Annotated in this window: 50 protein-coding genes (2 of these 50 running past the window's edge); 29 read left to right on the plus strand and 21 right to left on the minus strand. The window is 70.1% G+C overall.

The features are described from left to right. The 6 genes from ABZ911_RS03200 to ABZ911_RS03225 form a co-directional block, all read right to left on the minus strand. On the minus strand, nt 1–860 hold the 5' portion of the coding sequence (locus tag ABZ911_RS03200) for a carbohydrate ABC transporter permease (protein ID WP_358051223.1). 91 nt of this gene lie to the left of the window's left edge; the window shows 860 of its 951 coding nt (coding positions 1–860); the start codon lies at nt 858–860; the stop codon falls past the left edge of the window. Beyond that, nucleotides 857–1,837, minus strand: coding sequence for a sugar ABC transporter permease (locus tag ABZ911_RS03205; RefSeq protein ID WP_358051440.1), 981 nt, complete (start codon nt 1,835–1,837; stop codon nt 857–859). Before ABZ911_RS03205 ends, ABZ911_RS03200 begins: the two co-directional genes overlap by 4 nt. Before the next feature lie 63 nt (nt 1,838–1,900). After that, nucleotides 1,901–3,262 (minus strand): ABC transporter substrate-binding protein, encoded by a 1,362-nt coding sequence (locus ABZ911_RS03210; RefSeq protein ID WP_358051226.1) that lies wholly within the window; start codon nt 3,260–3,262, stop codon nt 1,901–1,903. A 181-nt stretch (nt 3,263–3,443) separates the two neighbouring features. Further along, nucleotides 3,444–4,814, minus strand: coding sequence for a GH1 family beta-glucosidase (locus ABZ911_RS03215; protein WP_358051229.1), 1,371 nt, complete (start codon nt 4,812–4,814; stop codon nt 3,444–3,446). A 12-nt stretch (nt 4,815–4,826) separates the two neighbouring features. Further along, nucleotides 4,827–5,720, minus strand: a complete 894-nt coding sequence (locus ABZ911_RS03220; RefSeq protein ID WP_358051232.1) for a serine/threonine-protein kinase — start codon at nt 5,718–5,720, stop codon at nt 4,827–4,829. Nucleotides 5,721–5,761: 41 nt separating this feature from the next. Further along, the gene (locus ABZ911_RS03225) at nt 5,762–7,525 is read right to left on the minus strand and encodes an N-6 DNA methylase (protein ID WP_358051235.1); all 1,764 of its coding nucleotides are present in this window, start codon (nt 7,523–7,525) and stop codon (nt 5,762–5,764) included. Nucleotides 7,526–7,601: 76 nt separating this feature from the next. Here ABZ911_RS03225 and ABZ911_RS03230 point away from each other — a divergent pair, with 76 nt between their 5' ends. The 3 genes from ABZ911_RS03230 to icmF all read left to right on the plus strand — a co-directional run bounded on the left by ABZ911_RS03230 (nt 7,602) and on the right by icmF (nt 12,981). Continuing rightward, nucleotides 7,602–8,372 (plus strand): protein phosphatase 2C domain-containing protein, encoded by a 771-nt coding sequence (locus tag ABZ911_RS03230; protein ID WP_358051238.1) that lies wholly within the window; start codon nt 7,602–7,604, stop codon nt 8,370–8,372. Between the two features lie 182 nt (nt 8,373–8,554). Beyond that, nucleotides 8,555–9,640: a CHAP domain-containing protein gene (locus tag ABZ911_RS03235; RefSeq protein WP_358051241.1), complete on the plus strand. Its 1,086-nt coding sequence runs from the start codon at nt 8,555–8,557 to the stop codon at nt 9,638–9,640. A 50-nt stretch (nt 9,641–9,690) separates the two neighbouring features. Further along, nucleotides 9,691–12,981 (plus strand): fused isobutyryl-CoA mutase/GTPase IcmF, encoded by a 3,291-nt coding sequence (gene icmF / locus ABZ911_RS03240; RefSeq protein WP_358051244.1) that lies wholly within the window; start codon nt 9,691–9,693, stop codon nt 12,979–12,981. A gap of 4 nt (nt 12,982–12,985) precedes the next feature. On the opposite strand, the gene ABZ911_RS03245 is transcribed toward icmF, so the two are convergent. Together ABZ911_RS03245 and ABZ911_RS03250 are read right to left on the minus strand one after the other, a co-directional pair. Further along, a complete protein-coding gene (locus tag ABZ911_RS03245; RefSeq protein ID WP_358051247.1) occupies nt 12,986–13,447 on the minus strand; it encodes an anthrone oxygenase family protein in 462 nt (153 codons plus the stop codon). Nucleotides 13,448–13,452: 5 nt separating this feature from the next. Continuing rightward, nucleotides 13,453–14,268 (minus strand): NAD(P)H-binding protein, encoded by an 816-nt coding sequence (locus ABZ911_RS03250; RefSeq protein WP_358051250.1) that lies wholly within the window; start codon nt 14,266–14,268, stop codon nt 13,453–13,455. A gap of 75 nt (nt 14,269–14,343) precedes the next feature. Here ABZ911_RS03250 and ABZ911_RS03255 point away from each other — a divergent pair, with 75 nt between their 5' ends. From ABZ911_RS03255 to ABZ911_RS03285, 7 genes are all read left to right on the plus strand, one after another. Further along, nucleotides 14,344–15,267, plus strand: a complete 924-nt coding sequence (locus ABZ911_RS03255) for an AraC family transcriptional regulator (protein ID WP_358051253.1) — start codon at nt 14,344–14,346, stop codon at nt 15,265–15,267. A gap of 16 nt (nt 15,268–15,283) precedes the next feature. Next, complete coding sequence (locus ABZ911_RS03260) at nt 15,284–16,033, plus strand: helical backbone metal receptor (protein WP_358051442.1); 750 nt, start codon at nt 15,284–15,286, stop codon at nt 16,031–16,033. Nucleotides 16,034–16,051: 18 nt separating this feature from the next. Further along, nucleotides 16,052–17,614, plus strand: a complete 1,563-nt coding sequence (locus tag ABZ911_RS03265) for a phospholipase D-like domain-containing protein (RefSeq protein ID WP_358051256.1) — start codon at nt 16,052–16,054, stop codon at nt 17,612–17,614. Further along, nucleotides 17,614–18,381, plus strand: a complete 768-nt coding sequence (locus ABZ911_RS03270; RefSeq protein WP_358051259.1) for a phosphatase PAP2 family protein — start codon at nt 17,614–17,616, stop codon at nt 18,379–18,381. Before ABZ911_RS03265 ends, ABZ911_RS03270 begins: the two co-directional genes overlap by 1 nt. Then, nucleotides 18,365–19,036, plus strand: coding sequence for a phosphatase PAP2 family protein (locus ABZ911_RS03275; protein ID WP_358051262.1), 672 nt, complete (start codon nt 18,365–18,367; stop codon nt 19,034–19,036). The genes ABZ911_RS03270 and ABZ911_RS03275 overlap by 17 nt, the downstream gene beginning before the upstream one ends. Before the next feature lie 446 nt (nt 19,037–19,482). Next, complete coding sequence (locus tag ABZ911_RS03280; protein WP_358051265.1) at nt 19,483–20,520, plus strand: zinc-binding alcohol dehydrogenase; 1,038 nt, start codon at nt 19,483–19,485, stop codon at nt 20,518–20,520. Beyond that, complete coding sequence (locus tag ABZ911_RS03285) at nt 20,517–21,302, plus strand: sugar phosphate isomerase/epimerase family protein (protein WP_358051268.1); 786 nt, start codon at nt 20,517–20,519, stop codon at nt 21,300–21,302. Before ABZ911_RS03280 ends, ABZ911_RS03285 begins: the two co-directional genes overlap by 4 nt. A gap of 1,184 nt (nt 21,303–22,486) precedes the next feature. On the opposite strand, the gene ABZ911_RS03290 is transcribed toward ABZ911_RS03285, so the two are convergent. Together ABZ911_RS03290 and ABZ911_RS03295 are read right to left on the minus strand one after the other, a co-directional pair. Beyond that, nucleotides 22,487–23,593, minus strand: coding sequence for a zinc-binding alcohol dehydrogenase (locus tag ABZ911_RS03290; RefSeq protein WP_358051271.1), 1,107 nt, complete (start codon nt 23,591–23,593; stop codon nt 22,487–22,489). Then, nucleotides 23,586–24,536 carry a Gfo/Idh/MocA family oxidoreductase gene (locus tag ABZ911_RS03295; RefSeq protein ID WP_358051273.1) on the minus strand — a complete coding sequence of 317 codons (951 nt, stop codon included), beginning with the start codon at nt 24,534–24,536 and terminating at the stop codon, nt 23,586–23,588. Before ABZ911_RS03295 ends, ABZ911_RS03290 begins: the two co-directional genes overlap by 8 nt. A 136-nt stretch (nt 24,537–24,672) precedes the next feature. Between ABZ911_RS03295 and ABZ911_RS03300 the strand changes: the two genes are divergently transcribed. Next, a complete protein-coding gene (locus ABZ911_RS03300) occupies nt 24,673–25,641 on the plus strand; it encodes a glucosyl-3-phosphoglycerate synthase (protein ID WP_358051276.1) in 969 nt (322 codons plus the stop codon). After that, nucleotides 25,638–26,750 carry a glycosyltransferase gene (locus tag ABZ911_RS03305; protein ID WP_358051279.1) on the plus strand — a complete coding sequence of 371 codons (1,113 nt, stop codon included), beginning with the start codon at nt 25,638–25,640 and terminating at the stop codon, nt 26,748–26,750. Before ABZ911_RS03300 ends, ABZ911_RS03305 begins: the two co-directional genes overlap by 4 nt. Before the next feature lie 7 nt (nt 26,751–26,757). Here ABZ911_RS03305 and ABZ911_RS03310 read toward each other — a convergent pair whose 3' ends face one another. Beyond that, nucleotides 26,758–27,552, minus strand: coding sequence for a universal stress protein (locus ABZ911_RS03310; RefSeq protein ID WP_358051281.1), 795 nt, complete (start codon nt 27,550–27,552; stop codon nt 26,758–26,760). 75 nt (nt 27,553–27,627) lie between these two features. On the opposite strand from ABZ911_RS03310, the gene ABZ911_RS03315 reads away from it, so the two are divergent. Both ABZ911_RS03315 and ABZ911_RS03320 read left to right on the plus strand, forming a co-directional pair. Beyond that, a complete protein-coding gene (locus ABZ911_RS03315; RefSeq protein WP_358051284.1) occupies nt 27,628–27,954 on the plus strand; it encodes a hypothetical protein in 327 nt (108 codons plus the stop codon). 93 nt (nt 27,955–28,047) lie between these two features. After that, nucleotides 28,048–28,605 carry a phosphatase PAP2 family protein gene (locus ABZ911_RS03320; protein WP_358051444.1) on the plus strand — a complete coding sequence of 186 codons (558 nt, stop codon included), beginning with the start codon at nt 28,048–28,050 and terminating at the stop codon, nt 28,603–28,605. Here ABZ911_RS03320 and pip (ABZ911_RS03325) read toward each other — a convergent pair. The 3 genes from pip (ABZ911_RS03325) to ABZ911_RS03335 form a co-directional block, all read right to left on the minus strand. Continuing rightward, a complete protein-coding gene (pip, locus tag ABZ911_RS03325; RefSeq protein ID WP_358051287.1) occupies nt 28,600–29,559 on the minus strand; it encodes a prolyl aminopeptidase in 960 nt (319 codons plus the stop codon). The two genes, ABZ911_RS03320 and pip (ABZ911_RS03325), sit on opposite strands and share 6 nt — an antisense overlap. Continuing rightward, on the minus strand, nt 29,534–30,520 hold the full coding sequence (pip, locus tag ABZ911_RS03330) for a prolyl aminopeptidase (protein ID WP_358051290.1): 987 nt from the start codon (nt 30,518–30,520) through the stop codon (nt 29,534–29,536). Before pip (ABZ911_RS03330) ends, pip (ABZ911_RS03325) begins: the two co-directional genes overlap by 26 nt. An 86-nt stretch (nt 30,521–30,606) precedes the next feature. After that, nucleotides 30,607–31,887: an N-acetylmuramoyl-L-alanine amidase gene (locus ABZ911_RS03335; protein WP_358051293.1), complete on the minus strand. Its 1,281-nt coding sequence runs from the start codon at nt 31,885–31,887 to the stop codon at nt 30,607–30,609. Between ABZ911_RS03335 and ABZ911_RS03340 the strand changes: the two genes are divergently transcribed. After that, nucleotides 31,886–32,083: a hypothetical protein gene (locus tag ABZ911_RS03340; protein WP_358051296.1), complete on the plus strand. Its 198-nt coding sequence runs from the start codon at nt 31,886–31,888 to the stop codon at nt 32,081–32,083. The two genes, ABZ911_RS03335 and ABZ911_RS03340, sit on opposite strands and share 2 nt — an antisense overlap. Nucleotides 32,084–32,260: 177 nt before the next feature. On the opposite strand, the gene ABZ911_RS03345 is transcribed toward ABZ911_RS03340, so the two are convergent. After that, on the minus strand, nt 32,261–33,361 hold the full coding sequence (locus ABZ911_RS03345) for a transposase (RefSeq protein WP_358051299.1): 1,101 nt from the start codon (nt 33,359–33,361) through the stop codon (nt 32,261–32,263). A gap of 104 nt (nt 33,362–33,465) precedes the next feature. Here ABZ911_RS03345 and ABZ911_RS03350 point away from each other — a divergent pair, with 104 nt between their 5' ends. Further along, a complete protein-coding gene (locus ABZ911_RS03350) occupies nt 33,466–35,397 on the plus strand; it encodes a family 10 glycosylhydrolase (RefSeq protein WP_358051302.1) in 1,932 nt (643 codons plus the stop codon). A gap of 43 nt (nt 35,398–35,440) precedes the next feature. Here ABZ911_RS03350 and ABZ911_RS03355 read toward each other — a convergent pair whose 3' ends face one another. Continuing rightward, on the minus strand, nt 35,441–37,666 hold the full coding sequence (locus tag ABZ911_RS03355) for an immune inhibitor A domain-containing protein (protein ID WP_358051305.1): 2,226 nt from the start codon (nt 37,664–37,666) through the stop codon (nt 35,441–35,443). A 129-nt stretch (nt 37,667–37,795) separates the two neighbouring features. On the opposite strand from ABZ911_RS03355, the gene ABZ911_RS03360 reads away from it, so the two are divergent. Both ABZ911_RS03360 and ABZ911_RS03365 read left to right on the plus strand, forming a co-directional pair. Beyond that, the gene (locus ABZ911_RS03360) at nt 37,796–41,014 is read left to right on the plus strand and encodes an NACHT domain-containing protein (RefSeq protein WP_358051308.1); all 3,219 of its coding nucleotides are present in this window, start codon (nt 37,796–37,798) and stop codon (nt 41,012–41,014) included. A gap of 9 nt (nt 41,015–41,023) precedes the next feature. Next, the gene (locus ABZ911_RS03365; protein ID WP_358051311.1) at nt 41,024–41,935 is read left to right on the plus strand and encodes a threonine/serine dehydratase; all 912 of its coding nucleotides are present in this window, start codon (nt 41,024–41,026) and stop codon (nt 41,933–41,935) included. A gap of 210 nt (nt 41,936–42,145) precedes the next feature. Here ABZ911_RS03365 and ABZ911_RS03370 read toward each other — a convergent pair whose 3' ends face one another. The 5 genes from ABZ911_RS03370 to ABZ911_RS03390 form a co-directional block, all read right to left on the minus strand. After that, nucleotides 42,146–42,727: a hypothetical protein gene (locus ABZ911_RS03370; protein WP_358051314.1), complete on the minus strand. Its 582-nt coding sequence runs from the start codon at nt 42,725–42,727 to the stop codon at nt 42,146–42,148. After that, on the minus strand, nt 42,717–42,959 hold the full coding sequence (locus ABZ911_RS03375; protein WP_358051317.1) for an MscL family protein: 243 nt from the start codon (nt 42,957–42,959) through the stop codon (nt 42,717–42,719). The genes ABZ911_RS03370 and ABZ911_RS03375 overlap by 11 nt, the downstream gene beginning before the upstream one ends. A gap of 51 nt (nt 42,960–43,010) precedes the next feature. Then, entirely contained in the window at nt 43,011–43,148 is a 138-nt protein-coding gene (locus ABZ911_RS03380) for a DUF397 domain-containing protein (RefSeq protein WP_358051319.1), read from the minus strand. 238 nt (nt 43,149–43,386) lie between these two features. Next, entirely contained in the window at nt 43,387–43,596 is a 210-nt protein-coding gene (locus tag ABZ911_RS03385; protein ID WP_358051322.1) for a DUF397 domain-containing protein, read from the minus strand. 314 nt (nt 43,597–43,910) lie between these two features. Next, a complete protein-coding gene (locus tag ABZ911_RS03390; RefSeq protein WP_358051324.1) occupies nt 43,911–44,750 on the minus strand; it encodes a helix-turn-helix transcriptional regulator in 840 nt (279 codons plus the stop codon). A gap of 499 nt (nt 44,751–45,249) precedes the next feature. On the opposite strand from ABZ911_RS03390, the gene ABZ911_RS03395 reads away from it, so the two are divergent. From ABZ911_RS03395 to ABZ911_RS03445, 11 genes are all read left to right on the plus strand, one after another. Next, a complete protein-coding gene (locus tag ABZ911_RS03395) occupies nt 45,250–45,528 on the plus strand; it encodes a hypothetical protein (protein WP_358051327.1) in 279 nt (92 codons plus the stop codon). Further along, entirely contained in the window at nt 45,525–46,073 is a 549-nt protein-coding gene (locus tag ABZ911_RS03400; RefSeq protein WP_358051330.1) for a hypothetical protein, read from the plus strand. The genes ABZ911_RS03395 and ABZ911_RS03400 overlap by 4 nt, the downstream gene beginning before the upstream one ends. A gap of 62 nt (nt 46,074–46,135) precedes the next feature. After that, entirely contained in the window at nt 46,136–46,537 is a 402-nt protein-coding gene (locus ABZ911_RS03405; protein ID WP_358051334.1) for a VOC family protein, read from the plus strand. Nucleotides 46,538–46,576: 39 nt separating this feature from the next. Further along, entirely contained in the window at nt 46,577–46,990 is a 414-nt protein-coding gene (locus ABZ911_RS03410) for a histidine kinase (RefSeq protein WP_358051337.1), read from the plus strand. Between the two features lie 52 nt (nt 46,991–47,042). Then, a complete protein-coding gene (gene glgX / locus ABZ911_RS03415) occupies nt 47,043–49,148 on the plus strand; it encodes a glycogen debranching protein GlgX (RefSeq protein ID WP_358051446.1) in 2,106 nt (701 codons plus the stop codon). Next, entirely contained in the window at nt 49,141–51,303 is a 2,163-nt protein-coding gene (gene treY / locus ABZ911_RS03420) for a malto-oligosyltrehalose synthase (protein ID WP_358051340.1), read from the plus strand. Before glgX ends, treY begins: the two co-directional genes overlap by 8 nt. Next, a complete protein-coding gene (gene treZ, locus ABZ911_RS03425) occupies nt 51,293–53,011 on the plus strand; it encodes a malto-oligosyltrehalose trehalohydrolase (protein ID WP_358051343.1) in 1,719 nt (572 codons plus the stop codon). Before treY ends, treZ begins: the two co-directional genes overlap by 11 nt. A 163-nt stretch (nt 53,012–53,174) precedes the next feature. Beyond that, nucleotides 53,175–54,152 carry an ABC transporter permease gene (locus ABZ911_RS03430; RefSeq protein ID WP_358051346.1) on the plus strand — a complete coding sequence of 326 codons (978 nt, stop codon included), beginning with the start codon at nt 53,175–53,177 and terminating at the stop codon, nt 54,150–54,152. Nucleotides 54,153–54,154: 2 nt separating this feature from the next. Then, complete coding sequence (locus ABZ911_RS03435; RefSeq protein WP_358051348.1) at nt 54,155–54,997, plus strand: ABC transporter permease; 843 nt, start codon at nt 54,155–54,157, stop codon at nt 54,995–54,997. Continuing rightward, nucleotides 54,994–57,063 (plus strand): ABC transporter ATP-binding protein, encoded by a 2,070-nt coding sequence (locus ABZ911_RS03440; protein ID WP_358051351.1) that lies wholly within the window; start codon nt 54,994–54,996, stop codon nt 57,061–57,063. Before ABZ911_RS03435 ends, ABZ911_RS03440 begins: the two co-directional genes overlap by 4 nt. Further along, on the plus strand, nt 57,060–57,488 hold the beginning of the coding sequence (locus tag ABZ911_RS03445; RefSeq protein WP_358051354.1) for an ABC transporter family substrate-binding protein. It continues 1,284 nt past the right edge of the window; 429 of the gene's 1,713 nt are visible here — the first part of the coding sequence; it begins with the start codon at nt 57,060–57,062; its stop codon lies off the right edge, out of view. Before ABZ911_RS03440 ends, ABZ911_RS03445 begins: the two co-directional genes overlap by 4 nt.

Genomic DNA, 57,488 nt, shown 5'->3' on the forward strand with positions numbered 1-57,488 from the left:
GCGCCGGATGTCAGGCGTTGCCACTCATTGCCCCGGGTTCCGGCCATCTGCGCAAGCCGTACGGTCATCGGGGCGGTTTCGGCGGTGCCGCCGGCGAAGATCAGGCCGACCAGCAGGTCGTTCCAGACCCACAGGAACTGGAAGATGCCGAAGGTGGCGAGGGCGGGGGCGACCAGCGGCAGTACCAGCCTGCGCAGGATCGTGCCGTGCGAGGCGCCGTCGACGCGGGCCGCCTCCATCAGCTCGCCGGGCAGTTCGGACATGAAGTTGTGCAGCAGGAAGATGCCGAGCGGCAGGGCGAAGCAGGTGTGCGCGAACCAGACCTGGACGAACTGGCCGGTGCCTTCGAGGTCCCAGGCGGGCAGGATCTGCAAGCCGAAGACGGTCACGCCCTCGGAGAAGAACGACAGCAGCGGGACCAGCGCCATCTGCAGCGGCACCACCTGCAGGGCGAAGACGCCGATGTAGATCCAGTCGCGGCCCTTGAACGGCAGCCAGGCCAGCGCGTACGCGGCGAAGGCGGCGAGCGCCAGCGGGAACAGCACCGACGGGACGGTGATGACGATCGAGTTGATCAGGAAGCTGGCGAGCTGTCCCGACGAGGAGGAGGTGCCGAACAGCACCTCCCGGTAGTTGTCAAGGGTCAGCGCGGGCTCGGTGAAGAACGTCCACCAGCCGGTCGTCTTGATCTGGTCCTCGGGCCTGAACGACGACAGGAACAGCCCGAACGTCGGCGCGGTCCAGAGCAGCGCGATGAGCACGGCCACCAGGCTCGCGGTCCTGCCGGACAGCGACCTGCGCACGCGGCCCGCCGCGGTCTTCGGTTCGGCGGACGCCAGGGGAAGGACGGTGCTGGTCATCGGGCCTCCCGGCGCAGCCGCAGGTCGCGGATCTGGTAGACGACGATCGGGGTGACGAGCACGAACAGGAAGACGGCCAGCGCCGCGCCCTTGCCGGTCTCGCCGTAGCGGAAGGCCTGGTTGTACATCTCGTTGGCGATGACGCTGGTGTCGAACTGCCCGCCGGTCATCGTCCGGACGATGTCGAACAGCTTCAGCGTGCCGATGGACTGGGTGACCAGCACGACGATCACCGCGGGCCGGATCGAGGGCAGTGTCACCTGGAAGAACATCTGGACGGGGCCGGCGCCGTCGAGCCGGGCGGCCTCCACGATCTCGGCAGGGATGCCCTTGATCGCCGCCGACAGCACGACGGTGGCGAACCCGGCCTGGATCCAGACCATGACCACGATCAGGAAGAGCGTGTTGACCGGCGGCTCCAGCAGCCACTGCTGCGGCTCGCCGCCGAACCAGACGACGAGCTGGTTGAGCAGCCCGATCTGGTCGGCGCCCTCGGGCCGGTAGGCGTAGACGAACTTCCAGATGATGCCCGCGCCGACGAACGAGATCGCCATCGGCAGGAAGACCAGCGACTTGGCCAGCGCCTCGAACCGGGAGCGGTCCACCAGCACCGCGTACACCAGCCCGATCGAGGTCACCACCAGCGGGACGAGCACCACCCAGATGAGCGTGTTGCGCAGCACGGTCAGCGCTTCGGGCTGGGTGAACATCCAGGCGTAGTTGTCGACGCCGACGAAGGCCCTGCTGTCGCCGCTCATGAACGACAGCAGGGTGGTGCGGATCGCCGGGACGACCAGCCCGATGCCGAGCAGGACGAGGGCGGGGGCCAGCAGGATCAGCGCGGGCAGCCGGGCCCGCTGCCGGGTCGGCGCCCGATCGAGCAGCAGCACGACCACGGCGACGACCGCGCAGAACGCCACGACGCCGATCAGTAACTGGACAAGCTTGGGCTGCTCCGCCGCGAAGTCGAAGTCCAGATCCACGAAACCTCCCCCACCAGGTGTACGGCTCCCGCCCGGGAGCCGTACACCCTCGCGTGACTAGGACTTGGGCCAGGACTTGTCGATGAAGTCGAGCACCGTCTTGGTGTCCTTGCCGTTGATCCAGTCGGTCATGCCCTTCCAGAAGGTGCCCGCGCCGACCGCGGCCGGCATCAGGTCGGAGCCGTCGAAGCGGAACACCGTCGCCGGGTCCTGCAGCATCTGCATGGACAGCTTGTCGATCGGGTTCTGCGCGTTGGCCAGGTCGACGCCCTTGTTGGCGGAGACGTAGGTGGCCAGCTTCATCCGCGCGTTGGCGAAGTCGGGGGTGGCCAGGTACTGCTGGAAGGCGTTGACCTCGGGCCGCTCGGCGAACGCCGCGACGAACTCGCCCGCGCCCAGCACCGGCTTCTTGGCGGTGTCGTTGCCGGGCAGGTAGAAGGCGAACACGTCGCCGTCCTCGGCCACCTTGGTGCCCTCGGGCCAGAAGTTGGCGTAGAAGGAGGCCTGGCGGTGCATGGCGCACTTGCCGGCGGTGATCGGGACGCCGCCCTCCTGGAAGGCGGTGCTGGCGATCGACTTGACCGGGCCGTAGCCGCCGTTGACGAACTTGTCGTTCTTCAGGATCGCGCCGACCTTGTCCACGGCGGCGACGACCTTGGGGTCGTTGAAGGGGAGCTTGTGCGCGACCCAGTTGTCGTACTCGTCGGGGCCGAGTTCGCGCAGGATCACGTCCTCGATCCAGTCGGTGGCCGGCCAGCCGGTCGCGTCGCCGGACTCGATGCCCGCGCACCAGGGCTTGACGCCGGTCGCCGCGATGGTGCCGCTGAGCGTCATCAGCTCGTCCCAGGTGGTGGGGACCTGCCAGCCCTTCTCCTTGAACATCGTGGGGGAGTACCAGACGAACGACTTGACGCTGGCGCCCAGCGGGGCGCCGTAGAAGGTGCCGTCGACGGTGCCGTACTTCACCCAGTCGGGCGTCCAGCCGGAGTCGGCGAGCGCTTTGACCTCGGGGGAGGCGGCCTTGAGCTTGCCGGCCTTGGCGAAGCGGGCGAGCAGGCCGGGCTGCGGGAAGAAGGCGAGGTCGGGCGGGTTGCCGCCGTCCACGCGGACCTGGATCTGCGCCTCGAACTCTCCGGAGCCCTCGTAGGTGACCTTCATCCCGGTGCACGTCTCGAACGGCTTCCAGGTCTGGGCGAACAGGTCGGCTTCGGCGTCGCGGATCGGGGAGTAGACGGTGACCTTCTTGCCGTCGTGTTTGCCGTACTTGGCGTAGGGCGCGCACTCGGCGGAGGTTCCGCCGCCGCTCTCGCCTTCGGCCTGCTTGCCGGAGTCACCGGAACCACAGCCGGTGACGATCAGCGCCAGACTCACGGTGCCGGCCGCTAGGCCGAGGCGCACGGGCCGGGAGGGGAACGACATGGATCATCCTCCATTACGTTGCCAGGCCGGTCGCGGAGTCGTAGCCGGCCACCGGACTTCGCGCCCCTGAGAGCGCTCTCTGAGCCTCGTTAGCGCACGTAACAGTGTCAAGCTCCGTGATATTACGGTTACAATGCGACATTTTGCGGCCCCCTGCACATGACATGCAGGGGGCCGGGATTCAGAGGCTGTTGCGCTCGATCACGCCCCGGTACCACAGGGCGCTGTCCTTGGGCGTGCGCACCTGGGTGGCGTGGTCCACGTGCACGATGCCGAACCTGCGGCGGTAGCCCTCGGCCCACTCGAAGTTGTCCAGCAGCGACCAGACCAGGTAGCCGCGCACGTCCGCGCCGCCGCCGATGGCCTCGTGGACCGCCCGCAGGTGGCCGTCGAGGAAGGCCAGGCGGCCCTCGTCGCGGACCCGGCCGTCCTGGACGACGTCGTCGAAGGCGGCGCCGTTCTCGGTGACCATGAGGCCGGTCCCGGGGTAGTCGCGCGAGAGCCGTACCAGGAGTCTGGACAGGCCGGTCGGCACGATGGGCCAGCCCATCGCGGTCGTCGGGGCGTCGGCGGGGACGAAGCGGATGCCCTGCGAGCCGGGCCAGGCGGCGTCGGCGGGCTCGCCGGGGGCCGCCTCGACCACGCAGGGGTTGTAGTAGTTGACGCCGATCAGGTCGATCGGCTGGTTGATGATCTCCAGGTCGCCGTCCAGGCGGTGGTCGAGCCCGGCCTCGGCTTCCAGCACCTCCCGCGGGTACGCGCCGCGCAGCACCGGGTCCAGGAAGCGCCGGTTCAGCAGCGCGTGAACGCGTTCCACCGCCGCCGCGTCGGCCTCGGAGACCGCCGCGCCCGGGTCGCCGACCTGGGCGGGCGTCAGCACCGGGGAGGAGTTGAGGACCAGCATGATCTCCTGGGCGCCCGCCTCGCGCAGCGCCCGGGTGGCCAGGCCGTGGCCGAGCAGCAGGTGGTGCGCGGCGCGCAGCGCGTCGGCCGGGTCCCGCCTGCCCGGCGCGTGCACGCCGTTGCCGTAGCCGAGGAAGGCGGCCACCCAGGGCTCGTTCAGCGTGGCCCAGTGCTCGACCCGGTCGCCGAGCCGCTCGTGCACCAGCGCGGCGTAGTCGGCGAACCGGTAGGCGGTGTCACGGGCCGCCCAGCCGCCCCCGTCCTCCAGCGCCTGCGGCAGGTCCCAGTGGTAGAGCGTGGCGTACGGCGTGATGCCCGCCGCCAGCAGCTCGTCCACCAGCCGGTCGTAGAAGCCCAGCCCCGCCGGATTGGCCGGGCCCGTGCCGTCGGCCTGGACGCGGGGCCAGGCCACCGAGAACCGGTAGGCGCGCAGCCGGAGCTCCCGCATCAGCGCCACGTCGTCGCGGTAGCGGTGATAGTGGTCGCACGCCTCCTCCCCGGTGTCGCCGCCGGCGACCTTGCCGGGCGTGGCGGCGAAGGTGTCCCAGATCGACCGCCCGCGCCCGCCCTCCTTGACCGCGCCCTCGATCTGGTACGACGCCGTGGCGGCGCCCCAGACGAACTCCTCAGGGAAAATCCCCGCCTGCATGATGCCTCCGTGTCAGCCGTGTACGCGCCCGGCGACCCTGGCGTACATCCGCCCGGGGCTCGGCACATCGGGGGAGGTGAGGAAGCCGGGCAGCATCGGCAGATCCACCGCGAACGGCTGCAGCCGGTCATACAGCTCGCGGGCGTCCCCGGGCCGCTTGCGCGGATCCTTCTCCAGCAGGCAGTCCAGCAGCGCGGACAGCTCGGCAGGCAGGCCGGGCACCGCCGGCGGGCGCTCCTTGACCTGCTTCTCGAAGACCGCGTACTCCGTCGGCCCGGTGAACAACTGCCGCCCGGTCAGCATCTCGTGCAGCACGCAGCCGAGCGCGTAGAGGTCGCTGCGCGGCTCGGCCAGGCCGCTCTGGATCTGCTCGGGCGCCATGTACGCGGGCGTGCCGAGGATCTGGCCGACCCTGGTGAACTGGGTTCCGTCGGTCTCGCGCAGCATCGCCAGGCCGAAGTCGAGCACCTTGACGCTGCCGTCGGGGCAGAGCATCAGGTTGGTGGGCTTCAGGTCGCGGTGGCAGATCTCCAGCGCGTGCGCGGCCGACAGCACCGCGCACGCCTGCGCGGCGATCGCGGCGGCCCACGGGACCGGCAGCGGCCCGTGCTCGCTGACCAGGTCGGCGACCGTGACACCCTGGATGAACTGCATCACCTGGAACATGCGCTGGTCGTGGGTGCCGAAGTCGTAGAGCACGGGCGCGCCCGGATGCTCCAGCCTGGCCAGGATGCGCGCCTCGCGGACGAAGCGCCGCTCCAGCTCCTCGTCGGGGCCGACCGGGAAGCGCAGCAGCTTCACCGCCACCCGGCGGTCAAGGTGCCGATCATGACCGCTGTAGACCGCGCCCATGCCGCCCTGGCCGAGAGGCAGGTCGTCGAGCTCATAGCGGTCACCGATGACCATTCGCCCCTCCCCAGCGCCTTTCCCGAAAAGTTACACCTTCGTCAGGCTGGGTGCAGACGGCCGTCGGCGAGGCCGTCGAGCCCGAGCCGGACCAGGGAACTACCGAGATCGGCGGCTTCACGCAGGGCGTCCTCCATCGTGGCGAGCTGGCGGAAGGCTTCGCCGTACAGGCGCTGTTCGGTGAGGGGGAGGCGGGGGAGGCGGGTGCGGCGCACGTCCACCCTGCTGGAGCCGGCGGGCACCCGCCCGCCGGCCGAGCGCAGGAAACCGGCGAGGAAGTGCGCGTCCAGCCGCCGCTCGTCGACGCGGTAGAGGGTGAGCTGCGGCCCGAGCACGGCGCCCGCCTCGGTGACCACGCGGGCGGTCGAGTAGGTGGCCACCACGTCGCCCGGCTCGACGCGCACCAGCCCGTTCGCGGACGCGGTCAGCCCCGAGGCGGGGGCGCCGCTCTCCACGTCGTCGGCCAGCAGCACCGGCACCTCGCCGCCGTCGGCTGTCATCCTCGGCGGCGCCTGCAGGATCGTCACCAGGCCCGCCTTGACGAGCTCGCCGACCGTGGTGGCCGGATGGTCGCGCGGCTCGTCGAGCACCCGCAGGTCCGGCGGCACCACCGAGGCGGCAAGGAAGCGCTCGCGGGCGGCGGTGAAGGCGCGGCCGAGGTCGGCGCCGCCGCGCGGCACATGCCGCGCCGGGCTGACGTCCACCTCGTCGTCGAGCAGATCGATGATCCGTACGGCCTGGCCGTGGCCGCCCCCCAGGTGGTCGTGCCAGGCCGCGGCCACCGCGTCGAGGTCGTCGGCGGCGTCCATGATCAGCACCTCGGACGGCGGCCGGTCGCCGGGCCGAGGGCGGCGCAGCATCCACAGGTCGGGCCCGCCCGTCCACAGCGTCACCACGGCTCGCAGGGCGCCGGCCCGCAGCAGGTTGCCCCTGATGCGGCGGCCCGGCCTGCGGCTGGCCGCGGCTGCGGGCATCAGCACCGCGACCAGGCCGCCCGGCTTGACGTGGGTCAGGCAGTGCTGCACCCAGGCGAGCTCCGACTCGCCGCGCGGGGGCAGGCCGAACTCCCAGCGCGGGTCGCCGGTGAGCTCGTCGTAGCCCCACGAGCGCTCGTTGAACGGCGGGTCGCAGACCACCGCGTCGGCGAGCTCGCGGCGGAAGCCGTCCTCGCGCATCGAGTCGGCCGCGACGATCTCGGCGTCGGAGCCGCGCAGCAGCAGCCGGGCGCGGGCGATGCGCGCCGAGGTGGCGCTCAGCTCCTGGCCGAGCAGCCGGCCCGCCTTGGTGACGCCCAGCAGCAGCGTGCCCACCCCGCAGGCCGGGTCGAGCACCGTACGCCCCTGGGCCCCGGTCAGCTCCACCATCAGCCCGGCCACGTCGGGCCGGGTCAGCGCGAGGCGCCGGGAGTGGGCCTCGAAGTAGCGCTCGCAGATGAACTCGTAGGCGCCCAGTGGCCCCTGTTCCACCGCCAGATCGCCGAGCAGCGCGGCCAGCGAGGGGTCGAGCCCGTCAGGCTCCTCACCTGCGAGAAAGGAGCCCGCTTTGGCGACGAGCTCGCCCAGTCGCAGATCTCCTTCGGCTTTCAGGCGTTGCCAGGCACGATCTCCCAGCGAGACCTGGTAGGACTTCCCATAGCGTCGCAGCCAGACCTCGACCTCGCGCAGGGCGAACTGCGGTTGGGCGGCGGTGCCGCCCACCGGTGCGGGGAAGTCGTCGTGCCTGCGGCGCCAGTTGCTCACCGCGGCCCGCCCGACACCGGCGAGCCTGGCGATGTCGCCGGCGTTGACGGTCGGGTCGTGGCTCATGTGGGCCACAGTAGTTCACAAACACTCTTCAGTGCATCTGCTTGTGAAGTGTTTCAACCAATGATTTACTGCTGCTATGAAGCACAACATCCGCTATGCCGCTGGCTCAGATGTGGGTCTCCGCCGGGAGCAGAACGAGGACTCCGGCTACGCGAGCGCCCGCCTGCTCGCGGTCGCCGACGGGATGGGCGGCCACGCGGCGGGCGAGCTGGCCAGCTCCGCCGCGATCGCGGTGCTCCGCGAGCTGGATGCCAGCCTCCCTGAGACGGGAGCCGACCTGGAGGCGGCGCTCGAAGCCGCCGTGCAGGAGGCCGGGCGCAGGCTGGTGGAGCTCGCCGAGATCGACCCGGCGCGCAGGGGTATGGGCACGACCGTCACCGCCATGCTGTGGGACGGCTCCAGGTTCGCGCTTGCCCATCTCGGTGACTCCCGTGCCTATCTGCTTCGTGACGGTGCGCTTTACCAGATCACCAAGGATCACACACTGGTGCAGTCCATGGTGGACGAAGGGCGAATCACGGAGGATCAGGCCGCCGTGCACCCCCGGCGCTCGATGGTGCTGCGGGTGCTGGGCAGCGAGGGCAGGTCCGCGCCGGACATGTCGCTGCGCGACGCCGACTTGGGCGACCGCTACCTGCTGTGCTCCGACGGGCTGACCAACGTGCTGGGGCCCGAGGTGCTGCACGAGGTGCTGTCGACGTTCGCCGAGCCGGACGCGGCGGTGCGCAGGCTGATCGACCTGGCCAACCAGGGGGGCTCCCCGGACAACGTGACGGTGGTCGTGGCCGACGTGGTGCCGCCCGGCGAGGGTGCGGCAGCGATGTACAGAGTGGGCGCTGGCTCCTAATCCCGATAGTAGAAGTTCCCCCTGCGCCCCAGGAGTCACATAGCCGAAATTTCATCTCATAGCTAGACACTTTCTTGGTGTACGGCGCATTGCCGCGATGCTGCTACTACAGTCCATCGTTAGCTGCCGTCATCTGGGGAGGAGTCGTCCTGGACCCGATCGCGGAAGATCTGCTGAAGGCGGTGCGCCCCCAACTCGGATACCGCGAGAAGGGCGGCCAGCACACGAAGTTCGGTGAGTGGTACGCCCTCCACGCCCAGGACCCCCAGTATCGCAACGCGCCGTGGTGCGACATGTTCATCGCCTGGGCCGCCGAACGGGCAGGGGTCGAGGAGTACGTCGGGCAGTTCGCCTGGACCCCCTCGCACGCGGCCTGGTTCATCAAACACCGCGCCTGGTCCGACACCCCGGAACCCGGCGCGCTGGTGTTCTACGACTGGAGCGGCGGCAAGAGCTACAAGGGCGTCGACCACGTCGGCATCGTGGAGAAGGTGGAAGGCGCGAAGATCCGCACGATCGAGGCGAACGTCGACAAGGTCTGGCTGAAGCGCAAATTCCGCGAAACAGACAAAGTCGTCGGGTACGGCCTGCCCCGCCTGGTCAAGAAGAACGCCCCTCTCCTGGAGGTCCGCCCCTCCGACGGCCCCGCCATCTCCCTCCAGGCCGACCGCCCCGCCATCACCGCCGTGGAGTCGCGCTCCGCTTTCGATCTTTTAGGCACCCCCCAGGCATTACTCGCCACCATGGTCCTGGTGACCGTGGTGATCTCCATCCGCCTCGCCGGCCGCCCGCGCCCCACCCCCGCCTCCCCCTCTCCCGCTTCCCCTCCGCCCCGCCCGCTCGCGCACTCCGCCGCGAGTTCCCTCCCGGACATTCGCCTTCCCGATTCCCGCCTCCGCGCGGGAACGATCCAGGACTCGCGCACGGCTCCCAAGGTGGGCGCACGCGTGCAGGGAAGGTCTCCCCGGGAGGCGGCCCTCGGTGTGGCATGGGAGGTGGACGAGGAGTTCTGGGAGAGCGAGAAAGTAGGGGCCGGGCGTGGACTCCGAGGCCGTCTCCCCTTCGCGAGGCGCGCGTCTCAGGAGGCTGAAGTGGCCTCTCGCGGCGGTCGTGACACTCCACCCGGCTCCCGCCTCGCCTCGCCGCAGGAGCGTGTGCTGCTCGGGCAGGAGCGTGGGGTGGGGGCGCCGCATGTGTCGCCTACGCGGCTGAGGCCGTATGAGTCCCAGAGGAGGTCGTCCCGAGGGCTGGAGGGTGGGAAATACTAGGACGTCCTAGTATCTTCAGAAGGGAAGCCCTCACGAAGGAGTGATCTGGCGTGCACGTTCCGGTCAACCCCGTCCGCTTTGTGACCGCGGCGGCACTGTTCGACGGCCATGACGCCGCGATCAACATCATGCGGCGGATCCTGCAGACGCAGGGCGCCGAGGTCATCCATCTCGGCCACAACCGGTCCGTCGACGAGGTCGTCACCGCCGCCATCCAGGAGGACGTGCAGGGCATCGCCATCAGCTCCTACCAGGGCGGACACGTCGAGTTCTTCTCGTACCTGGTCGACCTGCTGCGGGAGCGGGGGGCAGGACACGTCAAGGTGTACGGCGGAGGCGGCGGCGTCATCGTCGCCGAGGAGATCGAGCGCCTGCACGCCCACGGCGTCACCCGGATCTTCTCGCCCGAGGACGGCCAGCGCCTCGGCCTGCCCGGGATGATCAACGAACTGATCCAGGAGTGCGACGTCCAGCTTGACGACCCGCCCACGGTCGAAGCCGTGGTCTCGGGCGACCAGGCGGCCCTCGCCAGAGCCATCACCCTCATCGAGGCGGGCCGAGCCCCGGCCGAACTGGTCGAGGGCCTGCGCGCGAGAGGCGCCCGCCCTCACCCGCAGGAAACGCCCACCCCCGAGCAGAGCGCCGCGAACGCGGAGGAGACGCACCAGGCCGGAGCGCCTGTGCTGGGGATCACCGGAACGGGTGGGTCCGGAAAGTCGTCGCTGACCGACGAGTTGCTGCGGCGGTTCCGGGTCGACAACGACGACAAGCTGCGGGTGGCCGTCATCGCCATCGACCCGACCAGGCGCAGGGGCGGGGGTGCGCTGCTGGGGGACAGGATCAGGATGAACAGTCTCGGCGGGCAGACCTTCTTCCGGTCGCTGGCCACCAGGGGCGCCGTCAGCGAGGTGCCCGCCTGCCTGGACGACGTGATCGCCGCCTGCCGCGCCGCCGGGTACGACCTGGTGATCGTGGAGACGCCTGGTATCGGGCAGGGTGACGCGGGCGTGGTGCCGCACGTGGACGTGCCGATCTATGTCATGACGCCGGAGTTCGGCGCCGCCTCGCAGCTCGAGAAGATCGACATGCTCGACTTCGCCGAAGCCGTGGTGATCAACAAGTACGAGCGGCGCGGAGCCGAGGACGCGCTGCGCGACGTACGCCGCCAGATGGTGCGCAATCGGGGCGCTTTCGGCGTCTCGCCGGACAACATGCCGGTGTTCGGGACGATCGCCGCCCGCTACAACGACGCCGGGGTCACCGCGCTCTACCACCACCTGCGCGACCTCCTGCTGGCCAAGGGCATGCCCGCCGGTCCGGGCCTGCTGGCGCGGGTCCAGGGCCGTACCTCCAAGGCCGCCGCGGCGATCGTGCCGCCCGCCCGGGTGCGCTACCTCGCCGAGATCGCCGAGACGGTCCGCGACTACCACACCGAGACGCTGGCCCAGTCCGAGGCGGCCCGCCGCCTCCAGCAGTTGACCGCCGTCCAGGCCCTCCTGTCCGCCGAACCGCAGCACGCGGCCGGGGAAGAGGGCCAGGTCGCCGAGCTGGTACGGCGGGCGCAGTCCGAGCTGACCCCCGAGACCCGGGCCCTGCTGGACGAGTGGCCCGCGCTCAAGGCCCAGTACTCCGCCGACGAACTGGTGGTGAAGGTCCGCGACCGGGAGATCCACACCCCCCTGTGGCGCGAGACGCTGTCCGGCAACAGGATCCCCCGCGTCGCCCTGCCCCGCTACCAGGACCACGGCGAGCTGCTCCGCTTCCTGCGCGCCGAGAACCTCCCCGGCCGCTTCCCCTTCACCGCGGGCGTCTTCCCGTTCAAGCGGGACGACGAGGACCCCACCAGGATGTTCGCGGGCGAGGGCGACCCGTTCAGGACCAACAAGCGCTTCAAGCTGCTCTCGGAGGGGCAGCCCGCGACCCGCCTCTCGACGGCCTTCGACTCGGTGACGCTGTACGGCCACGACCCCGACCTCCGTCCTGACATCTACGGAAAGGTCGGCACCTCGGGGGTCTCGATCGCGACGCTCGACGACATGAAGGTGCTCTACGACGGCTTCGACCTCGCCGCCCCGAACACCTCGGTCTCGATGACCATCAACGGCCCCGCCCCGACGATCCTCGCCTTCTTCCTCAACGCCGCGATCGACCAGGCCCGAGACCGGTTCCAGGTCAAGCACGGGCGGGAGCCGTACGAGGAGGAGGATCGCGAGCTGCGCGCGGGCACGCTCGCCACCGTGCGCGGGACCGTGCAGGCCGACATCCTCAAGGAGGACCAGGGGCAGAACACCTGCATCTTCTCCACGGAGTTCAGCCTGCGGATGATGGCCGACATCCAGGAGTGGTTCATCCGGCAGCGGGTGCGCAACTTCTACTCGGTGTCGATCTCCGGCTACCACATCGCCGAGGCGGGCGCGAACCCGATCAGCCAGCTCGCGTTCACGCTGGCCAACGGCTTCACCTATGTGGAGGCCTACCTCGCCCGCGGCATGGACATCGACGACTTCGCGGCCAACCTGTCGTTCTTCTTCTCCAACGGCATGGACCCCGAGTACAGCGTGCTCGGCCGGGTGGCCCGCCGCATCTGGGCGGTGGCGCTGCGCGAGCGGTACGGCGCGGCCGAGCGGGCGCAGAAGCTGAAGTACCACATCCAGACCTCGGGCCGCTCCCTGCACGCCCAGGAGATGGACTTCAACGACATCCGCACCACCCTGCAGGCGCTGATCGCGATCTACGACAACTGCAACAGCCTGCACACCAACGCCTTCGACGAGGCCGTCACCACACCGTCGGCCGACTCGGTACGCCGCGCGATGGCCATCCAGCTCATCATCAACCGGGAGTGGGGCCTGGCTCGCAACGAGAACCCGCTGCAGGGCTCGTTCATCATCGACGAGCTGACCGACCTGGTCGAGGAGGCGGTGCTGCGCGAGTTCGAGCGCATCTCGGACCGCGGCGGCGTGCTGGGCGCGATGGAGACCGGCTACCAGCGCGGCCGGATCCAGGACGAGTCGATGCTGTACGAGACGCGCAAGCACGACGGCTCGCTGCCCATCATCGGCGTGAACACCTTCCGCAACCCGCGCGGCGAGGTCCAGCACGGGCCGCTGGAGCTGGCCAGGGGCACCGAGAAGGAGAAGGGCTCGCAGCTCGACCGGCTGAGCGACTTCCACACCCGGCACCGCGACGAAGCCCCCGCGGCGCTGCGGAGGCTTCGGGACGTCGCGATGTCGGAGGAGAACGCCTTCGAGGTGCTGATGGACGTGGCCAGGGTCTGCTCGCTCGGCCAGATCACCGAGGCGCTGTTCGAGGCCGGAGGTCAGTACCGGCGCAACGTCTGACCGGTCACCAGGCCACCAGGCCGGCCCCGACCAGCAGGACACCGAGCGCGCAGCACACGGCGCGCGCGGTGTTCCACCTGGTCCACCGGGGGGAGTAGGCGGCCCACGACAGCTTCCCGGCGTTGAGGGCGTTGTTCATCGGCACGTTCACGGTGGCGGTCACCACGACGGAGCCGAGGAAGTTCACCGCCGTCGCCGCGAACAGCAGCAGCGCGGCCGTGGTGTCCCCCGAGGCCAATAGCAGCGCCCCGGTGGCCGCCGACATGATCGGCGCGCCGAGGAACGCCAGGTAGAGCCACGGGTTAAGGATCTTCACGTTGATGCTGCGCATCGCGGTCTCGGCCTGGCCCGGCTCGACGGCGTCGAGGCCGGGCATGACCGACATGGAGAAGGAGTAGAACAGGCCCGTGAGGGCGGCGTGCGTCACCAGGGCCAGCGCGGCGGCGGCCAGGGTCAGGGCGTCCATGAGGGTCAAGCCTTCCAGACTCCGGAGGCGGCGGCCTCCTTCGCGTACGCGGTGAAGTCGCGCGGTTCGCGGCCGAGGGCGAGCCGGACGCCGTCGGTCAGCGAGGCGTTGCGGCCGTCCAGGACCGTGGTGAACAGCCCGGTGAGCAGCACGGCCTCGGTGGCGGGCATGCCGTACCCGGTGAGCATGCCGATGTACTCCTCGGCCGTGACCGGGACGTAGCGGATCAGCCTGCCGGTCGCCGCGGACAGTTCGCCGGCCACGTCCGCGAAGGTCAGCAGCCGGGGGCCGGTCAGTTCGTACAGCGTGTCGACGTGCCGGTCGGAGGTCAGGGCTGCGACCGCCGCGTCGGCGATGTCATCGGCGTCGACGGACGGCTCGGCCACGCCGCCGCCCGGCAGCGCGATCACCCCCGCCCGCACCATCTCGGCGAACGCCCCCTCGCTGTAGTTCTGGAAGAAGAAGCCGCAGCGCAGGATCGTCCACTCCAGCCCCGACTCCTGGACGATCCGCTCGCTGGCCGCGGCCTCGTCCTCGCCCCGCCCGGACAGCAGCACCAGCCGCCGCACGCCGCCGCTCACCGCGAGCGAGGTCAGCTCGCCGATCGCCTCGACCGCCCCGGGAAAGGCCAGGTCGGGCTGATAGGTCAGGTACGCGGCGCGCACGCCGTCGAGCGCGGGCGCCCAGGTGGCGCGGTCGGTCCAGTCGAAGGGCACCGGGCCGGAACGGGAGGTCGCCCGCACCGGCAGCCCCAGGTCCCGCAGCCCGCTCACCACTCTGCGGCCGGTCTTGCCGGTCCCGCCGATCACAAGGTTCGTCATGCGCCCAAGTCAAGCCTGGCCGGGTGAGACTCTCCATAGTTGAGCGGCTCACTTCCATGTTCTATCGTCCAACGCATGGACGCTCTGGCCGGACTCCTCGACGGACCGCGCGCCCGCAGTGCCTTCCTGCTCCGGGCGATCATGCGCCCGCCCTGGTCGGTGCGGGCGCAGGACGAGGCCCCGCTGTCGCTGGTGGCCGTCACCAAGGGCGAGGCGTGGGTGATCCCGGACGACACCGCCCCGGTACGGCTGACCGCCGGAGACGTCGCCGTCACCCGCGGCCCCGACCCTTTCACCTTCGCCGACGACCCCGCCACCCCGCCGCAGGTGATCCTCCTGCCCGGCCAGCGCTGCCGCAGCCCCGAAGGCGAGGACCTGTCGGAGCGGATGGGCCTCGGCACCCGCACCTGGGGCGACGATCTCGACGGTCCGGTGTCCATGCTGATCGGCACCTACCAGCTCGACTCGGAGGTCAGCCGGAGGCTGCTGCGCTCGCTGCCCCCGCTGCTGGTCCAGCGCCAGGTGGAGACCCCGCTCATCCCGCTGCTCGGCCAGGAGATGTCCGGCGACCAGCCGGGCCAGGAGGTGGTCCTCGACCGCATGCTGGACCTGCTGCTGATCGCGGTGCTCCGCGCCTGGTTCGGCGACCAGCGCAACTCCTGGTTCCTCGCCTTCGGCGACCCCGTCGTCGGCGCCGCGCTGCGGCTGCTGCACAACGACCCCGCCCACCCGTGGTCGGTGGCCGAGCTGGCCTCCCGGGTGGGCGTCTCGCGGGCCACGCTGGCGCGCACGTTCACCGAGCTGGTGGGGGAGCCGCCCATGGCGTACCTGACGGACTGGCGGCTGACGCTCGCCGCCGACCTGCTGCGCGAGCCCGGCACCACGATCGGCGCGGTGGCCAGGAAGGTCGGGTACGGCAGCTCGTTCGCGCTGAGCACGGCCTTCAAGCGGGTGCGCGGCATCAGCCCGCAGGAGCACCGCGTGCGATCCCAGGCCTAGGGTGGCCGGTGTGGACATAGACGACACCGGAGTGGCGGCGGCCGTACCGGACAGGGTCGGGCGGATCGTGTCGCTGGTGCCCTCGCTCACCGAGTCGGTGGCCGCGACCCTGCCAGGCGCGCTGGTCGGCGCCACCGACTGGTGCTCGCACCCGGCCGACCTGGACGTGACCAGGGTCAAGGGCACCAAGAACCCCGACCTGGAGACGATCGCCCGGCTCCGGCCGGACGTCGTCCTGGCCAACGCCGAGGAGAACAGACCCCAGGACATCGAGGCCCTGCGCGCCCAGGGCCTGGCCGTGTGGGTGACGAGGATCGAGACGGTGGACGAGGCGTTCACGTCGCTGACACGCCTGTTCCGGCACGCCTGCCGTACGGCACGACCGGCGTGGCTGGACTCGGCGGAGGAGGCCTGGCGTGCCCCCGAGCCCGTGGCCAGGCGGTCGGCGGTCATCCCGATCTGGCGGCGGCCGTGGATGGTGGTGGGGCGGGACACCTTCACCGGGGACGTGCTCCGCAGGCTCGGCGTCGACAACCTCTACGCCGATCACCCCGAGCGGTATCCCAAGATCCCCCTGGCCGACCTGGTCGCGCGGAACCCGGACCTGGTGGTGCTGCCGGACGAGCCCTACGCGTTCAGCGCGGACGACGGGCCCGAGTGCTTTCCCGGCATCCCGGCCGCGCTCGTCAGCGGCAGATACCTCACCTGGTACGGGCCCTCTCTGGTCGAGGCGCCCGCCGTCCTCCGAGGAATGATCGGCGGATAGCCGGGTAGCCGGGAGTCGATGCGGCTCCAGGACTGGTTCCTCACCGAGGACGAGAGAGGCAACCCGGCCACCAGGCTCGACGCCTGGTCCACCGGGAACGAGGTGCGCCCGCTCATCCACGGCGCCACCTACTTCGCCGAGCTCGCCACCCGCTTGGACCGGCTGGGCAAGGACGACCTGCTGCTGTTCGCCGACTGGCGCGGCGACCCCGACGAGCGGCTCACCCCGGACGGTCCGGGCGTGGCCGCCGCGATGGCCTCGGCCGCCGAACGCGGCGCCCTGGTCAGGGGACTGATCTGGCGCTCGCACCTGGACCGGCTGCGGTTCAGCGCCGAGGAGAACCGGCACCTGGGCGAGGCGATCGAGGAGGCGGGCGGGCAGGCGCTGCTCGACACCCGGACCCGCGCGGGCGGCTCGCACCACCAGAAGTTCGTCATCCTGCGCCACGACCGCACCCCCGAGGACGACGTCGCCTTCGTCGGCGGCGTCGACCTGTGCCACAGCCGCCGCGACGACGCGGACCACCGGGGCGACCCACAGGCCGCGCCCCTGCCCGGCCGGTACGGCCCGCGCCCGCCCTGGCACGACGTGCAGGTGGCGATCAGGGGCCCGGCGGTGGCCGAGGTGGAGAAGGTGTTCTGCGAACGCTGGGAGGACCCGGCGCCCGAGACCCGGCAGCCGTTCCGGCGGTTGCGCGACCACGTCACCCGGATGGACGACATGCCGCCGCTGCCCAAGCCCGGCCCACCGCCCGCGCCGGCCGGGACGCACGCCGTACAGCTGCTGCGCACATATCCGTACCGGCGTAGCGCCTACCCGTTCGCCCCGCGGGGGGAGCGGAGCGTGGCGCGGGCCTATCACAAGGTGCTGGGCAGGGCGCGTTCGCTGGTCTACCTGGAGGACCAGTACCTGTGGTCGACCGAGGTGATCGAGCCGTTCGCGCGGGCGCTGGAGCGGGAGCCGGAGCTGCACATGATCATCGTGGTGCCGCGCTTCCCCGACCAGGACGGCTGGCTGGCCGGTCCCGCGAGCCTGATCGGCCGGGTCGAGGCGCTGGGCCGGTTGCGGGACGCGGGCGGTGACCGGGTGGCCGTCTACGACCTGGAGAACCACGAGGACAGGCCCGTCTACGTGCACGCCAAGGTGTGCGTGGTGGACGACGTGTGGGCCTCGGTCGGGTCCGACAACGTGAACCTGCGCTCGTGGACGTACGACTCGGAGCTGAGCTGCGCGATCCTCGACGAGGAGCCCGACCCCCGGGCCCCCGCGGGCGCCGCGAAGTTCGCCAGAGACCTCAGGCTGACGCTCGCGGCCGAACACCTGGACCTCGATCGGCCGGGAGACGGGCTCGACGAGTTGTGCGATCCCCGTGTGGCTTTCGACGCGTTCGCCGACTCAGCCGCCAGACTGGAGGAATGGCATCGCGGCGGCGGCCGCGATCCCAGGCCGCCGGGCAGGCTCAGGCCGCATCCGGCGCCCGAGCTGACCGGCTTCCGCAGGCGCCTGGCCATGCCGCTCTACCGGCTGGCCGTCGACCCGGACGGCCGCCCGCCCGAACTACGTCGTTCGCGGAGGTTCTGATGTTCGCCCGCCGCCACCTGGACCCCGACCGGCGTCTGGGGCTGCGCCTGACCGCGGCCTCCCTGCTGGTGGGCCTGGTGATGATCCCCTTCACCCTGCTCGCCGTGCTCGTGAAGACCGCCTTCCCGCCCCTGCACCTCCTCGACAAAGGGGTGGCGCGGGACCTGCACGCGTTCGCCCTGCGCAACCCCGTCTGGACGGACGTGGTCACCTTCTGGAGCGAGCTGTTCGGGCCGTGGCCGTGGCGGATCGTGGTGATCGCACTCGCGGGCTGGCTGATCTACCGGGGCGCGCCGAGGCTGGCCACCTGGGCGATCACCACGATCACGGTCGGCGGCCTGCTCGCCCTCGCCATCAAGATCGTCACCGACCGGGCGCGGCCCGCGTTCCCCGACCCGGTCGCGATGGCGCCCGGCCAGTCCTTCCCGTCGGGTCACGTGGTCAACGCGACGCTCGGCGCGGGCATCGTGGTGCTGCTCCTGCTGCCCGTGCTGTCCCGGCGGGGGCGGACCATCGCCTGGTCGGCGGCCGGGTTCCTGGTCGTCTCGATGGCCTACACGCGGATCGCGCTGGGCGTGCACTGGGTGAGCGACGCGGTGGCGGGCGCGCTGCTCGGCGTCGCCGTCATCGCCGCCACCGCCGTCGCGTTCGAGTCCTGGCGGCGCGAACTGGGCCGCAGGCCGGCCGTGCCGTACGCCGAGGGTGTGGAGCCCGAGGCGGAGGAAGAGATCTCAACGGGAGGCAGGGCATATGGCAGCCGTCACTGAGTACCTCAAGTCTCTGGTGGCGCCGCTGCTGGCGCTGGCGGCCGTCACCTACGGCACGGGCAAGCTGCTGCTGGAGGTCTCCCACGTCGAGCCCTCCCTGAGCCGGGACGTCGCCGCCGACCGGACGGGCCTCTGGAACGGCCTCACCGACCTCGGCAGCAGCCTGTCCGACACGCCGTACATCGTGGCGCTCACGCTGATCGCCGCGATCGTCTTCAGGCTCGCCTACGGCAGATGGCGGGAGTCGGTCTTCCTCGCCCTGGCGGTGTGGGCCCAGTCGCTGATCTTCCTCGCCACCACCAACCTCGTCGGCCGCCACCGCCCGCCGGTCGAGCACCTGGACCCGGCCCCGCCCACCTCCAGCTTCCCCTCGGGGCACGTCAGCGCGGCGGTCGCGTTCTACTGCGGCGTCGCCCTGGTGCTCACCACGCACCACCACCGCTCCCGGCTGCTGACCGCGGCCATCTGGGCGGTGGGCCTCGGCGCGCCGCTCGCCGTCGCCTTCGCCCGGATCTACCGCGGCATGCACTTCGTCACCGACGTGCTGTGGGGGATCCTGCTCGGCGGCGTCTGCCTGGCCGTGGTGGCCAGGGCCGTCCTGTTCGGCCCTTCTCGGCGCCGGCCGTCAGTCCCTCGGTCAGCAACCGCTCGCTAGCGAAGAACAGCACCACCTTGATCCCCGTCTTCCTGCTGAAGTCGGCGGCGTCGACGCATTTGCGTAGGTGCGCATTGGTACGCGTGCGTTCTGTCGGGTGCAGGTTGTTCTCGTAGTACGCGATAGAGGAAAGTGTCAGTCCGCTCTCCGCGAAGATCTTCCCGACACGGTCGCATTCGGCTTCATCGAATCGATCCGCTCTGATGTGATTTCGGGCATCCGTGGCCGGCCGCCCGGCCACCTCCAGGGCTTCGTAGCCCTGGCCGACGGCCCAGCGTGCGATGTCGGAAAGGCTGCTTTCCGGAAGACACGCGGTCAGGAACCCCAATTTCATAAGCCACCTCCGACAGAAGTCGTAGACTTAAGAGTGTCAACCCGCAAGTATCGCGCGCAAATAAGCGCTAAATCTCTGACTTCTGTTTGATCAGAAAGCGTAAGTGTGGGGAATGCACGTCATCACCATTCAGGAACCAGGCGTCGTCCAGGTGTGCGAGGAGGAGGAGCCCGGTGAGCTGGAGCCGGGTCACGTCCGCGTGCGCACGATCTACTCCGGTGTGTCGGCGGGCACCGAACTCACCGCCTACCGGGGCACCAACCCCTACTTCACCCGCCACTGGGACGCCGAACGCCGGCTGTTCCTCCCGGGACAGAGCAACGCGTATCCGCTGACCGGCTGGGGCTACCAGGAGGTCGGCGAGGTCGTCGAGGCGGCGCCCGACGTCGCCGAGCCGCTGGTGGGGGCCATCGTGTGGGGGATCTGGGGGCACCGGGCCGAGGCCGTGCTGCCCGCCGCCAAGCTCGCCGGCCACGCCCTGCCGCCCCACGCGGACCCGCTGACCGGCGTGTTCGCCAGGGTCGGCGCGATCGCGCTCAACGCCGTGCACGCCGCCGACGTGCACCTCGGTGACCGGGTCGCGATCTTCGGGCAGGGCGTCATCGGGCTGCTGGCCACCCGGCTGGCCGTGCTCAACGGCGCCCGCGTGCTGGCCACCGACCCCATCGAGGCCAGACTCAGGCTCGCCAAGGCGTACGGCGCGGCCGAGACCTTCGACGCCCTGGCCGGCTCGTGCGCCGAGTTCGCCCGCAAGACGGGGGACGGCGCCGACACCGCGATCGAGCTGAGCGGCAGCCATTTCGGCCTGCACGAGGCGATCAGGACCGTGCGCCGGGGCGGCCGGGTCGTCGCGGCCGGCTTCTACCAGGGGGAGGCCGCCGGGCTGCGGCTGGGCGAGGAGTTCCACCACAACCAGGTGCAGCTCGTCTCCTCGCAGATCGGCGGCGTCGCCTCCTGGCTGGCCGGCCGCTGGGACGTCGAGCGGCTGCAGCGCACGTTCATGGAGCTGGCCGTGACCGGTGAGGTCGACACGACCCTGCTGGTCAGCCACGTGGTTCCGGCCGAGCGCGCCGCCGAGGCGTTCGAGCTGCTCGACCGGGAGCCGGACAAGGTGTTGCAACTCGTCTTCAGATTCGGAGAGGGACAGTGAAACTCGCCGTGCAGGAGCAGCTCCTGCCAGGCCGTACCTTGCAGGAGAAGTTCGCCTTCGCCGTGGACGCCGGGTTCGACGCGATCGAGTTGCGCGGGAAGGGGGACTTCCAGTTCGCCGCCCGGCTGCCCGAGCTCAAACGGGCGCTGGCCGACGGGGTGGTGATGCCGACGGTCTGCGTCGACATGCCGCACTTCATCGGCGACTTCGATCCGGCCAGGCGCAAGGACGCCGTCCACCAGCTCCGCTCACAGCTCACGGTGATCGCCGAGCTGGGCGGCGTCGGAGTGATGACCCCGGCGTCGTGGGGGCAGGTCTCGCTCAGGCTGCCGCCGTTCGAGCCGCCCAGGAGCGCCGCCGAGGACCGCGAGGTGCTGGCCGAGGCGCTGGCGACGCTGGGTGAGCACGCGGCGCGCAACGGTGTGCTGATCATGCTGGAGCCGCTGAACCGGTACGAGAACCACATGGTCAACACGCTCGCCCAGGCGGCCGAGCTGTGCGTGATGGACTCGATCAAGGTGGCCGGCGACACCTACCACATGAACATCGAGGAGGACGATCCCTGCCGCTCGCTGGTCGAGGTGGCGCCGTACCTCGCGCACATGCAGGTCAGCGAGTCCAACCGGCACCAGCCGGGCACCGGGCACCTCGACTGGGCGGCGCAGCTCGCCACCCTCGACGCGATCGGCTACGACGGCTACCTCGCGCTGGAGTGCCGGCTGCGCGGCGAACCCGAGTTCGTCCTGCCGCAGGCCGCCATGTTCCTCAGGAAGTTCCTATGATCGTGCGCGACGCCGTGCGCGTTCTCGTCGCCAACTGGGACGGCAGTTACACCGTGCCGTCCCGGCGGCTCTACCCCCACCAGTGGAGCTGGGACTCCGCCTTCATCGCGATCGGCAACGCCCGCTGGTCGCCGCGCCGGGCGCGGGCCGAGCTGCTCACCCTGTTCGGCGCGCAGTGGCGGGACGGCAGAGTGCCGCACATCGTGTTCAACCCCGACGTGGCCGAGGCGACCTACTTCCCCGGCCCCGAGTTCTGGGACGTGCGGGCGCCGTCGGGGGCGCCGACCTCCGGGATCGTGCAGCCGCCCGTGCACGCGCTGGCCGCCTGGCGGGTGCACGTCGCCGACCCGAACCCCACGTTCCTGCGCCGGATCTACCCGCGCCTGGTCGCCCAGCAGACTTTCCTGCGTACGGCCAGGCGCTCGCCCGACGGCCTGCTGTCGATCGTGCACCCGTGGGAGTCGGGCATGGACAACAGCCCGGCCTGGGACGGCCCGCTGGCCACCGTGCCCGCGGCGCCGCTGCCCGCCCGGCGCCGCGACCTGGCCCACGTGAGCGCCGACGAGCGGCCGACCGAGCGCGACTACGAGCGGTACACGGTGCTGGCCCGGGCCTACCGCGACACCGGCTACCGCCGCGCGGGCGCGTTCGTCGTCGAAGACCCGCTGTTCAACGCGGCGTACAGTGCGGCCGAGTCGGCCCTGGCGAAGATCGCCGCGGCCACCGGCGCCGACCCCGGGCCGCACCATCACGAGGCGGCCCGGCACACCGCCGCGATGGTCGAGCACCTCTACGACGACGGCCTGTTCCGCAGCCGTGACGCGCTCACCGGCTGCCCGCTGCGCTCCGGCAGCGCCGCCGGCCTCGTGCCGCTGCTCCTGCCCGACCTGCCGCGGGAGATCACCACCGCGCTGATCGGCACCGCGCTCGATAGGTTCGAGGTGAAACGCGGCACGCTGCCCAGCTTCGCGCCGGACACGCCTGAGTTCGACCCCGTCCGCTACTGGCGCGGGCCGAGCTGGATCAATCTCACCTGGCTGGTCTGGCAGGGCCTGCGGCACCGTCGCAGCGACCTGGCCGACCTGCTGGCCGACGGCATGGTCAGGGCGGTGACCCGCTCGGGCTTCCGCGAGTACTTCGACCCGGCCACCCTCGAAGGCCACGGCTGCGCCGACTTCAGCTGGTCAGCCGCGCTCATCCTCGACGTGCTGGCTGAGCACGGCCTGAACGGTGTGGCGGCGCCCGGCCGCCAGGTCCGCGAAGAGCTGGGGCGCCTCGCCGAAAGCGGCGACATCGGTGATCACGTGCGTTCGTAGGGCGTCGCCCCGCGATCTGAGCAGGGCGATCGTCTCGTGCGAGAGCCGTTCCCGGTCCCAGGCGTGGGCCAGGCCGCGCGGCACCCTGCCGATCTGGGCGCAGCGCAGGGTCAGCCCGTTGTGGTGGAACTCCTCGCCCAGCCGTACCTCGTCGGCTCCGGCGGTGTAGAAGGCGAGGTCGACGACCGTGCCCTGGGGTCTGAGCAGTTTGAGCGCCAGGGCGAGGGTTCTGGGCTGGCCGCGGCACTGGAAGACGAGGTCGGCGCCGTGGTCGTTGGGGCCGTGCCGCCAGCGGTGTTTCAGGGTTTCGGCGGCGCCGTCGGCGGGCAGCGGCTCCGCGCCGAGGAGGGCGGCGATCCGCAGGCGGTGAGGGGTCTCGTCGACGATCACGACCTCGGCCGCGCCGTACTCCAGGGCGAAGCAGGCGACCAGCAGCCCCACCACGCCCGCGCCGGTCACCGCGACCCGCCGCCCTCGGACGCCGTCGCCCAGGTCGCGGGCCGCGGGGCCGTACAGGTCGGCCGCGGCGTGCAGGAGGCCGTTCGCGCAGATCGGGCCCATGTGCGCGACGTAGATTCCGAGCAGCGGGTCGAGGTCGTCCGGCAGCGGGACGAACCGGTCGGCCAGCGGGTCGGCGACATAGCCGCTGCGATGCCCGTAGGCCATCGCCACCAGCGCGCCCTCGGCGACGGCCGCGGTCCTGCTCCGCACGACCTGCCCGACCTGCATGTAGCCGAGGCCGCGCACCGGGTAGGCGGCCGAGGGCGTGCCCGGCCTGAACAGTCCGAGCGCCGGGTCCCAGCTCGCGGCGAGGTAGGGGTTGGTGCCCTTGACGTAGGTCAGCTCGGTGCCCGCGGAGATCCCGCTGTGCCTGGTCCGTACCTGGAAGCCGCCCTCGGCCACGTCGCCGGCTCTCTCCTCGACGAATCCGAGCACGCCGGGGGCCTCCACGCTCAGCGTCCTGATCTCAGTCATCGAGGGTCACCGGCCCGCCCTCGGCGGCCGACCGCGCGACCGCGTGCGCCAGCCGGTGCGTGCGCAACGCCTCCCCGTACGGCACGCGCACCTCGGCGGGCAGCCCCCGCACCGCGTCCACGAAGGCCCGGTCCACCAGGGTCTTGGCCCGCCCCACCTCCTCGACCACGGTCTCGCCGTCGACCACCAGCCGGGTCTCGCTCAGGTCCAGCGCGATGCCCTCGGCGTGCACCTCCAGGCCGATCCGGTGCCGGTGCCCGAGCAGGGAGGTGGCCGCGAGCAGCCCCGCCGCCCCACTCTCGAACCGCAGCACGGTGGCGGTCGCCCGGTCGATCTCCCCGTCGGCCGCGTTCCGCGCGGGCACCGCGTGCACCATCGTCACCTCACCTACCAGGACTCTCGCCAGATCGAGCACATGTACGGCTTGCTCCAGCACCTGGCCGCCCGACATTTCGGGTTTTATCCACCAAGGAACGGGGGGAACCTTGTCCAGCCAATGACCAAGCGCCAGCCGTACCGGGCGATCGTCGAGAAGGTCCCGGGCGCGCCGGAGATTGTCCAGATAACGCCAGTGGTGGCCGACGGCCGAGACCAGTCCTCGCCGCTCGATCTCGGCCGAGATCTTCTCCGCCGTGACCAGATCCAGCGCGAGTGGCTTTTCCACGAATATTGCCAGATCGCACCCTAGAGCATCGAGCTCCGGCGTACCGTGCGCAAAGGGAGGCACACATATGTAAACAGCGTCTAGGCCGCCGGCCTCCAGCAGGTCGGCATGGCTGCCGTAGGCCGGGGAACCATGCTGAGAGGCCAGTTCCTCGGCCTTGCGCGCATCGGTGTCGGCGATTCCGGCGATCGTCACGTCGGGAAAACCGGCGAGCACATCAGCATGGCGAACGGCGACATTTCCGGCACCGATGATGCCGATACGAATTAGTGGCGTCACAGATTGGCATATGCCTCATTTGAGTCTTGGCAAACAGAAAGGTTCAAATCACAGCATTTGGGGCAACCTTCGCCGTCCGTGGTGTCATGAGATCGGGGGCAACCGCATGGACGGACATGTTCGACGGGGAATCCAGGTGCCCGCTCCCGCCCGGGAGTGGTTCGGACCGCACACCAGCGCGGCCGCCGACTGGCCACTCGACGCGCTCGTCCTGGCCAAGGGGGCGACCACGGTGAGCGTGGTGCTGCCGGCCCGCGACGAGGAGCGGACCGTCGGCCCCATCGTCACGGCGATCCGCAGGCACCTGGTCGAGCGGGTCCGGCTCATCGACGAGATCGTCGTCGTCGACTCGCGCTCCACCGACGCCACCGCGGCACGCGCCAGGGCGGCGGGGGCCACGGTCGTCCACCAGGACGAGGTGCTTCCCGGCCTGCCGCAGATGTCGGGCAAGGGGGAGGCGCTGTGGAAAGGGCTGGCCGCCACGACCGGCGACGTGGTCGTCTTCATCGACTCCGACTTGCGCAACTTCGCCCCGCACTTCGTCACGGGACTCCTCGGGCCGCTGCTCACCGACCCGGCCACGCAGTTCGTCAAGGCCGCCTACGAGCGGCCGTACACCGGACCGGGCGGGGCTGTCGAGCGAGGAGAGGGCGGCCGGGTGACCGAACTGGTGGCCAGGCCGCTGCTCAACCTGTTCTGGCCGGAGCTGGCCGGGTTCGTGCAACCGCTCGGCGGGGAGTACGCCGCCCGGCGCGACGTGCTGGAACGGGTGCCGTTCGTCACCGAGTACGGCGTGGAGTTCGGCCTGCTGGTCGACCTACTGGAACTCGTCGGGCTCGACGCGATGGACCAGGTCGACCTTGGCAGCCGCGAGCACGCCCACCAGTCCACGGCGGCACTCGGCCGGATGGCCGGGCAGATCACGCTCACCGCCTGGTCGCGGCTGGAGCGCCAGGGCCGGATCGTGGCCGCCGAGCCGCCCGCCACCGGACTGCTCCAGTTCGGCCTGGACGGCGAGGCCACGCTGACCGATGTGGCCGTGCAGGAGCGCCCGCCGCTCGCCTGGGTGACCGGCGAGCCCGCCGTGAAGGAGGACGTGGCATGATCTCCGTCCTGATGAACGCCGGGCCCTGGCTGCCCGTCCCGCCCGGCGGCTACGGCGGCATCGAGAACATCGTCGCCACCCTGGTGCCCCCGCTGCGCGAGCGTGGTGTCCGGGTGGTCCTCGCCACGGTCGCCGCCAGCGACCTGGCCGCCGACGAGACGCTCTCCGTCTTCGACGAGGGGCGGTTCGGGGAGCTGCAGAAGCCGTACAACCAGGTCATGGGGCTGGCGCACGCGCACCAGGCGATGGTGGTGGAGCGGCTGCGGGACGGCGGCATCGACCTCGTGCACGACCATGTGGAGGTGGTCGGCCCGGCCGTGCTGTCCGCGTTCGGCGGGCCGCCGGTGCTGCACACGCTGCACTGGGACCTGCGCAAGCATCCCGCCTTCTACGGGCGCTTCCCCCGGGGCGTCGCGGTCAACGGCGTCTCGCGCTCGCAGCTCGACCGGGCGCCCGCCGCCCTGCACCGGGTCTCGCTGGGCGCCGTGCACCTGTCCACCACGCTGGCCGACGCCGACGTGCGGGCCGCCCGCGGGGAGCACCTGGTGGTGATGGGCCGGATCTGCGGGCTCAAGGGCCAGCACGTCGCGGCCAGGATCTGCCAGAAGCTGGACCTGCCGCTCATCCTGGCCGGGCCGGTCAGCGGCCTGAACGACCAGGCGGAACTCGACGCCGTCACCCAGGACCCCGAACATCCGCTCAACGGCCACCCCGACGTCCGCTACCACCTGGACCGGGTGACCGCCTATCTCGACGGGGACCTGATCCGCTGGGTCGGCTCGGTCGGCGGCCAGGCCCGCGACGAGCTGTACGCCTCGGCCCGCGCCGCCCTGTTCCCCCTGCAGTGGGACGAACCGGGCGGCACCGCCGTCGTCGAGGCCCTCGCCCTCGGCGTGCCGCCGGTGGGGCTGCGCCGCGGCTGCCTGCCCGAACTCGTCGACCACGGCCGCACCGGCTTCCTTGCCGACACCGAGGAGGAACTGGCCGAACTCCTGCTGCGGGTGGACGAGATCGACCCGGAGGAGTGCCGCCGGGAGGCCCGCCTCCGCTTCTCCCCGGCCGTCATGGCCGACCACTACGTGCGCCTCTACACCAGCCTGCTCGCCTAGAACCGGCCTAGGCGAAACCCCTCGGCAGCACCGCGACGGGGCAGGGGGCCGCGCGCAGCACCTTCATCGCCATCTCGCCGAGGAACACCCGGTGCGCCTGGGCGTCCTCGCTGGAGGCGCAGATCAGCAGCTCGCCCGGCAGCCACTCGACGTTCTCCAGGGCCGCCGTCACGTCGTGTCCCTCGGCGATCTCCGCCTCGGCCTCGATCGCGGTGCCCTCCCAGGCCAGGCGGACGGCCAGGGCCAGGTCGTCGCGGAGCTTGCCCTGGTCGTCGGTGCGCAGGTCGAACGTGATGAGCCGGAGCGGCACGCCGAGGCGTACCGCCGCCCGCGCCACCCGCTCCACCGCCTCGTCACACTGCGGCCGGTGTACGTAGCCGAGGGTGAGCCGCGAGGGCCCCTCGGGGAGCCGGTAGCCCTGGGGGACCACCAGCACCGCCTCCGACGACAGGTGCGTCAGATGGTCGGCGGTGCTGCCGAGCGAGATGCGGCCGTGCTGTCCCGTCCCGGTGGAGCCGACCACGATGAGGTCCGCCCTGATCCGGCCGGCCAGCACCGACAGCCCGCGCCCGCTGCCCCGGCTCTCGAAGGTCAGGTACTCGGCGGGCACCTCGCCCAGTTCCTCGGCCGCGTGCGCCAGGTTGGCCTGCGCTTCCACGGCGAGCCCAGGGCTGCGCGGGGGGTAGATCGTGGCCACGGTCAGCTCGCCCCCGGTGACCCGCGAGATCGCGGCCCCGAGCGCGAGAGCGTCACGTCCACCCGAGTCGTGCGTGTATCCGACGACGACGTGCTCTCCGATCACGAAGCATCCCTACCCGACCTGAGCTGGGAATACGCCGGAAAATGGGACGGTTGAACCTTAGGGATCTCAGAGAAGGTGAGCACGACGAAGATCACGCTCGACACCCGATTCAACGGATCGATCGGCCCGGTCACACTGCGTGAGGCGGTGCGAAATCTCCGGGCCCACGAACTGGCCTGCACAGTCGAGCCGGAGTTGCTCGACGGCAAGGTCAGCGTCTTCTCCGAGTGCGTAGAGCGCGGTTTCACCCCGCTCCGCAGCGAGATCATGGCGGCGTGGTACGTCGCCGCCCGCGACGCCACCGCCGAGGCGTTCAACCGCGGGCTGATCACGGAGGGCGAGCTCAGGCAGAAGGAGATCGACCTGGCCAGAGTCGTCTTCGGCTCGGCCCGCGTCACCTGAAAACCCGGGATCGGCCGTTCGGTCGACGCGTTCACTGTTCCGCTTCCGTAAGGTCGTTGTTCAACATCCCTTCACGGATTGGACGGCTTGCGCGTGTACCGCGACATCATCGAGTTCGCCCAGGGCACTCCCGCCTGGGTGCACACCTTCTTCGAGGTCGGCACCGACGCGGGACTGCTGGTCTTCGCGGCGCTGTACGTGCTGGCCTGGTGGCGGGCCAGGGGCGGCCCCGTGCGGGACATGGCGATCGTCCTGGTCGGCCCGGTCGCGACCGTCGGCGCGTATGTCGTGAGCGAACTGGTGAAGATCGTGGTGCGCGAGGAGCGGCCCTGCCGGGGCGGACTGCCCACCATCGCCGCCTGCCCCGTCGTGGGCGACTGGTCCTTTCCGAGCAACCACGCCGTACTCGCGGCGGGCGCCGCGGGCACACTGATCGTCGCCTGGCGCGCCCTCGCCTGGGTGGTGCTGCCGATGGCCGCGCTGATGGCGTTCTCCCGGGTGTTCGTCGGCGTGCACTACCCGCACGACGTGGCCGCCGGGTTCCTGCTCGGGCTGGTCCTCGCGCCGCTGCTGGCCCTGGTGCTGGTCGGGGCGGTGACCCCGGTGGTACGGCGACTGCGCGAGGTACGCGCCCTGGCCTCGGTGCTATGACCTCGCGAACCGGTCGGTGGCCTCGATGAGCCGGTCCAGGATGCCCGGCTCGGTGAAGGCGTGCCCGCCGTCGTCGACGACGTGGAACTCCGCCTCCGGCCACGCCCTGTGCAGGTCCCACGCGGTCGCCATCGGCGTGCACACGTCGTAGCGGCCCTGCACGATCACCGCAGGGATGTGCCTGATCGCGTCCACACCCCTGATGAGCTGCTCCTCCTCGAAGAAGCCGCCGTGGGTGAAGTAGTGGTTCTCGATCCTGGCGAACGCGACGGCGCCGCGCTCCTCGCCGTACTCCTCGACCCGCTCCGGGTTGGGCAGCAGGCTGATCGTGGCGCCCTCCCACTGCGCCCACGCCCGCGCGGCGGCCACCCTGACCTCCGCGTCCCCGCTCTCCAGGCGCCGGTGGTAGGCGGCCAGCAGGTCGCCGCGCTCGGCTTCCGGGATGGGCGCCAGATAGGACTCCCACAGGTCGGGGAACAGGTGCGAGGCGCCCTCCTGGTAGAACCAGGCGAGCTCGGCCGGTCGCAGCGTGAAGATGCCGCGCAGCACCAGCTCGCTCACCCGCTCCGGGTGCGTCTGCGCGTAGGCCAGCGCCAGCGCGCTGCCCCACGACCCGCCGAACACCAGCCACCGGTCGACGCCGAGGTGCTCGCGCAGTTTCTCCAGGTCGGCGACCAGGTGCCAGGTGGTGTTGTGCTCCAGCGACACCTCCGGGTCGCCGGCGTGCGGTTCGCTGCGCCCGCAGTTGCGCTGGTCGAACAGCACGATCCGGTACGCCGCCGGGTCGAACTGGCGGCGGTGCCGCTCCGAGCAGCCCGCCCCGGGGCCGCCGTGCAGCATCACGACCGGCTTGCCGTCCGGGTTGCCGCAGACCTCCCAGTACAGCCGGTTGCCGTCGCCCACGTCGAGCAGGCCCGAGTCGTGGGGGTCAATCGCTGGATAGAGCTCCTTCATGCGGCGATCCTGCCACGAAGGCGTCGGTGGCACCCACGACCTCGTTCATGATCGCCGGCTCGGCGCCCGAGTGGCCCGCACCCTCCACCAGCACGAACCTCGCCTCCGGCCACGCCTGGTGCAGGTCCCACGCGGTGGCGGGCGGCGTGCACATGTCGTACCTGCCCTGCACGATCACCGCCGGGATGTGCCGGATCGCGTCGAGGTCGCGCAGCAGGCGGCCCTCCTCCATGAAGCCACGGGCGGCCACATAGTGGCTCTCGATCCTGGCGAAGGCGAGGGCCAGGTCCTCGTCGGCGAACATGTCGATCAGCCCGCTGTCGGGGATGAGCGACGAGATCGACGCCTCCCACCGGGCCCAGGCGAGCGCGGCCGGTCCGCGGACGGCCGGGTCGGGATCGTCGAAGCGGCGCCGGTAGGCGGCCAGCAGGTCGCCGCGCTCCTCCTCCGGCAGGAACCCGGTGAAGCGCGCCCAGTGGTCGGGGTACAGGTGGGAGACCCCTTCGGTGTAGGCCCAGCGGATCTCCGACTCGCGCAGCAGGAAGATCCCACGCAGCACCATCGCGCTCACCCGCTCCGGGTGCGTCTGCGCGTAGGCCAGCGCCAGCGTGCTGCCCCACGACCCGCCGAGCAGCAGCCACCGGTCGACGCCGAGGTGCTCGCGCAGCTTCTCCAGGTCGGCGACCAGGTGCCAGGTGGTGTTGTGCTCCAGCGACACCTCCGGGTCGCGCGCGTGCGGCCGGCTCCGCCCGCAGTTGCGCTGGTCGAACAGCACGATCCGGTACGCCGAGGGGTCGAACTGCTGCCGGTGGACCGGGATCGTGCCGCCGCCGGGACCACCGTGCACCACGACCGCCGGCCTGCCCGCCGGGTTGCCCGAGACCTCCCAGTAGATCTCGTTGCCGTCACCGACGTCGAGCAGGCCGTGGTCGTAGGGCTCGATGGGGGGATAGAGGCTCATAGATCATGACGCTATGCGCGCGGATCGCTCCGCGCGCAATTCGCTTCGGGGGTGTACGGCCCGCGGGTCGCGGGCCGTACACGGGGTCACAGGCGGGAGATGCGGACGGCGTCCGCGACGACGTAGCCCGTGCCGGAGGTCCAGCGGCTGACCCCGACCACGTCGTGCTCGCCCGCGGTGAGCGAGAACGTGCCGAGGGTGCGCCAGCCGCCGCCACCGGAGCGCTGGTCGACGAAGACCGTCTGGTTGCCGCCGGAGGCGGCCACGATGTAGGGCGCTGAGCTGTTGTAGCCGGGGTCAGACGGATACCAGACCTCGACCCGGTAGCTGCCCGCGCTGGGGATGTTCGCCTTGAACCAGGCGGGGTCGCTGGCCGCCAGCGGCGTGGCGAAGCGGTAGTCGGTGCCGTGCCGCTGGCTGGAGTACGCGGAGGTGCCCCAGTTGGCGCTGGCGGTGAACTTGCCCGCGGTGGTGTTGTCGACGGTGACCGACCACGACGGCGTGCCGCCGCCGCCGTTCACGTACGACATGTACTTCGTCCAGTCCCAGTGCGACCCGGGGTCGGTGTGGGTGGCGCCGGGCACCTGGTTGTGGCCGATGATGTGGCTGCGGTCCTTGGGGATGCCGTACTTGTCGCAGATGTAGCGGGTCAGCGCGGCCGACGAGCGGTACATGGCCTCGGTGAACCACGAGGCGTCGCTGACCCAGCCCTCGTGCTCGATGCCGATGGACCTGGTGTTGTAGCTCCAGTTCCCGGCGTGCCAGGCGACGTCCTTGTTGCGGACCATCTGGGTGACGGCGCCGTCGGAGGAGCGGATCACGTAGTGCGCCGAGACGCCCGCGCTGGGGTTCTGGAACCAGGAGATGCTGCCCGCGTAGGAGCCCTGGGTCACGTGGATGACGACCCGGTCGATGGCGTAGCTGCTCGGACGGCTGGAGGCGGTGTAGTTGCTGGAGCTGGCGGCCACCCAGGTCCCGTCCGGGTAGTCGGGGCTGGCGGCGGCGGCCGCGGTGAGCTCGCGGGTCTTGGCGTAGGCGCCCCGGTCGGCGGTGACCTCCTGCGGGGCGACCTTGACCCCGGCCGCCTCGAAGCCCTTGCCGAGGAACTCGTAGACGGCGTCGGCGTACAGGCGGGCGGTCTCGGGGGTGGAGGCGTTGCCGTACTCGGCGACGGCCTGGTACCAGCGGCCGGCGTCCTTGCGGGCGGCTTCGTCGAGGCCGAGCACGTCGGCGTGCGAGCGGAGTACGGCGGCGCCGCCGAGGATGTTGGCGGCGTCGTCGGCGCGCAGCTCGGCGACCGGGAGGCCGGTGAGTTCGGCGGCCTTCTCCAGGGCCTTGGTGGTGGGGTTGCTGACCAGGTGCATCATGCCGTACCCGCCGCTGGCGCTGGGCTCGCCGTTGTGGCCGTTGAGGTGCGTCTCGGCAGGCGAGGGCGACGAGCAGGTCGCGGGGGACGTCGTGGGCGGCGGCGGCGCGGTCGAACGCCTCGGTGAGCGGGTCCGCGGCGGCATAGGCGGGGGAGAACCCGAAGGCCAACAGTACGGCGAACACGATGGCGGCTAATCGGGACATGTCAGTGCTCCTCGATTGGGGGGAAGCCAACGGCTGCACAGTACGACTAGAGCTGACAAATGTCGATAATTGACATTACTCCGATGGTGGAAGAAACTTTCTTTCTGTCGGCTACTCCGGCCTAGAGGCCAGAGCTTGCAGCTCATCCTTCCGACGGGAGGTCAGATGTCAGGCCGCGCTATCGGAGCAGCCTCCGATGTTGGGCTGACCGACGGCAGCCCGGCAACCGATATTGATTGCCGCGATGTGGTCGGCGGGGCCGGCGAGCCCGCACCTGATGCAGCGAAAGTTGTCCCGGTTGGGACGATTACGCCTGTCGATATGCCCGCACCGCGGGTCGGGACAGGTGCGAGAGGTGTCGCGTGGGTCCACCAGGATCACTGGCACGCCCGCGAGGGCGGCCTTGTAGGTCACGAACGTGCGCAGTTGGTGGAAACTCCACGAGTGCAGGTCGGCACGCCGGGCCTTGGTAACCGTTACCCGGTCGCGGATGCCTTCGAGGTCTTCGAGAGCTATGCCGTGCCGGGTGTCTTTGGCCTTGCCGACCAGGTGCTTGCTGATGACATGGTTGACGTCGCGGGCGAACCGAGACTCTTTGCGGCGGCGCTTCTTGAGCAGTCGTTTGGCCGACTTGGTGGCCTTGGCCTGGAGCTTGGCCCGCAGGCGGGCGTTGCGCCGCCGAATGGCCCGCACTCTCCTGCCGCAGTGGGTTTGTCCGGTGGAGTCGGTGGCCAGGTTCACGATGCCCAGGTCAACCCCCAGCCAGGCGCCGGGCTCGTGGGCGGCCGGGAGTTCGGCGACGTCGACGACCACGGCGAGGAAGAACATCTTGTCGCGATAGACCAGGTCGGCCTGGCCGCGCATGCTCGCCCCAGCGGTGGACGACCAGCGGCCCCGGTAGAGCACGGGGACGACTACCCGCCCGGTGAGGGTGAGCAGACTGACCGCCTCGCTTCCCTTCCAGGACATGATCCGCTGGTCGTAGGCAATCGCGCCGGTCGCCCGGAAAGCAGGCTTGATCGTCTTGTCTCGCTTGTAGGCCTCGCAGGCTTTGGCGATCGAGCGGACGGCCATCTGCGCCGACAGCCCGAACTCGTGTCGCAGGTGGACATATACGAGCTTCTGCACGGCGACCTTGTTGGCGGTCCGATGGTCGAACGCGACCTCGGCGACACGGTTGGCGGCGGCGTTGCAGGCTCGCATCGTTGCCAGCAGGGCCTCCGCCTGTTCGGGCGAAGGCGCGAGCTTCAGCATCTCCGTCACGAACACGCACCGAGCGTAACGCTCTGTAGTTGGAGGGATCAAGCCGTGCAGAACTGTTCCGTGATTCTTTCCCGTCATGAAGGACGGGGCCTCCGCAGTGTGAGTACCTGGTGAAGACTGGCTTAGCCGCCCTCCTCCTCCTTCTCACCGCTCTCGTCGTCCCGGTCCCCGCCGCTGCCTCGGGTACCGTCGCCTGTGCCACCGATCCCGCCACGCCGAAGCGCCAGATGCGTGCGATGTGGGTGTCGAGTGTGGCCAACATCGACTGGCCCAGCCGGACGGGCCTGACCGCGCAGGCACAGCAGGCCGAGTTCCGCGCCTGGCTGGACCTGGCCGTACGCCGGAACATGAACGCCGTCGTCGTGCAGGTCAGGCCGACCGCCGACGCCTTCTGGCCGTCCCCGCACGAGCCCTGGTCGCAGTGGCTGACCGGCACCCAGGGCGGCGACCCCGGCTACGACCCGCTGGCCTTCATGGTCGCCGAGGCGCACGCCCGCGACCTGGAGTTCCACGCCTGGTTCAACCCGTACCGGATCGCCAACCACGACGATCCCAGCCGCCTGGTCGCCACCCACCCGGCCAGGAAGAACCCCGGCTGGCGCTTCGCCTATGGCGGCAAGCTCTACTACAACCCGGGCATCCCGGCCGTCCGCGCCTTCATCGAGGACGCCGTCATGGACGCGGTCACCCGCTACGACCTGGACGGCGTCCACCTGGACGACTACTTCTACCCGTATCCGGTCAGCGGCCAGAGCATCCCGGACTCGGCCGCCTACGCCCAGTACGGCGGCGGCTTCGCCAACGTGCACGACTGGCGGCGGGCCAACGTCGACAAGCTCGTCCAGGAACTCGACCAGCGCATCCACACGGCCAAGGCGTGGGTGAAGTTCGGCATCAGCCCGTTCGGCATCTGGCGCAACGCCGCCACCGACCCGCTCGGCTCGGCCACCTCGGGCCTGCAGTCCTACGACGCCATCTACGCCGACAGCCGCAAGTGGGTCAAACAGGGCTGGGTGGACTACATCACGCCGCAGATCTACTGGCACATCGGGCACTCCGCCGCCGACTACAAGACGCTCACCGCCTGGTGGGCGGGCGTCGTGCGGGGCACCGGCGTGCAGCTCTTCCCCGGTCAGGCCGCCTACCGAGCGGGCGTCGACGCCGACTGGCAGAGCGCCGGGGAGCTGTCCGACCACCTGACCTACAACCGGCAGCACCCCGAGGTGCTCGGCGACGTGTTCTTCAGCGCCAAGGACGTCAAGGCCGACCGGCTGGGCAGCGTCACCAAGCTGGCCGCCGCGCACTACTCCAGGCCCGCGCTGGTCCCGCCGTACGGCACCGCGTCCGCGCCCCCCGCGCCCACGATCACCTCGGCCACCCGCGGCACCGGCGGCGTCGCGCTGGCCTGGCAGCAGGGCGGCGCGACCACCTCCTACGCCGTCTACCGCGTGGACGGCGCCCCGGCCACCGACCCCTGCTTCTTCGCCGACGCCCGCAACCTGCTCAAAACCACCAGGACCACCTCCTACACCGACGCCACCGCCGTGGCCGGCCGCGCCTACACCTACTACGTGACCGCGACCGACCGCCTGCACCACGAGAGCCAGCCGAGCGCCGGCAAGGCGGTCGGCGGGAGCGGCGGCGGGCCGTTCAGTGTGGTGATCGACAATCGGGACGCCGGGTTCGCCGCGAGCTCCTCCTGGGGCACCTCGGCCTTCTCCGGGCAGCGGCACGGCGCCGACTACCGCTTCGCCACGCCGCTGGCGGCCAGCGATCCCGCCTGGTTCAGGACGGACTTGCCCGAGACCGGAAGCTACCGCGTGGAGGTCTGGTATCCGGCCGACCCCGGGTACAACAGCGCCACCCCGTTCCTCGTCGGCGGGCAGGTGGTCACCGTCGACCAGCGGTCGGGCGGCGGGCAGTGGCGCGTCCTCGGCACCTTCACCCTCCAGGCCGGTCCGGCCGACGTCGCGGGGGTGAGCCGGTGGACATCCACGACCGGCTACGTCGTGGCCGACGCCGTCCGGGTCACGAAACTCTGACCGTGGTACGGCTCCCGCGCGGGGCGGGAGCCGTACCACAGGGTCAGGATGTGGGGCGCACCTCCAGGGTCGCGCGCTTGCCCTCGCGGCGGACCTCGATGCGCGTGCCGGTGTCGGGGACCTTCACCCCGAGTTCGGGCAGGGCCGCGTCCCAGTAGACGCCGCTGTGGTCGTCGAAGGCGGCCACGCCCGGGCGGGCGGGGAAGACCGTGCGGGCGCCTGCCCGGTGCAGCGTCACCCGGTCGGTCCTGGACAGCCCGAACGGCGCGTCGAACACCTGCGCCCTGCCGTTCACCAGCGAGCCGTCCGCCCAGCGCAGCGGCGCGGGACGGGCGTCGACCGGCAGGATCAGGCCCTCACCCGGGTGGTTCCTGGTGGTGTTGTCGGTGTGGAAGGAGTCCCACAGCCAGATCAGCACGCCCTCCTGGTACGGGTAGTGCTCGACCTTCTGGCTGCCGGTCCAGCCGAAGTTGTACGGCCCGGTCTTCAGGTAGGCGTTGTAGCCCGTGTAGCGGCGGTTCTCGGCCAGGTAGGCGCGCGGGTGGTCCTTGACGCCCACCTCGCCGCTCCTGGTGAAGCCCACCGCGGTCCACTCGCCCTCGCCCTGCTCCACGTCGTCGGTGAACACGCCGTCCACCGCGACGTCGTCGACCTGGAAGCCGTTCTCCTGCGTGTTCGTGTCGGTCCAGTAGCGGAACCTGAACTGGATCTTCTTACCCGCGTAGGCGTCCAGCGAGTAGCTGAGCGGCGCCCAGTCGGCCGCCCCGGTGAGGCTGCCGACCTGCGTCCAGGTGTTGCCGTCCAGCGACACCTCGGCGTAGGCGTAGTCGAAGTCCTGCTCGATGCGGTACCAGGCGCGGGCGGTCAGCGTGGCGGCGCTCACCCCGGTCAGGTCGATCTCGCGGGTCAGCGTCTGGTTGAGGTTGTCGCCCTTGCCACTCCACCACTGCCAGGCGCCCGAGTACGGCTTGGCCAGCGGCGTCTCCACCCGCCTCGGCGGCAGGTCGACCAGCAGCGCCTGCGGGTCGTCGGTGTTGTAGGAGCTGACGCCGAGCGTGTGCCGCGAGGCCGTGCCCGCCTTGGCCCGGTCGTAGGACAGCCAGCCGAGCTGCAGCTTGCTCCACGCGTCCAGGTCGCCGGGCCACTCGCCGAGCGGGCCGCGCTTCGAGCTCAGGTAGGAGGCCGACGACATCAGCGACCAGTAGTTGACCGCGTTCTCGCCCTCGCCCGCGTACAGGTCGGGCAGGCCGAGGTCGTGCCCGAACTCGTGGGCGGTCAGGCCGACGCCGCTGTTCTCGCCCGCGGTCAGGTAGTCGCCGACCCAGATGCCGGTGTCGCCGATCTGGGTGCCGCCGTTCCTGTTGCCCTCCGGGCCCGCCTGGCCGCGCTGGTTCCAGTAGGCGAAGTAGCGGTGCGCCCACACCGCGTCGGCTCCCTGCGCGCCGCCGCCCCAGGTCTCGTCCACTCCCGCGTGGACGACCTGGTAGTGGTCGAGGTAGCCGTCGGGCTCGTCGAAATTCCCGTCGTTGTCATGGTCGTATCGGTCCCACACGTCGTAGCTCAGCAGTTCCCGCCTGATCTGCTCGGTGCTGCGCCCCTTGGCCTTCTCCGCCGCGAACCAGGCGTTGGCCGAGTCCTTCACCAGGTCCCAGTTGTTCCAGCAGATGCCACCCTCCTCGGGCGCGCACCGGTCACTGCCATACCGAGCCTCGTTGTACGGCACGCGCACCCAGTCGGAGACGTACCCCTCCATGTCGTACCGCCCCGACGACTGGACCCGGTAGTACTCCTTGAGCGAATTCCCCTTCCCGAAGTACGACTTTTCGTAATATCGCTGGTTGAAGTCCTTGCGCCAGAGGGTGTGGTTGTCGTCGGTGCCCCGGGGGTCGGCGATCTGGTTGTGGCGCGGGCCGGGCTGGCCGCCGTACTTGATCTGGCCGTCGATCATCGTCTCGTTGTCGACCTGGTCGCCGAACTCGGCCAGCACCACGAACAGGCGGTCCTTGCGCTCCTGGGCCAGCTCGACGTACCGGTTGCCGACCTTGACCGAGCGCCCGCCGCCGCGCGCCTTGGCCTGCGGGCCGCCTCGCAGGCTGTCTTCGAGCGCTTGGCGGCGCAGACTCGCCTGTTCCTGCTGCATCGGGCTGAGGGGGGTGACGTCCCGGCTCGACGGCTTGACCGGGGGCGCTGTCGCCGGTTCGGCCGAGGCGGGGAGGGGGATGAGTACCGCCGCCGTCAGGGCGGCGGCCACTAAGGAGGGGAGTCGCATGAACAGTAATATGTCAAATGTCATGCGTCAGATCTAGATCTCTTTTCCATCCAACCGTTCCAGATGGTGGCCGTGCTGCCGGTCGTGTGCGATTTTTGGGCCGGGTGCGTGATGGAGGCTGGAGGCGCGGTGGCGGTTGAGGTGGCGGCGCTGGCGGCGGGGAAGGCGGTCGGGGAGCGGGCCGTACGGACCTGGCTGGCCGCTCGGGCGGCGGGGGAGAGTCGCGACAAACCGCTCATCGAGCTCATGCGGGCGCGATTTCCCGACCAGTTGGTGCGGCGCAAGGCCGAGCGGCAGATCGAGGACATCGCCGATTCGGTCACGGCCAGGGTGCTGAAGCTGTGCGCTCACGAGTACCCGGGGCTCGACGACGACGCGCGGCAGGTCGTACTGGCCGAGGTCGTGCACACCCTGTCGCGCGCGGACCTGTCGGACGCGGCGCTGCTGGCGGCCGACGCCGACCCGGTCAAGCTGGCCCGCTCGATGCCCGCACCACCCCGGGATCTGGGGGAGGCCGAGCTCAGGTTGTACGAGGCGGTGGTGGACGAGTGCTGTGACTGCCTGGTGCGGATCGTGCGGCACCTGCCGGAGTTCCAGCCTCGGGCCGCCGCCGAGATGCTGGCGCGGCTGTCAGGAGTGGGGGAGCAGGTCGCGGTCGTGCTGGACCGGCTGCCGATGCGCACCCTGGCCGCGCCGGAGGGGACCGGGCAGGACGAGGAGTTCACCCGGCGCTACCTCGATCACGTCAGCCGTACCCTCGACACGCTCGACCTGCTCGGGGTCAGGGTGGAGCGGTTCCGGCCGCGCACCACGCTGAGCGTCGCCTACGTCAGCCTGTCGGTCTCGGCCGCTGCCCGCGACCGGTGGGAGGCGGGCGAGGCCGGGGGCGGGAGCACGCGGGTTGAGACCGTGCGGGTGGAGAGCGCGCTCGGGCAGGGCGGGCGGATGCTGGTGCGGGGGGAGGCGGGCGGCGGGAAGAGCACGCTGCTGCGGTGGTTGGCGATCACCGCGGCTCGGGGCGGGTTCGAGGAGGAGCTGGACGACTGGAACGGCTGTGTGCCGTACCTCGTCAAGCTGCGCAGTCACGCCGACCGGGACCTGCCCAGGCCCGAGCGGCTGCTGGACGGGGTCGCCGATCCGCTCGCCGGACTGATGCCCAGAGGATGGGCGCATCGGCGGCTGGCTTCGGGGCGGGCGCTGCTGCTCGTCGACGGCGTGGACGAGCTCACCGGGGCGCGGCGGGAGGCCGTCAAGACCTGGCTGCGGGGGATGCTGGCGGAGTTCCCCCGGGTGAAGGTCGTGGTCACCGCGCGGCCCTCGGCGGCGGACTCGGCCTGGTTGCGGGACCTGGGGTTCGCCGCCGCCCACCTGGAACCCATGTCCCCCATGGACACACGGGCGCTGATCGAGCACTGGCACGCGGCCGTACGGCACAGCCCCGACCTGCCCTGCCCGCCGTCGCGGCTGCCCGCCTACGAGGCCGCGCTGCTGGCCCGGCTGGAGGGCGCCGCCCACCTGCGCGCGCTGGCCACCACCCCGCTGCTCGCCTCCATGCTGTGCGCGCTCAACCTCGACCGTGAGACGCGGCTGCCCCGGGACCGGATGGGGCTGTACGGGGCGGTGCTGGAGCTGCTGCTGGAGCGGCGGGACGCCGAGCGGGCGATTCCGGCGTACGCGGAGGTGGATCTGGAGCGGGCGCAGAAGGTACAGATCCTTCAGGAGCTGGCCTGGCGGTTGTCGGTCACGGACCGGGTGGAACTGGGCAGGCAGGCGGCGCTGGCGAGCGTGGCGAAGGTGGTCGCCGCCATGCCCCGGGTCACCGTGTCCGCGTCGAAGGTGCTCGACTACCTGCTGCACCGCAGCGGGGTGCTGCGGGAGCCGGTGGTCGGCCGGATCGACTTCGTGCACAGGACGGTGCAGGAGTACCTCACCGCCAGGGCCGCCGCCGAGGACGGCGACATGGAGCCGCTCATCGCCCACGCGCACCTGGACCAGTGGCGCGAGGTGGTCGTCATGGCCGCCGGCCACGCGAACGCCCCCCTGCGCGAGGAACTCCTGGACGGCCTCCTGACCCGCGCCTCAACCGAGCCCGAGCACGCCACCCGCCTCAAACTCCTGGTGATCGCCTGCCTGGAAACCATGCCATCGGTCCCGTACGGCTTACGCGAACGGGTGGATGCCTGCCTGGACGAACTGGTCCCGCCCAAGGACCCGGCTCATGCGCAGGTGCTGGCCATGGCGGGGGAGGTGGTGCTCGACCGGCTGCCGGACAGTCTCGAAGGGCTCTCGGCCGAGGCCGTGGTCGCGATCGTCAGGACCGCCTGGATGGTCAACGGTCCGCGTGCGCTCGATCGATTGGCGGGATACGCCGCGGACCCCGGAACGGGCATTATGGACACGCTGAACCAAGCACGGTTTTACGTCGGGGGAGAAGGCTCGGCGATCAGCCCGCATGAGTTGAACCGGGCGTGGCGGTATTTCGACGCTCGAGAGTTCGCTGCGCGTGTCTTGTGTCACTGGCCATCAGACCTGGCTCTTGAGGTGCTTCACGAAAGTCAGTACAACGCCCTGACACTGCTCGAGTCTCTGCAGCACGTCACCGTGTCGAATCTATCTGTCGCAGACCTCGAACCCTTGCTCGCCCACCGTCAGAGTCTGCGGGAAGTGGACTTCCTGCCGACCGAGGTCGCCCCGGAGATCCTCCGTGGGATATGGCGCTTGCGAACGCTCAAAGCGTTGACTGTGCGCCTTCCGCCCTCCCACACCGACATAGCCTTCCTGGGCGACATGCCGGATCTGAGGCGACTCTCGATGCACAGGTTGGAAACGGTGACGGACTGGACACCTCTTCGATCACTGCGAGAAATTCGAAGCCTGAATCTGTATGGAGCCGTCCACCTCAACGCCTGGGAGGACCTGCCCCCTCTCCTCCAGCTCAGGACACTTCGGCTGTCCAAGTCCCCACTGGCGCAGGATCTCGGTGGACTCCTGGCCAGAGCCCCCGAACTCGAGGAGCTTCGGGTCCAGTGGGCTGGCCTGCGCGACATTACGCCGTTGCGGGAGAGCGCCCTCCACGTGCTCGACCTCGCCCACACCCAGGTGAGTGACCTGCGGCCGGTGAGCTCTATGAACGAACTGTGGCTCCTCCGGCTCGATGGCTGTGCCCGGCTGTCGGACCTGCGTCCCCTGGCTGGACATCCCCGGCTCGGGGAATTGTTCATCGAGAACGTCGCCCCCGGGATCGACCTCGCGCCGCTCGCGGAGAACAAAGAGCTGACCGTTCACATCGGTGTCGGCCAGGATGTCACCAACGGACACCTGCTCGGTGACCGGCTGATACGGCGATAGGAGAAGGCCATGGACCTGGTGACGATCGACGACATCCGGGCCGCAGCCGAGCGGGTCGCGCCCGTCGTGGTGCGCACCCCGCTCGTCCCCGTCGACACCCTCTGGATCAAGCCCGAGAGCCTCCAGCGGGTCGGCTCGTTCAAGATCCGTGGCGCGTACAACGCCGTCGCCGACCTGCGTCCGACCGGAGTGGTCACCCACTCCTCGGGCAACCACGGTCAGGCCCTCGCCTACGCCGCCGCGAGTTTCGGTGTGCCCTGCGTGGTCGTCGTCCCCGAGGGGACGCCGCAGGTGAAGGCCGACGCCATCCTCGGCTTCGGCGCCGAGCTGGTCGTCGCGCCGGCCGCCGAACGGCTCTCCACCGCCGAGCGGCTGGCCGAGGAGCGCGGGCTGACGCTGGTCCCGCCGTACGACCATCCGGCGGTGATCGCGGGGCAGGGCACCATCGGGCTGGAGATCATCGCCGATCTGCCGGACGTCGAGGTCGTGCTGGTCCCGGTGAGCGGCGGCGGCCTGGCCTCCGGCATCAGTGCGGCCGTCAAGGCGCTCGCCCCGAACGTCAAGGTCGTCGGCGTGGAACCCGAGCTGGCCGCCGACGCGGCCGAGAGCCTGGCGGCGGGCCGCCCGATCTCCTGGGACCCCGCCCTGACCTTCCGTACCATCGCGGACGGCCTGCGCGCCGACCTGTCCGAGCTGACCTTCACCCACCTGCGCGAACACCTCGACGGCATCGTCACCGTGAGCGAGCAGGAGATCCGCGAGGCGATGCGGCACCTGGCGCACAGAGCCCACCTGATCGCCGAACCCAGCGGCGCCACCGCCACCGCCGCCTACCTCGCGGGCCGCGTCCCCCAGGGCCGCACGGTCGCGATCCTGTCAGGCGGCAACGTCGACCCCGCCCTCTTCCGCGAGGTCATGTAGCCGCCCCTTGTTCAGGGGCGCTTCGGCTCGAAGTGCAGCGCGGTGATGCCGCAGTCGAACTGCCGGGCGGCGACGAGGTGAAGCCGCTGATGGGCGCCGAGGTCGCCGAACACCGGCCTTCCCGCGAACCGTGAACCTCAACACGACCTCCTCCCCGTGGGGTAGTCGCCGTTGGAATCCCCCGCCTTCACTTCAGGCGGGTGGAGGATGTCAAGTCCAGGTGTGCCGGTCGAGGAAGGCGCGGTCGCCTGTGGCGTACTCGTGGAAGGCCTGCCGTACCTCGGAGAGGTCCTCGACCAGGGTGTGGCGGAGGGCGCCCTCCTTGTACTCCAGTTCGTAGCCCGGGGAGACCTGGATGAAGTGGCTGCCGAAGGTGACCAGGGCGGCGAAGGGGTTCTGGGGTGAGAGGGTGCCGAGGACGTCGTGGACGAGACCCAGGTCGGGGTTGACGACGATCATGCCGTCGCCCGTGTGCAACTGGGTGGTGGGGTCCGCGCAGCGGGGCGCCGTGTTGTGCACCAGGTCGCGCTGCGGGTCGTAGACGGTCAGGCCGTGCTCGCGGGCCAGCGCGAACACCCGGTTGGAGACGTCGTCCATCTCCTCGGGGTCCATGACGACCAGCGCGTGCGCGGGGAAGGTGATGACCAGGTCGGGGAGCTGGTCGGCCAGCGCCCGCACACCCGCGTCCGCGGAATCGTCCGGCACCGTCCCCCGCGCGGCCCGGTACGTGGACGCCGCCGTCTCCTTGGAGACCGGCTCGCCCTCCCGCCACACCATTAGCTCAACACTCATCCCCGGATTCTCCCGTACCCGACGGGCTGCCCCGCTGGTGCCGCGCCAGAGCCGACCGATGACCTCGTGGCCGTGACAGGCGCTGCCGCTCGCCGGTGATCGCCCCGATCAACGGCGTGATCAGATCAGCGATCAGCGCCTGTACGAGGCCACTGAAGGTCGCCCCCACGATGACCGCGACCGCAAGCTCGACGATGTTCCCCCGCAGGATGAACTTCTTGAATCCGCCCATGGGATCGCAGGTAGCCGAGAGCGCGGTGGCCAAACCCTCCGGCCTGTCGCGTCATTCGAGATCGAAGTGACCGATCTTGGCGCTGTACAGGAAGGTCGTCCACTCGGAGGGGGTGAAGGAGAGCACCGGACCGTCGGGGTGCTTGCCGTCGCGTACCAGGACCTGACCGGGCAGCGTGGCGATTTCCACGCAGTTGCCGTTGTTGCAGCGAGGGGAAGAACGCCATGTCAGATCACGGAGATCCGGTAACGGATCCATTCACTGCCTCCAGATCGTCGCTTCTTGAGGACGTGGCGCAGAGTAATGTTAACCTGCGAGCAAGGTCATCAAGGCATGGCTGGGGCGCACGATACTGCAGTGTCCGGTGGGAGTTAAAGCGTGCCCGAAAATAGGGTTCCGTTGTCTGCGGAACCCTATTCGCGAAGAATCAAAGACCGTGGCTGCCGCTCTTTATCGCGGACACAAAATCATTCCATTCTGTGTGCGAAAAAGCTAGAATGGGGGACGCGGGCAGCTTGTTATCCCTGATGCCTATCGTATCGCTGGTGAGGGCGGCGACCTCGACGCAGTTGCCGGTATTGCATCGACTCGATTTGCGCCAGTCGGGATGTCCCAGTTCCAGCGATTCGGGCACCATTGATCCTCCTGAAAAAGGGCACGCGAAAGCCCAGATCAGCGCTCGGGAGAGCGTAGTCAGTCGACGACGTCGACTGACTACGCATGGTAGCGCCAAATAAAGGTGGCTAGCAATTCCAGATCCTCATGTGACGCCTTAAAGTGCGCGATGATCTAGTAAAGGCGCACGGATGTACCTAAGGCTTTGAAATCCCTTTTTGGCGCTAAACGTGCCATTCCATATGAAACTCGACAATTCTATCCTGACTCCCGAGTCGATCAGTGGCCCATTGATCACGCGCGGTGATCATCGCCCTGTCCCGGGGCGGGTCTCCTTCAGAAAGTGCGGCTTACCGCTTCTATCTTGGCGATGGATTCAGCCGGGCTCATGGCGACCGCCGACGAGTGGGAGATGGCCTCAAGAAAGCGCTTGATATCTTTGGGTTTCTCCAGGAAGAAATGGCCCATCAAGGTCTCCAGGCCGACGACCGGCCCAAGTTCGGAATCGAACTCCAGGAACTGGAAAGCGCTGTTGAAGCCCATGTGCGCGCCGACCGTGAACGGGATCACCTGTACCGTGACGTGTCGCAGCTGCGCGAGCTTGACCACCTGCTCGAGTTGCCGCCGCATGACCTCGCGGCCGCCGACATGGCGATGTAACACCGATTCGTCGAGCAGTGCCCGGTAAAGCGGCGGGTTCGCGCCGTGCAGCCTCTCCTGGCGCTTCGTTCTCGCCTGCACGCGCTCTTGGAGAATGTCGTCCATGATGTCGGGAAGCCAGCCGCGAATGACGGCACGGGCGTATTCCTCGGTCTGGAAGAGGCCGGGAATCGTCGTCGTCTCGTACTCGGTGATCGACGTGGCCTCGGACTCCAGGCTCAGGTAGGGGCGGAAGTCGGGATCGTCGTAGGCCTGCCACCAGTCCTGCTTCTGGGCGTCCTTGGCCAGCCGCATCATGTCCTCGGTCTGCGACTCGTCGAGACCGTACAGGCGGCAGAGGTCGCGGACGTCCCTGAGGGACGCGGGACGCTGCGCGGTCTCGATACGGCTGATCTTTGCTGGTGAGCACAGCAGTCGCTTGGCGGTCTCGGCGATGTCCATGCCGGTATCCAGGCGGAGTTCGCGTAGTCGCCGGGCGAGTTGTCTGCCTTGGACGGTCAGGTTGGCACCGGCCATGGGCGCTCACCTCCTCGCAGCGATGGTATGAGATTGGCTCAGATTCCGGACCGTCTTGCCGCTCGATGAATCAGGCGAATACCGGTGGTTCGGGCGCGTCCCGCCGCGCGAACGGCTCACCAGAAGGATCTTTCCGTCGGTCCCGCCGGGCGCGCTGCCGCCGGCCTGCGTCTGGCGGCCGCCCTCACCGGTGGTACGGGCTCCGGCCATGGCCTCACTCCTTTGGGAAGCACGCGGGATCCTCTTCCCGACGCTAGGCGCTGCGCACGCTTCAGCGAGGTAGCCGCCAGAGACACATTCCTATGGCAATTGCCAGTGGCATGTCTGGTTTGGCAAGGAACACGGGTAAAAGCCCGGTAAGCGATAAGGGAGGACTGATGCCGGAAGAAGATCCGGGCTCGGCCGGGAAGATCAGCCAGACACGGAGCTGGGCCGATGTAGCCGCATCGACCCAGCCGCACGATCGCCCACTGCTGCCAGAGCAAAAGGAAGATCCACCATGGAGTTTACCAACCTGACCGTCAAGGCGGCCCCCAGATCGCCGGTCCGTCGCCTGATGGTTACGCTTCTCGACATCCTCGACGACTGGGCCTTCGCCAAGCTCGACGCCCAGGCCCGCGTCCAGGGCTGGCAGGTCCGCCGCCCCGCGCCGCTCATCCGGGTCTACCGCAACCCGCGCTTCGACACCCTGTCCGCCTGCGGCGTCTGCGCCGGCGAGGGCGTCACCAGCAGGGGGCCGTGCCTCTCCTGTCTGGGGTCGGGAAGGGCGCGGCCATGACGCACCGTCTGCTCCGGGACCTGCACCGGGCCACCACCCCGATGGTCAGGCCGAATCCGCTGGTCGTGCTCTGGCGGTGGCGGTACGAGCTCGGGCTGCCGCTCGCCTGCGTGTTCGCCTTCCAGGCGTTCGGCTCGATGTCGCTCGCGGTGGGTGCGATCCCCCTCGTCGCCGTCCTCTGGCCGAGTGCCCGGTCGGGGGTGTGGGGCCGGATCCGCTGCGTGGCCACCGCGCACCGGATCCGGGTCGGCTGCGTCGAGGCGTACATCGTCAACCGCAGAGGGAAGATCCCGCCGGTCCTCTGGTGCGCGCCGGCGCCGTTCGGGGAGCGCGTCTGGCTGTGGTGCCGGGCCGGGATCACCACCGCCGACCTGGAGGCGGGAAGTGAGATCATCGCGCGAGCCTGCTGGGCCTCCGAGGTGATCGTCCACCCGCATCCGCGCAGCCCGCACCGGGTGCTGCTGGAAGTGGTACGGCAGGCCGGCACCTTCCGGCACCCGGCCCCCCAGGAAACTCCCTGGCCCGCGCGGGCCGGAATGAGCTGAAGATGAAGCCGCCTCTGACGGCCTGCCCGTTAGAGGCGGCTGTTCGCGGATACAGGGACGGCATGGCCATCGATCGGGTTCTTCCCAACATCCTGTCCGACCGCCTGCCAGAGACCCGCGACTTCTTCGTCGGCGTGCTCGGCTTCCAGGTCAACTTCGACGAGGACTGGTTCGTCCAGCTGTCGGCGCCCGGAGACGTGAAACGGGAGGTCGCGGTGTGGCGGCGCGATCACGAGCTGATCCCCGAGGCGTACCGCGACCGTGACCCCCGGGGGATGATCCTGACGGTCATCGTGGACGACGTGGACGCGGTTCACGCGCGGGCGGCCGAGAAGGGGGTCACGATCGTGGCCCCGCCGCGCGACCAGTTCTACGGCCAGCGCAGTTGCCTGATGCTGGACCCGAACGGCCTGCTGGTGGACGTCTCCACGCCGACCGCGAGCGCGAGCGGCAGCACCGCGTAGCCGACGCGGACGGCCACGGCCGCCAGGGTGTACGGCCTGGTGGAGGGGACTGCGGCGGGCACGATGATGCGCGAGCGCAGGCTCTACGCCGAGCGGCTGCCCGCGCCCGCGGAGGAGCGGACGCGGCGGCAGGCGGCCGAGGAACGGCTGCGGATCGCGCGCGAGTTGCACGACGCCATCGGGTACAGCCTAAGTACCATCGCGGTGCGGGCGGGGGTGGCCGGGCATGTGGGCGAGGTGGGGCTGACGGTGTACAGGATCGTCCAGGAGGCGCTGACCGACGTGCTGAAGCACGCGGGCGCGGGGCGGGTCAGGGTGGTCGGCGACGGTGGGGGCGTCGAGGTGACCGATGGCGGCCGGGCCGCCGTGCCCCGGGCGTACGGGCACGGGGCCAACGTGCGCACCCGCGTTCACCTGGTCATCTGCGCCTGCGAGGCGGGACTCCTTGACTAGAGGGCTGGGCAGGCGGGCATGTGTGGGCGAACATGGGGCAATGAACCACCCCATGGTGGAGATGTGGCCGGGAGACCCCTACCCGCTGGGGGCGACGTACGACGGCGCGGGCACGAACTTCGCGCTCTTCACCGAGGCGGCCGACAGCGTCGAGCTGTGCCTCTTCGATGACGACGACGCCGAGACGCGGGTGAGCCTGACCGAGATCGAGGGATTCGTCTGGCACGGCTACCTGCCGGGCGTCGGCCCCGGCCAGCGGTACGGCTACCGCGTCCACGGCCCCTACGACCCCGGGCGCGGCCTGCGCTGCAACCCGGCCAAACTGCTGCTCGACCCGTACGCCAAGGCGATCGAGGGGGGCGTCCGCTGGGACGAGGCGGTCTACGGCTACCGCTTCGGCGCCCCCGAGACCCGCAACGACAAGGACTCGGCCCCCTATGTGCCGAGGTCGGTGGTCATCAACCCGTTCTTCGGCTGGGGGCACGATCGGCCGCCCGCCACGCCGTACCACGACACCGTCATCTACGAGGCGCACGTGCGGGGCCTCACCATCGCTCACCCGAAGATCCCTGAGCGGATCGCGGGCACCTACGCCGCGCTCGGGCACCCGGAGATCATCGATCATCTGACCCGGATCGGGGTGACCGCGATCGAGTTGATGCCGGTGCACCAGTTCGTCACCGACCAGGTGCTGGAGGATCGGGGGCTGTCGAACTACTGGGGCTACAACTCGATCGGGTTCTTCGCCCCGCACAACCGCTACTCCAGCCAGGGGCAGCGCGGCGGGCAGGTGCTGGAGTTCAAGGCGATGGTCAGGGCGTTGCACGAGGCGGGCATCGAGGTCATCCTCGACGTGGTCTACAACCACACCGCCGAGGGCAACCATCTGGGGCCGACGCTCAGCATGCGCGGCATCGACAACCGGAGTTACTACCGGCTGGCCGAGAACGACAAGCGCTACTACATGGACACCACGGGCACCGGCAACAGCCTGTTCATGCGCTCGCCGCACGTCCTACAGATGATCATGGATTCGCTCCGCTACTGGGTCATCGACATGCACGTGGACGGATTCCGCTTCGACCTCGCCTCCACGCTGGCCCGCGAGCTGCACGAGGTGGACCGGCTGAGCGCCTTCTTCGACCTGGTCCAGCAGGACCCGGTGCTGTCGCAGGTCAAGTTGATCGCCGAGCCGTGGGACGTCGGGCCCGGCGGCTACCAGGTGGGCAACTTCCCGTCCCGGTGGACCGAGTGGAACGGCCAGTACCGCGACACGATCCGGGACCTGTGGCGGGGCGAGCCGGCGACGCTGCCGGAGTTCGGGTCGCGGCTGACCGGGTCGAGCGACCTGTACCAGGACGACAGCCGCCGCCCCGCCGCCTCGATCAACTTCGTCACCTGCCACGACGGCTTCACCCTGCGGGACCTGGTCTCCTACAACGACAAGCACAACGAGGCCAACGGCGAGGGCGGCCGGGACGGCACCGACGACAACCGCTCGTGGAACTGCGGCGAGGAGGGCCCGGCCAACCTGGTCGTCGAGTCGCTGCGCGAGCAGCAGAAACGCAACTTCCTGACCACGCTGTTCCTGTCGCAGGGCGTGCCGATGCTCTCCCACGGCGACGAGCTCGGCCGCACCCAGGGCGGCAACAACAACGCCTACTGCCAGGACAACGAGATCTCCTGGGTGGACTGGTCGGACGTGCGGGAGAACTGGTTGCTGCTGGAGTTCACCGAACGCCTGGCCAAGCTGCGCCGCGACCACCCGGTCTTCAGACGCCGCAGGTTCTTCTACGGCAGACCGGTCCGCGGCCCGCGCGGCGCGCTCAGCGACATCGCCTGGCTCACCCCCTCCGGGGAGGAGATGGGGGACAGCGACTGGAACGTCGGCTACGCCAGGTCGCTGGCCGTCTTCCTGAACGGCGAGGCGATCACCGAGCCGGACCGGCGCGGCCGGCGCATCACCGGGGAGTCGTTCCTGCTGCTGTTCAACGCCCACCACGAGACCATCAGGTTCACCGTTCCGAAGGACTACGGCGAGATGTGGCTGACCGAGATCGACACCGCGATGCCGATCATCCTGGACAACCGGATCCGCAGGGCGGGTGAGGGGGTGCCGGTGACGGGCCGCTCGGTGCGGGTGCTGCGCCGTGTCTAGGCCGACCTCCACCTACCGCCTGCAGCTCACTCCCGACTTCGGGTTCGCCCAGGTGGCCGCCCTCGCCGAGTACCTGCGGGACCTGGGTGTCAGCCACGTGTACCTGTCGCCGATCTTGCAGGCGGTGCCCGGCTCGCGGCACGGCTACGACGTCACCGACCACTCGCGCATCCGGGAGGAGTTCGGCGGCGCCAAGGGGTTCAGGGAGATGGCCGAACGGCTGGCCGCGCACGACCTGGCCCTCGTCGTGGACGTGGTGCCGAACCACATGACCGTGCCGGTGCCCGAGTCGGGGAACGCGCCGCTCTGGTCGGTGCTCGGGGAGGGGGTCGCCTCGCCGTACGCGAGCTGGTTCGACATCGACTGGGTGGACGGCGCGGTGGCGATGCCGGTGCTCGGTGACTCCGTGGCGCCGGTCGCCGACGGGGACGTGCTGCGCTACCACGATCACGAGTTCCCGCTGCCGGGACACTACCGGCTGGTCGACTGGCGGGAGGGGCCGGGCTACCGGCGCTTCTTCGACGTTTCCTCGCTGATCGGGCTGCGGGTGGAGGACCCGGCGGTGCTGTTCGCCACCCACGAGGTGATCTTCTGGCTGCTCGATGAGGGGCTGGTCGAAGGGCTGCGGATCGACCACCCGGACGGCCTGGCCGACCCGCGCGGCTACCTGGAACGGCTGCGCGCCCGGACCGGCGGCGTCTGGACGGTGGTGGAGAAGATCCTCATCGGCGAGGAGCGCCTGCCCGCGGACTGGCCGTGCGACGGCACCACCGGCTACGACGTGCTCAACCGGATCACCGGCCTGTTCGTCGACCCGGCGGGCAAGGACCGGCTGGTCGAGCTGTTCACCCGGCTGACCGGCATGCCCGCCGACTACGAGCGGGTGGCGCTGCGCGCCAAGCGGGACGTGCTGGAGCTGTTCTTCGGCGCCGAGATCGGCAGGCTGGCGCGGGCGGCGGACTGCGAACCGGCCGCCGTCGCCGAGATGCTGACCGCCATGCCGGTCTACCGCGCGTACGTGGTGCCCGGCGAGCCGCCGCCGCCCGAGTCCGTCGAGATCGTCGAGCGGGCCGCCGCGCGCTGCTCCCCGGCCGTGCGCCCCCTGGCCGACCAGGCCCTGTACGGCTCCGCCGAAGTGATCACCCGCTTCCAGCAGACCTGCGGCCCGGTCATGGCCAAGGGCGTGGAGGACACCGCCCTGTACCGCTGGTTCCCGCTGGCCTGCCTGAACGAGGTCGGCGGCGAACCCGACCGTTTCGGGCGCTCAACGGCCGAGTTCCACGCCTTCTGCGCGGAGCTGCCGCCGTACGCGATGACCACGCTGTCCACCCACGACACCAAGCGGTCGGAGGACGTGCGGGCTCGGCTCGCCGTGCTGAGCGAGCTGCCCGAGGCGTGGGAGGAGGCGGTGCGCGGCTGGTCGCGCGAGGTGCGCTTCGACCCGCACCTGGACTACCTGGCCTGGCAGAACCTGATGGCCGCCTGGCCGTTGCCGGCCGAACGGCTGGCCGGGTACCTGCTCAAGGCGGCCCGCGAGGCCAAGACGCGTACCTCGTGGGTCGCCCCCGACCCGGTCTACGAGCAGGGCCTGCGCGAGTTCGCGCGCAAGGCGGTCGAGCAGCCCGTGGGCCGCTTCACCGAGCACATCGAGCGCTACGCGCGGTCGAACTCGCTGAGCCAGAAGCTGGTGCAGCTCATGATGCCCGGCGTGCCCGACGTCTACCAGGGCAACGAGACGACCGACTTCTCGCTGGTCGACCCGGACAACCGGCGGCCCGTCACCTTCCCGCGCACGCCCGAGGGGCCATGGGACGCGGCCAAGCTGCTGGTCACCACCCAGGCGTTGCGGCTGCGGCGGCGGTTGGGGCCGGCCGCGCCGTACACGCCGCTGCGGGCCGAGGGCGACGCGGCCGAGCACGCCGTCGCCTTCGCCCGGGGGCCGGTCGGGGAGCGCGGGCAGAGCGCCGCGGTGGCCGTCGCCACCCGCCTTCCGGTACGGCTGGCCCGCCGCGGCGGCTGGCACGCCACCGCGCTGACCCTGCCGCCCGGCCACTGGCGCGACCTGCTGACAGGAGACCTCTACACCGGCCGTATCCCGCTGGCCCACCTGCTGGGCCGTCACCCCGTCGCACTCGTGGAGAGACATGATCTTTGAGGTCTGGGCACCCAGGGCCACGTCCGTCTTCGTGGAGATCGCCGGATCCCGCCACCCCCTGGCGGGACGGGCGCGGGGCTGGTGGTCGGCGGATGTGCCCGAGGCGGGGCACGGCACCGACTACGGGTTCGTGGTCGACGGCGCCGGACCCTACCCGGATCCGCGGTCACGGCGCCAGCCCGAGGGCGTCTTCGGGCCGAGCCGGCTGTACGACCACGACCGCTTCACTTGGGCCGACCACGACTGGACGGGCCGTGACCTGCGCGGCTCGGTCGTCTACGAGCTGCACATCGGCACCTTCACCGAGGCGGGCACCTTCACCGCGGCGATCGAGCGGCTGGACCACCTGGTGGAGCTGTGCGTCGACTTCGTGGAGGTCATGCCGGTGGCCCCGGTGCCCGGGATGCGCAACTGGGGGTACGACGGGGTCGACCTGTACGCGGTCAACGAGACCTACGGCGGGCCCGACGGGCTGAAGGAGTTCGTCGACGCCTGCCACGGGGCGGGCATCGGCGTCATCCTCGACGTCGTCTACAACCATCTGGGGCCTTCGGGGAACTTCCTGCACCCCTTCGGGCCGTACCTCACCGGGTTCAGCGGCAGCTTCTGGGGCGAGGCGGTCAACCTCGACGGGCCGGAGTCCGACGAGGTCAGGCGCTACCTGATCGACAACGCGGTGCAGTGGCTGCGCGACTTCCACGTCGACGGGCTCAGGCTGGACGCCGTGCACGCGCTGCACGACAAGCGGGCCGTACACCTGCTGGCCGAGCTGGCCGAGGAGGTGGACGCGCTGGCCTGCTCGCTCGGCCGGCCGCTGTCGCTGATCGCCGAGTCCGACCTGAACGACCCCCGCGTGGTGACTCCGCTGGAGGCGGGCGGGCTCGGCATGACCGCGCAGTGGAACGACGACGTGCATCACGCCCTGCACGCGGCGGTCACCGGTGAGCGGCACGGCTACTACGGGGACTTCGGCTCGATGAAGACCCTTGCCAAGGCGCTGACCTCGGGGTTCGTCCATGACGGCGAGTTCTCGACGTTCCGCGGGCGGGCGCACGGGCGGCCCGCGCACGGGGTGCCCGGTCACCGTTTCGTGTGCTGCCTGCAGAACCACGACCAGATCGGCAACCGGGCGGCGGGCGACCGGCTGTCGCCCGCGCAGCTCCGCCTCGGCGCGGGCCTGCTGCTGACCGCGCCGTTCACGCCGATGCTGTTCATGGGGGAGGAGTGGGGGGCGCGGTCGCCGTTCCTGTTCTTCACCGACCACGTCGAGCCCGAGTTGCGGGAGGGGGAGGCCGATCGCAGGCGGCGGGAGTTCGAGGGGTTCGGCTACGACTGGGCGGCGCTGGCGCCCGACCCGTCGCTGGCGGACACCTTCACCCGGTCCAAGCTCGACTGGGGCGAGCTCAAGGACGAGCCGCACTGGTCGCTGCTCGGCTGGTACCGCGACCTGATCGCGCTCCGCAAAGCCTTGCCGGAGCTGTCGGACCCTCGGACGGATCGGGTCAGGGTGGACTTCGACGAGGACGCACAGTGGTTGATCATGCACCGGGCGTCACTGTCCGTTATCGCGAATTTCTGTCCGGATTCTGTGACATTGACCCTTCCTGGGGGGCGTGTCCTACTCACCTCTGATGAGGGTGTCTTCGCAGGTCGGGAGGGTTTGCGGATCCCTGGTCAGGCCTTGGTGATCTACCGGTCGGAGACATGACCGTTATAGGCAATGTTGGCTGACCGTTACACGGCCCTGGATACTCTGCGCTTGGTTGTTACTCTCGCGTCAAGTCCTTTTCTCATGATGCGGACGACCTAAAAGCGCGGGGGCACCTCTGTTACAGGGCTGTCCAGCCCCCGTTCAGTCCGGACGGAGGGCGATGGGCAAGTACCTGCTGCGCAGGTTGGCGACGAGTGTGATCCTGGTGGCCGTCGCGGCCAGCCTGGCCTACCTCCTAGCCGCGTCGAGTCTCAACCCTCGGGCCAACTACCAGGGCAAACAACCCCCGGTCCCCGCGCACGTGATCGACAACACGCTGAACCAGTACAACCTCAACGACAAGACCCCTGTGCTTGAGCGGTACGGCACCTGGGTGTCCGGCGTCGTCAAGGGCGACTTCGGCAAGACCTGGAGCGGTGGCTCGATCAACGACGTCATGGGCCGCCGGATCGGGGTCAGCCTCCGGCTGCTGCTCATCGGCACGGTCCTGGGCTCGGCACTGGGCGTCGCGATCGGCGCCTACGCCGCGGTCAAGCAGTACAGATTCAGCGACCGGGCGATCGGAGTCGGCTCCTTCGTCATCATGGCCATTCCGGTCTTCGTGATCGCGACGCTGCTCACCATGGCCGCCACCGGGCTCAACAACGCCGCGGGCAGCACGCTGATCGAGTACACCGGTGAGTACAACCCGGCGCTCAGCGGCTGGGACCAGTTCGCCAACCGGCTCAACCACCTGATCCTGCCGACGCTCTCGCTCTGTCTCGGGCAGATCGCCTTCTACAGCCGGATCCAGCGCAACATGATGCTCGACGTGCTGGGCCAGGACTTCGTCCGCACCGCCCAGGCCAAGGGGCTCAGCCGCCGGACGGCGCTGTTCAAGCACGCGCTGCGCACCGCGCTGGTGCCCGCCGCCACCTACTTCGCCTTCGCGTTCGGCACCATGCTGACCGGCGCGACCTTCACCGAGAAGATCTTCGGCTGGCACGGCATGGGCGCCTGGCTGGTCGAGTCGATCCACGCCAACGACACCAACGCGGTCGCCGCGGTCAGTCTCTTCGCGGCCGTCTGCGTGCTGGTCGCCGGATTCCTCTCCGATCTGATCGTCGCGGCCCTCGACCCCAGGGTTCGGGTGAGCTGACAGTGCGCTCCAAGGTTGTGCTCCGCCGCCTCATGGCCAAGCAGCAGGTCCGCTTCGGCCTGTTCGGGCTGGTGCTGCTGCTGGCCGTGGCCTACGTCGGCCCCTTCCTCGGCCCCTACGACTGGACCGAGAAGGACTTCACCTCCTTCCTGTCCGCCCCCTCCGCCGACCACTGGTGGGGCACCACCCAGATCGGCCAGGACATGTACGCGGTCACGCTGCGCGGCATGCAGAAGTCGATCGTCATCGGCTTCCTGGTCGCGCTGATCTCCACCGGGCTCGCCGCCCTCGTCGGCGCCTTCGCCGGATTTTTCGGTGGATGGGTGGACAAGGTGTTGATGTGGGGCGCCGATCTGCTGCTCGTCCTGCCCAGCTTCCTGATCATCGCGATCATGTCGCCCAAGCTCAAGGGCGGCACCTGGCTGTGGTTCGTGGTCCTGCTCGCCGCGTTCTCCTGGATGATCACCTCCCGGGTGGTCAGAAGCATGACCCTGTCGCTGCGCGAGCGTGAGTACGTCCTGGCCGCCCGCTACATGGGCATCCCCGACTGGAAGATCATCCTGCGGCACATCCTGCCGAACCTGTCATCGCTGCTGATCATCGACGCGACCCTCAACGTCAGCGCCGCGATCCTCGGCGAGACCGCGCTGTCCTACTTCGGCTTCGGCGTGCAGCCGCCCGACGTCTCGCTCGGCACGCTCATCGCGTCCGCCAGCGGCAACCAGGTCATCGCCTACCCGTGGCTGTTCTTCTTCCCCGCCGGCCTGCTCGTGCTGCTGGTGCTCAGCATCAACCTGTTCGGCGACGGCCTGCGTGACGCCCTCGACCCGGGGAGCAACTCGTGACGATCCTCGAGGTGAACGACCTCACCGTGACCTTCCCCGGCGGCATCCAGGCCGTCAGGGGAGTCAGCTACCAGCTCGGCCGCGGCGAGGTGCTCGGCATCGTCGGCGAGTCCGGCTCGGGCAAGTCGGTGACCTCGCTCGCGGTCATGGGCCTGCTGCCCGCCGGCGCCGACGTCAGCGGCTCGGTCAAGCTGCACGGCCGGGAACTGCTCGGCATGCCGGAGAAGGAGATCCTGAAGCGCCGCGGCAAGGCGATCAGCATGATCTTCCAGGATCCGCTGTCCGCCTTCACCCCCGTCTACACCATCGGCAACCAGATCGCCGAGGCCGTACGGGTGCACCAGGACATCGGCAAGGAGGCCGCCGCCAAGCGGGCCGTCGAGCTGCTCGACCTGGTCGGCATCCCGCACCCCGACGTGCGCGCCAAGGCGTTCCCGCACGAGTTCTCCGGCGGCATGCGGCAGCGCGCGATGATCGCGATGGCCATCGCCAACGACCCCGACGTGCTGATCTGCGACGAGCCGACCACCGCACTCGACGTCACCATCCAGGCCCAGGTGCTGGAGGTGCTGAAGACCGCGCAGCGGGAGACCGGCGCCGGGATCGTGATGATCACCCACGACCTCGGCGTGGTGGCCGGGCTGGCCGACCGGGTTCTGGTCATGTACGCGGGCAAGCCGGTCGAGCAGGGCACCGTGGAGGAGATCTACTACCGGCCGCGGCAGCCGTACACGATGGGGTTGCTCGCCTCGATTCCGCGGCTGGACCGGGAGAGTGAGCGGCTCATCCCCATCGAGGGGAACCCGCCCTCGCCGGCGGCGCTGCCGCCCGGCTGCCCGTTCGCGCCGCGCTGCCCGCTCAGGGTGGACGCCTGCGACGACGCCGAGCCGCCGCTGCAGCACCTGACCGGCGAGACGCGCATGACGGCGTGCATCCGCTCGCACGAGATCGAGGTCAAGGGCCTGACCGGCGCTGAGGTCTATCCCGTGCCGGAGCCGGTGGCCGCCGAGCACATCGCCCGGCCCAGGTCGGAGCGGGCCACCGTGCTGGAGCTCGACCAGCTCATCCGGCACTACCCGCTGATGAAGGGCGCGGTCTTCAAGCGCCGGGTCGGCACCGTGCACGCCGTCGACGGCATCAGCTTCGACATCGTCGAGGGCGAGACGCTGGCGCTGGTCGGCGAGTCCGGCTGCGGCAAGACCACCACGCTGCAGCAGATCATGCAGCTCGAAGCCGCGCAGGGCGGCCGGGTCGTGGTGTTCGGCAAGGACAGCGGCGCGCTGACCAAGTCCGACCGGAAGGCGCTGCGCAAGGACCTGCAGATCGTCTTCCAGGACCCGATGGCCGCCCTCGACCCGCGCATGCCGGTCGGCGACATCCTCGCCGAGCCGCTGCGCGCCCATGGGCACCAGGACATCCCCGCGCGGGTCGCCGAACTGCTCACCCTCGTCGGGCTCGACCCCGACTGCGTGCACCGCTACCCGCAACACTTCTCCGGCGGCCAGCGCCAGCGCATCGGCATCGCCCGCGCGCTGGCCCTCGAACCCAAGCTGATCGTCCTGGACGAGCCGGTCTCGGCCCTCGACGTGTCCATCCAGGCGGGCGTCATCAACCTGCTGGAGGACCTCAAGGCCAGGCTCGGCCTGTCCTACCTCTTCGTCGCGCACGACCTGTCGGTGGTCCGGCATCTGGCCGACCGCATCGCGGTGATGTACCTCGGCAAGATCGTGGAGGTCGGCACGGTCAAGGAGGTGTACGGCACGCCCGCGCACCCCTACACCAGGGCCCTGATGTCGGCGATCCCGCTCCCCGACCCCCAGCTCGAACGCTCCCGCAGGCGGGTCATCCTGGAGGGCGACCTGCCCAGCCCGGCCACCCCGCCGACCGGCTGCCGCTTCCACACCCGCTGCCCCAAGCGCGCCCTGCTCCCCGAGGCGCAGCGGCAGCGCTGCGTGGCCGAAGAACCCGCTGTTGTACGGCTCGCGCACGCCGACGACCACGGCGCCGCCTGCCATTACCCCGAAGTGACGCAGGTCACTGATATTTCCCCTGTGGAGGACAAGTGAAGGTTGGATACAAGGCCGCCGCCGGTGCGGCCCTGTTGGCCATGGCCCTGACCGCCTGCGGCGGAGGCGCGGCCGACAAGCCGAAGCCGGGCAGCTCCGAGGGCGCCAAGCAGGCCCAGGAGCAGGCCGCCCAGCTTCCCGCCAGCACCATCAACGCGGTCGCCTACGAGCAGGTCGCCGACGGCGGCACCGCGACGTTCGCGCTCAGCCAGTGGGTGGAGCAGTGGAACTACAACCAGGTCAACGGCACCCACGACACTCCTGACACGGTCATTGAGCCCCTCATGCCGCTTGTTGGCATCGCCAACGACAAGGCCGAGGTCGTCAACAACCCGGACTATGTCACCGAGTGGAAGATGGAGCTTGCCGACGGCAAGCAGGTGGTGACCTACAAGATCAACGAGAAGGCCAAGTGGTCGGACGGC

This window comes from Nonomuraea sp. NPDC046570, assembly GCF_040645915.1.
GTDB lineage: Bacteria > Actinomycetota > Actinomycetes > Streptosporangiales > Streptosporangiaceae > Nonomuraea.

Excerpts from the sequence above, each read along its gene's own strand:
- ABZ911_RS03210 (WP_358051226.1), bottom strand. The coding sequence starts at position 3,262 with ATGTCGTTCCCCTCCCGGCCCGTGCGCCTCGGCCTAGCGGCCGGCACC.
- ABZ911_RS03215 (WP_358051229.1), bottom strand. The coding sequence starts at position 4,814 with ATGCAGGCGGGGATTTTCCCTGAGGAGTTCGTCTGGGGCGCCGCCACG.
- ABZ911_RS03220 (WP_358051232.1), bottom strand. The coding sequence starts at position 5,720 with ATGGTCATCGGTGACCGCTATGAGCTCGACGACCTGCCTCTCGGCCAG.
- ABZ911_RS03225 (WP_358051235.1), bottom strand. The coding sequence starts at position 7,525 with ATGAGCCACGACCCGACCGTCAACGCCGGCGACATCGCCAGGCTCGCC.
- ABZ911_RS03230 (WP_358051238.1), top strand. The coding sequence starts at position 7,602 with ATGAAGCACAACATCCGCTATGCCGCTGGCTCAGATGTGGGTCTCCGC.
- ABZ911_RS03245 (WP_358051247.1), bottom strand. The coding sequence starts at position 13,447 with ATGGACGCCCTGACCCTGGCCGCCGCCGCGCTGGCCCTGGTGACGCAC.
- ABZ911_RS03250 (WP_358051250.1), bottom strand. The coding sequence starts at position 14,268 with ATGACGAACCTTGTGATCGGCGGGACCGGCAAGACCGGCCGCAGAGTG.
- ABZ911_RS03255 (WP_358051253.1), top strand. The coding sequence starts at position 14,344 with ATGGACGCTCTGGCCGGACTCCTCGACGGACCGCGCGCCCGCAGTGCC.
- ABZ911_RS03265 (WP_358051256.1), top strand. The coding sequence starts at position 16,052 with ATGCGGCTCCAGGACTGGTTCCTCACCGAGGACGAGAGAGGCAACCCG.
- ABZ911_RS03270 (WP_358051259.1), top strand. The coding sequence starts at position 17,614 with ATGTTCGCCCGCCGCCACCTGGACCCCGACCGGCGTCTGGGGCTGCGC.
- ABZ911_RS03275 (WP_358051262.1), top strand. The coding sequence starts at position 18,365 with ATGGCAGCCGTCACTGAGTACCTCAAGTCTCTGGTGGCGCCGCTGCTG.
- ABZ911_RS03280 (WP_358051265.1), top strand. The coding sequence starts at position 19,483 with ATGCACGTCATCACCATTCAGGAACCAGGCGTCGTCCAGGTGTGCGAG.
- ABZ911_RS03290 (WP_358051271.1), bottom strand. The coding sequence starts at position 23,593 with ATGACTGAGATCAGGACGCTGAGCGTGGAGGCCCCCGGCGTGCTCGGA.
- ABZ911_RS03305 (WP_358051279.1), top strand. The coding sequence starts at position 25,638 with ATGATCTCCGTCCTGATGAACGCCGGGCCCTGGCTGCCCGTCCCGCCC.
- pip (WP_358051287.1), bottom strand. The coding sequence starts at position 29,559 with ATGAAGGAGCTCTATCCAGCGATTGACCCCCACGACTCGGGCCTGCTC.
- pip (WP_358051290.1), bottom strand. The coding sequence starts at position 30,520 with ATGAGCCTCTATCCCCCCATCGAGCCCTACGACCACGGCCTGCTCGAC.
- ABZ911_RS03340 (WP_358051296.1), top strand. The coding sequence starts at position 31,886 with ATGCCGTACCCGCCGCTGGCGCTGGGCTCGCCGTTGTGGCCGTTGAGG.
- ABZ911_RS03335 (WP_358051293.1), bottom strand. The coding sequence starts at position 31,887 with ATGATGCACCTGGTCAGCAACCCCACCACCAAGGCCCTGGAGAAGGCC.
- ABZ911_RS03355 (WP_358051305.1), bottom strand. The coding sequence starts at position 37,666 with ATGCGACTCCCCTCCTTAGTGGCCGCCGCCCTGACGGCGGCGGTACTC.
- ABZ911_RS03365 (WP_358051311.1), top strand. The coding sequence starts at position 41,024 with ATGGACCTGGTGACGATCGACGACATCCGGGCCGCAGCCGAGCGGGTC.
- ABZ911_RS03370 (WP_358051314.1), bottom strand. The coding sequence starts at position 42,727 with ATGAGTGTTGAGCTAATGGTGTGGCGGGAGGGCGAGCCGGTCTCCAAG.
- ABZ911_RS03375 (WP_358051317.1), bottom strand. The coding sequence starts at position 42,959 with ATGGGCGGATTCAAGAAGTTCATCCTGCGGGGGAACATCGTCGAGCTT.
- ABZ911_RS03385 (WP_358051322.1), bottom strand. The coding sequence starts at position 43,596 with ATGGTGCCCGAATCGCTGGAACTGGGACATCCCGACTGGCGCAAATCG.
- ABZ911_RS03390 (WP_358051324.1), bottom strand. The coding sequence starts at position 44,750 with ATGGCCGGTGCCAACCTGACCGTCCAAGGCAGACAACTCGCCCGGCGA.
- ABZ911_RS03395 (WP_358051327.1), top strand. The coding sequence starts at position 45,250 with ATGGAGTTTACCAACCTGACCGTCAAGGCGGCCCCCAGATCGCCGGTC.
- ABZ911_RS03400 (WP_358051330.1), top strand. The coding sequence starts at position 45,525 with ATGACGCACCGTCTGCTCCGGGACCTGCACCGGGCCACCACCCCGATG.
- ABZ911_RS03405 (WP_358051334.1), top strand. The coding sequence starts at position 46,136 with ATGGCCATCGATCGGGTTCTTCCCAACATCCTGTCCGACCGCCTGCCA.
- glgX (WP_358051446.1), top strand. The coding sequence starts at position 47,043 with ATGGTGGAGATGTGGCCGGGAGACCCCTACCCGCTGGGGGCGACGTAC.
- treZ (WP_358051343.1), top strand. The coding sequence starts at position 51,293 with ATGATCTTTGAGGTCTGGGCACCCAGGGCCACGTCCGTCTTCGTGGAG.
- ABZ911_RS03430 (WP_358051346.1), top strand. The coding sequence starts at position 53,175 with ATGGGCAAGTACCTGCTGCGCAGGTTGGCGACGAGTGTGATCCTGGTG.